Here is a 55,697-nt window from a genome sequence, read left to right as displayed (position 1 = left end):
CCTGACGGTCGAGCGGGATTCCTCGCTGTTCCAATGGGTTGAAGCTCATGGACGGTCTCCTGGAGTGAAGGGACTCGCGCGACGGAGTGCCCCGCCAGGGCCGACGAGAACGCATTCGTCTCTCCCACTGTTTCGGCCGGTGCGGTTTCCGGCCACTGTTCGCACCCCGAGTGGGTGCTCACCGCATGGGGTCCCCCGCCGGTCCGGCGGCGTCGCGGGGGCCGTTCGACGCCAGGCCGGTCAGGCCGGCCGCGATGCCGGCCGGCTCCGGGCGCGGGCCGGTCCACTCGCACAGCAGGGCTGGTCGCCCACGCCCGCTCGGGCACCGCCGTCGCCGCGGCGGCGGCCCGAGGAGCGGTTCCGCGCTGTCACGGCATCGTGCTCTGGGCGCTGATCAGCTCGGTGACCGCGCGCAGACCACCGTGGGCGAGGGCGGCGCGCTGCCGGTCCGCGCCGGTCCCGTCCTGCAGCAGCCGGTGGACCAGGGACGTGACCTGCCGGGAGTCGCCGGATGCGTCGAGGGCGGGAGCGACGTGCCGCAGGAACTCGTAGAGCACGTCGCCGGCACGGTGCGATGTGCCGGCGGGGTCGATCAGGGTGTCGCCGAGCCCGTGCCGGGCGGCGTGCCACATGGCGGCCTGCAGCAGTTCCGGTGGGCAGTCGGGCAGGGGCGTGTCGGCGACCGCTTCCGCCAGGGCGGTCTCCACGAGGGCCCGGATGATCGCGGCGAGCATGACCGCCTCGTCCGCCCGCAGCTGGACGTCCAGGCACCGCACCTCGATGGTGGGGTAGGTGGCCGAAAGACGGGCCTGCCAGTAGAGCTGACCGGTGTCGGAGATCAGACCGGCCTCCTGCAGCCGCTCGACGCGCCGGTCGTAGTCCGCGGCGTCGCGGAAGTGCGGGGGCATGCCGCTCACCGGCCACCGGCTGAAGATCACCGTGCGCCAGCTCGCGAAGCCCGTGTCGTGGCCATCCCACAGCGGGGAGTTCGCCGCCATGGCCGTCAGCGTCGGCAGCCAGGGCCGGATCCGGTTCAGCACCTGCACGCCCGCCTCCCGGCCGGGCACGCCGACGTGCACATGCGTGCCGTTGACCAGCTGCTCCGCCACCAGCTGCGGCGCCTGGACGACCATGGCCCGGTAGCGGGCCTGGTCGGTGACGGCTATGGGGCGGCCGTGCCGCAGCGGCGGTGTCCCGCAGACCCCGATCCGGCAGCCGTGCTCCTCCGCTGCCACGCCGACCGCGTGCCGCAGGCGCAGCAGATGGCCTCCGACCTCCTCCAGGGTGTCGCAGACCGGGGTGGCCACCTCGACCTGCGCCTGGAGCAGCTCGTACTGCACCTCCTGGTCGGTCACGAGATGACCCACACCCGCCGCGGCGCGCACTTTGTCCGCCTGAGGTACCGGCAGGCCCGTGACCCAGTCGAGCAGCAGGTACTCCTCTTCCACGCCGATCGTCGTCATCGACCACCCTCTGTTCCGCCCGGCGGCCGGGCCGGATTCCGGCGCGCGGCAGGCGCACCTTCACGCAGCGATGGTCACCTCTCGGGGCACGCTGGTGGGCTACCGAGTGCCGCGGTCGGGTCGGAACAAAACATGACACAGACGCAGAAACCGCTTACGCGGAAAAGGCACCGCCCGTGGTGTCGCCCGACGGGCCGGGGTACTCGGCCGTGGCCTCCTCACCCGCACGGGCAGCCCGCCGCTGCCGTCACCGTGCCTCGCCGGACTCACCGGCCTGCTCGTTTCCGTCGCGGTCGCCGTGCTCGTGCGTAAGCGGCGTGAGACCGCCGCCCGGTCGAATGGATCATTCCGCCATTCGGCGCAGGGACACTCGGCGGCAGACAAGGGTGACGAACCGGACGCAATAGGTTCCTCCGGGGCGGATGACCGTCCGCGCGCCGTTGCTGCCGATCGAGGAACCCATGGCGACACACACTGAACCGGTTGCGCCCGTACCCACGGTGGAGCGCCGCGGGCGAGGGAAGGTGGTCGTCTCCTGGCTGACGACCACCGATCACAAGAAGATCGGGCACCTGTATCTGATCACGTCGTTCGGGTTCTTCCTGGTCGCCGGGGCGCTGGCGATGCTCATCCGGGCCGAGCTGGCCCGGCCCGGGCTGCAGATCGTCTCCAGCGAGCAGTACAACCAGGCGTTCACCATGCACGGCACGATCATGCTGCTGCTGTTCGCCACGCCCACCTTCGCCGGCTTCGCCAACGCGATCATGCCGCTGCAGATCGGCTCGCCCGACGTGGCCTTCCCGCGGCTCAACATGCTGTCGTACTGGCTGTTCCTCTTCGGCGGCCTGATCGTGCTCGGCAGCTTCCTCACCCCGCAGGGCTCCGCCGACTTCGGCTGGACCGCGTACACCCCGCTCAGCGGCGGGGAGCGCACCCCTCAGGTCGGCGGGGACCTGTGGATCATGGGGCTGGCGCTGTCCGGTTTCGGCACCATCCTCGGCTCGGTCAACTTCATCACCACCATCATCTGCATGCGCGCCCCGGGCATGACCATGTTCCGGATGCCGATCTTCACCTGGAACGTACTGCTCACCTCGGTGCTGGTGCTGCTGGCCTTCCCGGTGCTGGCCGCCGCGTTGCTGGTGCTGGAGGCGGACCGGCGCTTCGGGGCCCAGGTGTTCAACGCCGAGAACGGGGGCGCGGTCCTGTGGCAGCACCTGTTCTGGTTCTTCGGCCACCCCGAGGTGTACATCCTGGCGCTGCCGTTCTTCGGCGTGATCACCGAGATCATTCCCGTCTTCGCCCGCAAGCCGATCTTCGGATACATGGGTCTGGTCGGCGCCACCGTCTCCATCGCGGGGCTGTCGGTGACGGTGTGGGCGCACCACATGTTCGCCACCGGCGCGGTACTGCTTCCCTTCTTCTCCTTCATGACATATCTGATCGCCGTGCCGACGGGCGTGAAGTTCTTCAACTGGATCGGCACGATGTGGCGGGGCTCGCTGTCGTTCGAACCACCCATGCTCTGGGCGCTCGGCTTCCTGGTCACCTTCCTCTTCGGTGGCCTGACCGGCGTCATCCTGGGCTCTCCGCCGCTCGACTGGCACGTGACCGACAGCTACTTCGTGATCGCCCACTTCCACTACGTGCTGTTCGGCACCATCGTGTTCGCGATGTTCGGCGGATTCAGCTTCTGGTGGCCGAAGATGACCGGCACGATGCTCGACGACCGCCTGGAGAAGATCCACTTCTGGACGCTGTTCGTCGGTTTCCACACCACGTTCCTGGTGCAGCACTGGCTGGGCGCCGAGGGCATGCCCCGCCGCTACGCCGACTATCTGGCCGCCGACGGTTTCACCGCCCTCAACACCGTCTCCTCGATCGGCGCCTTCCTGCTCGGCCTGTCGACCTTGCCCTTCCTCTACAACGTGTGGCGCACCGCCCAGAAGGGCGAGAAGGTCGAGGTCGACGACCCCTGGGGCTTCGGCCGCTCCCTGGAATGGGCCACGTCCTGCCCGCCGCCCCGCCACAACTTCCTCACCCTGCCCAAGATCCGCTCCGAGTCCCCCGCCTTCGACCTGCGCCACCCGGAACTGGCGAGCCTGGACCAGGCGGAGAACACCGGGCAGCGCGATGTGCTCGACCCCGGGGGGCACAAGGGCGAACGGCCGTGAGACGCGGCAGGCACGGGTCGCCGGCCGGCGAGCCGCGCAACGTCCTGGCCGACGAGACCGAGGGCTATCTCCTCGCTCACGCCCATCGCCACCAGGCGCAACGCGAGGCCGAGGATCTCTGCGCGCGGATGGCGTGGCTGACCACCGCCCAGGCCGAAGAACTCACCGCCCACTACGTCCGCGGGCGCCTCGATGTCACCCGGCAGCTGATGCACGGCACCGTGCGACGGGCCGAGGAGCTGCGCCTGGAGTACGAGAGCCGCTACGCCGAGCTCCGGAGCGTCCTGCTGCGCCGCCACGCGGCCGGTGCCTGCGCGGTCCTGGCCTGTGCCGCCGGGGTGAGCGCACTGGCCGGTGTGCTCAGCCGCTGACGGCCCGGTTCATCGGCCCTGGCGGGGAAGCGGCCCGGCATCCGCATGGCGGCCGGGGCGGCGGGCGGCGTGGCGTTCACCGGGGCCGGGGCCGTTCCGGGCGGCCAGGGCGTCGGCCACGGCACCGGTGACGAAGCCGTAGACGGCCTTGTGCAGGACGTCCACGGCGAGTTCCGTGCGAGGCCAGGTGGTGGGCGGGGCGCCGACTCCGGTGGCGTTCTCGAGGATCTGGTCGTTCGTGAGGCGGACGACCGTGAACTTGGCGGACGCGACCGGCCCGCGCAGTCCGGACTGGGCCATGACCGAGCGCAGCACGCCCAGGAGGGCGGCCTGGCCGAAGTGCATGGCCCAGTTGACCGGCAACGGCTGGGTGCCGGGGCGTTCGGGCAAACCGGTGAGACGCTGAAGGACCCGGGCGGGCACATGGGAGTCGGGACGGCCGGTCACGACCTGCTCGATCTTCTCGCCGAGGGTCATCACGACGCCTCCGGCGGTGCCGGCGACCAGCCCTTGCCACAGTGCGCGCCTGATCATGTGCCGCCGAGTACCCGGTGACCACGGCCTCACCCACGGACTCCGCCCGGCGTTCCTCAGTGGCCGTAGGGCGGCTCGAAGCAGCCGGTCTCGGGGTACGGGCCGTTGATCCGCACGTCGAAGTTCGACTTCTGCAGGAACGCCGTGACGCAGGCGTCGTCGTGCACCCGCAGGGCGACCCGCGCCCCTTCGGGCGTGACGTAGCCGTCGTCCTTCCAGCGCGTGGACATGCCCGTGACGGTGAGCGTGCCGCCGAGGCGCCTGCCGTCCTTCGCGACGCGCTCCTCCTCGTAGCCGAGCCGGAGCAGGGCCGTCCGGACGGTCGCGGGGTCCCACTCGCGCTGCTTCCACAGCCGCTCGAGCACCGGGCGGATGCGGGCGGCCTCCCGCCCGGCGTCCGCGGCATGGGCGGGAGCCATCTCACCGGCCCGGCGGTAGGCGTTGTTCTCGTCGTGGTGCGGAGCCCCGTCACCGGCGCCCGGCTCCACGTACGGTGAGGCGCCCGGGGCACTGGGCGAGGACGCGCCGGACGCGCCGGGGGTCGCTCCCGCCGTCGCGTCCGGCGCGTGCAGGTCGCCGCAGGCGGTGAGGGTCGCGACGACGGCGAGGGCCACGGCGATCAGAGGGGCCGGGCGAGCGAACATTGAGGTGGACATGAAGCCGACCCTCTCATCGCGGCCGTCTCCCGCGGTCCTGGTTTTCCGCGTCGCGGATCGCGGCGGGGTGGTGAGCAGGCCGGCGGCCGCGTGCCGGGTACCCCGGCGCCCCCGTCGGTCTGGCCGCCCGGGCTGCGGGCGGCCAGACCGGGACCGAACTCGCGCAGACGGACGAAGACACGGTCAGGGCCTGGCTGGCTTCACCTTCTTCTCGACGCCGTTCACCCGCACGGTGACCTTCCTCCGGTTCCGGGCCCGGTCGGCCGTGATGCCGTACGACGTGACCTTCCCGTTCCGCCACGTACAGCTGACCTCGTAACCGCCCCGCGCGCGCAGTCCGGTGAAGGAGCCCTTGGCCTTCCACTCGTCCGGCAGGGCGGGCAGCAGGTGGATGACGCCGTCATGGCTCTGCAGGAGCATCTCCGCCACGGCGCCCGAGATGCCGAAGTTGCCGTCCATCTGGAAGGGCGGGTGGTTGCAGAACAGGTTGGGCAGCGTGTTGTAGGTCAGCAGTCCCCGCAGCATGATCCGGGCGCGCTGCCCGTCGCCCAGGCGGGCGAAAAGAGCCGCCCGCCAGGGCCAGGTCCACGAGCGGCGGCTGTCGCCCGACACGGTCGCGGCCGTGAACGGGACGCCTTCCTTCTCGCCGCAGCGCGCTTTGAGCGAAACGAGGGCGGCGGCCGCGAAGTCGGGTGTCCTCGGGGTGATCTGGCGGCCCGGATAGACCGCGAAGAGGTGCGACGTGTGACGGTGGATGTCGGTGGGGCTGTCGACGTCCTCCTGCCACTCCTGCAGCTGCCCCCACTTGCCGATCTTGTTCGGTGCGAGGCGTGCCTGCATGTCCGCGACCTTGGCCCGGTAGGCGGGATCCGCCTCGAGCACCGACTCGCAGTCGAGGTAGTTCTGGAACAGGTCCCAGATGATCTGCTGGTCGTACATGACGCCGTCCTCGCGCGGCCCGTGCTCGGGGGACCAGCCGTTCGGCGCGACGAGGAGACCGTCCTCGCGCTCCTCGAGGTGGTCCTCCCAGAACTCGCAGATCTCCTTGATCATCGGGTGGGCGACGGTGCGGAGATAGCCCAGATCCTGGGTGAACGCCCAGTGCTCGTACAGGTGTTGCGCGTACCAGGCACTCGCGACGGTGTTCCACTCCCACGCGTTGCCGCCGAAGACGCTCTGGCTGGTGCGGGCGGTCCAGCCGCGGGTGTCCTCGCCGAAGGCGTTGCGGGTCGCCACGCGGCTGGGCACCGCCACCTGCTCGATGAACCGGACGAGTGCCTCGTGGCACTCCGGCAGGTTCGTCGTCTCGGCTCCCCAGTAGTTCATCTGGACATTGATGTTGGTGTGGTAGTCGGAGGCCCACGCCGGCTGGTTGCTGTCGTTCCACAGGCCCTGGAGGTTGGCGGGCAGGCCGTTCGGGCGGGAGGAACCGATCAGCAGGTACCGGCCGTAGTCGAACATCGTCTGCTCGAGGGCCGGGTCTTCCCCGCCGGCGGCGTAGCGCGCCAGCCGGGCGTCGGTCGGCAGGGCGAGGACGGCTGCGCCGGAGGTGCCCCAGTCGACCGCGACACGGTTCATCAGGGCACGCACCTCGGCGGTGTGCTCGGCGCGCAGTGTGCCGTAGGGCCGGGCGGCCGCCTTGCGGAGCGTCCTGGCGACCACCGGTTCCGGATCGGCTCCGCGCCATCCGGCGGCGGCGTCGAGCTTGTAGTCGGTGCGGGCGTCGAGGAAGAGGGTCAGGGTCGTGCAGCCGCTGAACCGGAGCACCGGCCCGTCGGAGCGCAGCTCGCCGTCGGTGTGCACGGCCTGGACGGTGCACGCGTGCCTGAGACCGTTGCCCATGACGCCGCTGAAGCCGATGCGCCCGGCGGCGGCGTCGACGGTGGTCGGGGCCTTGTCCTGTGCGGACGTCAGCGATATCGCTCCGGAGAGTTCCCGGGCGCGCTCCGACGTGTACCGGAAGACCATCACGTCAGCGGACCGACCGGCGAAGGCCTCGCGCAGGACGCGCCGTCCCGGCTCGCCGAAGCGGGTGACGTGGACGCCGTTCACGAAGTCGAGGGAGCGCTGGTAGTCGACGACCGTGCGCTGTGTGCGGGAGTCGAAACCCTGGCCTTCCAGCGCGATCTCCGCGATCTGGAAGCCGGTGGACGACGCGCCGGGGGTCAGGGTGAGCCGGTAGGCGCGGTAGGCCGTGCCGTCGGCGATCCGGAAGGTCCGGGTCTCACCGCGCCCGGCGAAGGGCGCTCCGGAGTTCTGCGTGTCGAGGGTCGTCCAGGCACGCCTGTCCTGTGACGCCTCGAGTCGCCATGTCCCGGGGTCGTCCTGCGGACGGTCCGGGGCCGCCGTCAGCGTGTACGAGGTGACGGCGACCGCGCGGGGCAGGTCGGCCTGCCAGACGACCGCCGGTGCCCCGGCGCCGACCCGCCAGACCGTGGCCGGATCGCGGTCCACCGAACCGGAGATGCCCGTGGCCCGCGGCCGGGCCCCGGCGCCGGATCCTCTGGAGTGCCCGCTCGGCGACGACAGGTACATCACACCGCCCGCGCCGAGGTCGACGCCGGTCAGGCCGATCTCGCCCACCTGGAAGTGGCTGACGCCTGCCTTCGGGACGAAGTCGAACCGGTAGAAGCGGTAGGCCGCCGGGGCGGCACAGGTGAACTCCTTCGTCTGGAAACGGTTCTCGAAGGGCGTCGGCAGAGTGCGTCTGTCGAGCGGGGTCCAGGTGGTGCCGTCGGCGGAACCGGAGAACGTCCACTCCTGCGGGTCGCGTTGCGGTACGTCGTCGGCACTCGTCAGCCGGTAGGACGCGACGGCGGCGGGGGCGGGGAGCTCGACCTGCCACTGCACCTTCGGGCCGGGCCCCTCGATGCACCACTTGGTGCTCGGCTCACCGTCGTGCGTCTTGTCGACACCCTCAGACGGGGAGCTGCCGTACGGTCCCCCCGGGGCGGTGACCTCAGGACTCGCTCGGGGAGCGAAGGTGACGACGACGTCGCCGAAGTTCCGGTACGAGCCGAAGCCGGTCATGCCGGTGTCGAAATCGCTGTCCGGCTTGCCCGCGAGGGCGTTGTCGTAGTTGTTGGCGCCGCCCCAGAGGCTCTGCTCGTTGAACTGGATGCGCTCCTCGTGAGGATCGCCGAAGAGCATGGCGCCCAGTCGGCCGTTGCCGATGGGCAGGGCCTGCGACTGCCAGTCCTCGGCGGGGACGGAGTAGGTCAGCGCCTCACGCGACAGGGTGGGCCACGGGACGGACGCCGGCGCGTCGGCCCCTGCGGCGGCGGCCTGCCCCACGGACGATCCGCCGGTCAGTTGACTGAGCAGAGGTGCGAAGGCGAGGCCGCCGCCGACCTTGAGGACGCTTCGACGCTGCGGTTGGGATGCGTTGCTCACGGTGAGATCTCCCGACCTATTCATCGGCTCTTTCACAGAGGATCGCAGAGGATTCGCACGGGGAAGGACGGCACATCGACTTCTGTCGAGGGAGCGAACATCGTCGCCGGGGCATAGATCGGATGTCTAGGGGTGTGCATCACTGCTGCACCACTCACCCGCCGACGGGCCGGTCGGCCCCTGCCGCACCACGCGACGCACCCTCAGCGGCCTGACGGCCCGTCACCAGGGGCGCCACCCAAGCGAACCGGTGTTGCCCCACCCCGCTGCGGGCCCCCCGGGGACCGCCAAGGTCGACAACTGGCCTGGCCCATCCTGGACTGCAAAAATGAAGGCCAGAGGCACATGGAACAGTCTCACCTGGAGGTACCCCGTGAAGATGCTGATCAACGTCCCGGAGACCGTGGTCGCGGACGCGCTGCGCGGCCTGGCGGCTGCCCACCCGGACCTGACCGTGAACGTGGAGAACCGGGTGATCGTGCGGCGGGACGCCCCCGTTTCCGGGCAGGTGGGGCTGGTCTCGGGCGGAGGCTCGGGGCACGAGCCGTTGCACGGTGGTTTCGTGGGCCCCGGCATGCTGTCGGCGGCCTGTCCGGGCGAGGTGTTCACCTCCCCCGTACCCGACCAGATGCTGCGCGCGGCCGCCGCCGTGGACAGCGGGGCCGGCGTGCTGTTCATCGTGAAGAACTACACCGGTGACGTGCTCAACTTCGACATGGCCGCCGAGATGGCCGAGGACGAGGGCATCCAGATCGCGAAGGTGCTGGTCAACGACGACGTCGCGGTGACCGACAGCCTGTACACGGCGGGGCGGCGCGGCACGGGCGCGACCCTGTTCGTGGAGAAGATCGCGGGCGCCGCCGCCGCCGAGGGCATGCCTCTGGAGCGGGTCGAGACCATCGCCCGGCAGGTGAACGAGAACTCCCGCAGTTTCGGGATCGCGCTGAGCGCCTGCAGCACACCGGCCAAGGGCAGCCCGACCTTCGACCTGCCGCCCGGCGAGCTGGAGTTGGGCATCGGCATCCACGGCGAGCCCGGCCGGGAGCGGCGCGCCATGATGACCTCCGGCGAGATCGCCGAGGCAGCCGTCGAGGCGGTGGTGGAGGACCTCCAGCCGCGCAATCCCGTGCTGGTGCTGGTCAACGGCATGGGCGCGACGCCCCTGCTCGAGCTGTACGGCTTCAACGCCGAGGTGCACCGGGTCCTCGCCCAGCGCGGCGTCCCCGTGGCCCGCGTCCTCGTGGGCAACTACGTCACCTCCCTGGACATGGCGGGCGCCTCGCTCACCCTGTGCCAGGTCGACGAGGAACTGCTGCGGCTGTACGACGCGCCGGTGAAGACCCCGGGCCTGCGCTGGGGTGTGTGACACACAGGGGGTAGAGGATCACCACATACCTACCAGGCAAGGAGATCCAGTGCTCGACGCCGAATTCTTCCGCCGTTGGATGACGGCGACCGCCGCGTCCGTCGACCGCGAGGCGGAACGGCTCACCGCCCTCGACTCCCCCATCGGGGACGCCGATCACGGCAGCAACCTCCAGCGCGGGTTCACGGCCGTCGTGGCCGTCCTGGAGAAGGAGGCCCCGGGCACGCCCGGCGGGGTCCTGACCCTGGCCGGACGCCAGCTGATCTCGACGGTCGGCGGCGCCTCGGGGCCGCTGTACGGGACGCTGCTGCGCCGCACCGGCAAGGCGCTGGGCGATGCCGGCGAGGTCGGTGCGGAGCAGCTGGCCGAGGCTCTGCGGGCGGGGGTGGACGCGGTCATGACGCTCGGCGGTGCCGCCCCGGGCGACAAGACCATGATCGACGCGCTGGTGCCCGCGGTGGACGCGCTCGGCGACTCGTTCGCGGCGGCCCGGACCGCCGCGGAGGAGGGCGCCGTGGCGACGACGCCCCTGCAGGCGCGCAAGGGCCGGGCGAGCTATCTGGGCGAGCGCAGCATCGGCCACCAGGACCCGGGGGCCACATCGGCGGCGTTGCTGATCGCCGGACTCGCGGAGGCCGCCGGTGAGTGACGAGCAGCTGGTGGGAATCGTGCTGGTGTCGCACAGCGCGGAGGTGGCCGCGTCGGTTGCCGAGCTGGCCAAGGGGCTCGCCGGCGGTGGCCCGGCGGTGCCCGTCGCTCCGGCGGGCGGTACCGAGGGCGGCGGGCTCGGTACGAACTCCGAACTGATCGCCGCGGCGGCCGCGTCCGTCGACCGCGGCGCCGGAGTCGCCGTCCTCACCGACCTGGGCAGCGCAGTGCTCACGGTGAAGGCGCTGCTCGCGGAGGGCGACGAACTCCCGGAGCGGACACGCCTGGTGGACGCGCCCTTCGTGGAAGGGGCCGTGGCCGCGGTCGTCACGGCGTCCACCGGGGCGGACCTGGCGGCGGTGGAGGCGGCCGCCACGGAGGCGTACACCTACCGCAAGGTGTGAGCGACGGATGCGGCCGGGCAGGCCGGGCCGGCGATGTTCCCGTCGTGCCCGGTGTGCCGCCGGGCCGGCGGTGCCCGGCCGCGGCGCGCCCGTGACGCGTCGTCAGCCGCTCAGGTCCGGCGACACGTCGTCAGCCGCTCCGTTTCCGTCCGCCCGGCTCCCGTCGGCGAACCGCCTCGCCGCCCGCTCCCCCTCCGTCACGGCCGCCGCGTGGTCCTCGATGGGCGACACCCTGGTGTTCTTGAAGACGATGTAGGTGACGCCGGAGGGTGCGCCGCCGCCGTGCGGGTCGGCGCGGATGCCGAGGGCCTTGGCGGTCGCGTAGGACGCCTCACCGATGATGTCCTGCGGGCCCGTGTCGCCGACGACCGCGTACTGCACCTGGTCGCGGTACACGACGGCCACCACCGAGCCGCCGCCGATGCCGTGGTCCCGGTAGTCCCAGAGACCGCTCGGCGCGGGTACGACGATGAAGGGCAGGCGTTCGGCGCTCAACGGGCGGCCGTCGGACTGCGCGTAGGCCGTGCTCGCCGCGAAGTACGGGTCGGTGCGGCGGTTGCAGCGGGGCCCCGGGCGGCCGTCGCAGTCGATGTCCATGTCGGCCTTCCAGAACACGGCGTCGCGGGTGCCGCAGACCGGGATGTTCGCGGGTGCGCCGTAGTCGCTGCGGTAGCGGCCGCGGGACACGGGAGTGCAGTCCCGCACCGTGGCGAGCAGCTCGGCGGCGCTCACCATGCTCTCGCGCCACACCGCGGGGTGGGGCGAGACGGCGGGGGGTGTCGTCGGGGCGAGCAGGGCGGGGGGTGTCGTCGGGGCGAGCAGGGCGGCGCTGGCCGCGGCGAGAGTGAGCGACTGGACGCGCACGGTACGGGAGCCTCTCGTGGGGGACCTGACGGGCACTCAGCCCAATCTGGGCCTGGGGCGATCACCCGGCCACCCTTGGGGGGCCGGACGGTGCACGTCCCCAACCTCCGACAGGGGCCGGGGACCTGAGTCCGTGTGAGACTCGGCCGCCCGGCCACCCGCGCCGGCGCGGGATCTGCGACGACAGCGGTCCGCGCGACAGGCCCGAACTCCCTGCTTTCCGCCAGGAGTTCGGCCGTGAGGACCTTCAGCATACGTAACTGGCCCGGGTGGTCACGCACGGCGGGGGTGGCGCCCTTCCGGAGGCGATTTCGGCGCCCGGGCGACGCCCTCTTGATGTGATCGCACCAAGGGCGGCATATTGGTCCGGACCATTCCCGTGTGTCACCCCCGGGAGGCAGCACCGTGCGAGGCCGTTCCGCTCCCCCGCCCCTCCTGCGCCACCTCGCCCTGTGCGGACTTCTCGCGCTGGCCGCCTCCTGCGGCCGGGCCGGAGCGGAGGAAGGGGACGGCAGGAGTGTGCCCGGCGCGCCCACGGGTGTCACCGCCGCAGCGGGCAGCGCGACGAGCGTGCACGTCATGTGGAACACGACCGCCCGGGCGGCTGCCTACGAGGTGTATCGCGGCACCACGAAGGTTCAAGACGTGCCAGGTTCCAAGCACATGGTGGACGTCACCAGGCTGCGGCCCTCGACGCTGTACGTCTTCACCGTACGGGCGCGGGACTCGGAGGGGCGGCTCGGGCCGCCGAGTGGCCCGGTGCGGGCGAGGACACCCGCGGCCGTCGCGGATGACCGCTCCGCACCGACCCGCCCGGCGGCGCCCGAGGGGCGGGCGGCCGGAAGCCGGGCCGTCCGGCTGTCCTGGTCCGCCTCGACGGACGACCGGGACGTGGTGTCGTACGACATCCACCAGGGAGCCACGAAGATCCACAGTGTGGGCGGGGAACGGACGGCCACCCTGCTCACTGGGCTGCGGCCCGGCAGGGACTACACGTTCACCGTCCGGGCCCGGGACGCGGCGGGCAACGTCTCCCCCGCCAGTCCCACCGTCCGTCTCACCACTCCGGGCATGGACGACGGTCGCGCCACGGCCCCCACGGGCTTCCGTGCGACGAGCCGCCGCGAGGACGGGGCCTACCACGTCGGCCTGAGCTGGGTGCCGCCCCGCGTGGACGGTGAGGTCACCGCGTACGAGATCCATCTGGACGGCCGGCCCGCCACGTCCCTGGTGTACGGCGGGAGCGCCCCGCGTGACCGGGCCACGTACAGCTTCTACGTGGGGCGGAAAGCCGGTGTCACCCACCGGGTCCGCGTCCGGGCGATGCTGCCGGACGGCACCTGGGGAGGCTTCTCGGCGGAGCGGACGGTGACGACCGGCGCGGGGCGCTGACGTACTCCCCGGCATCGGCCGGGAACAGGAACCCGTCACCTGCACGGGGGCGCTCGGCGTGCGGCCGGGGCCGTGAGCGCTTTGGCTGACCCTGAGGCAGCACGGGCGTTCCCCGACCCTCGGCGGCGCAAGGATGTACCGCCAACCGTGCCGCCGGAGGGCAGTCCACATGCGCAACTCATCGTCAGTTCTCCGCTCCGGCCTGACCGTGGCAGTCACCGCCGCGCTGCCCCTCACCCTGGCCTCGGCCGCTGTCGCGGGTCCGGGTATCTCCGTGAACACCACGGGGTCCACGGTGTCGGTCACGACCAGCTCGTGCACCCAGATCAACGGCAGCTGGGGCACCGCCTCGCTCCTCACCAGCAGTCAGGGCAGCTTCGCCCAGGGCCGCCAGGTGACGCTGTCGGGGACGTCGACCAGTCAGTCGGCCGCCTGGTCGAGCGTCAACCCCGGCACGTACACCGTGATCGTCGTCTGCTCGGACGGCACCACCGCGGGCACCCAGTCCGTCGTGGTGTCCACCGCCCCCTCGCCCTCGCGGTCCGCGACCCCGTCGGCCTCGCCGTCCCGCGGCGTGATGGGCGGGGTCGGCGGGTCCTCGACGGACTACGGCACCGTCACGCTGGTGGCGGGCGGCACGCTGGTCGGATCCGGCCTGCTGGCGACGGCCTGGTACCTGCGCCGGCGGAACAAGCCGCACCGGCTCTGATCCGGTGCGAACGGCGGCCCGCCCCTTCCGAAGCGCTCCGGCCGGGCGGGCCGCCGTCATGTCGCGGCCCGGTGCGGTCAGGCCGGTCCGCCGTCCGGGAGTTCGGCGAAGTCCGCCAGGGCGCGCCTGAGCCACTGGGTCCAGAAGGTCTCCAGGTCGATGCCGGCCCGCAGTACGAGATGCCGCAAGCGGTCCTCGGTGCCGTCCCGGCCGGGCGGGAAGTCGCGCTGCTCGATCTCCTGGTACTCCGCCAGCTGCCGTTCGTGCAGCTCCAGATGGCGTCGCAGATCGGCCTCCAGGCCCGCTGTGCCGACCACGGCCGCCGCCCTGAGCCGCAGCAGCAGGGCGTCGCGGTGCGGCTTGGGGTCCTGGGAGGCGGAGGTCCAGCGGGCCAGTTCGGCTCGGCCCGTGGGCAGGACCTCGTAGCTCTTCTTCTGCCCGCGGGTCGGCTGCTCGGACGGCAGCGCCCTGATGAGGCCGTCGGCCTCCAGTCTCCCGAGCTCGCGATAGATCTGCTGGTGCGTCGCCGACCAGAAGTAGCCGATCGACCGGTCGAACCGGCGGGTCAGCTCCAGCCCGGACGACGGCTTCTCGAGCAGGGCGGTCAGGATCGCGTGCGGGAGTGACATGGCCTCATCCTAGGGACGCGTGCCCGCGCTACAGGGCGGCCGCGAGCTCGGTGCCCTGCTTGATGGCGCGCTTGGCGTCCAGCTCGGCGGCCACGTCGGCACCGCCGATGAGGTGCGCGCTGCACCCGGCGGCGATCAGCTCCTCGTACAGGCCGCGGCGGGGCTCCTGGCCCGTGCACAGCACGACCGTGTCGACCTCCAGCACCGTGCTCTCCTCGCCCACGGTGATGTGCAGTCCGGCGTCGTCGATCCGGTCGTAGCGCACGCCCGGGACCATGGTGACGCCGCGGTGCTTGAGCTCGGTGCGGTGGATCCAGCCGGTGGTCTTGCCGAGGCCGGCGCCCACCTTGGACGTCTTGCGCTGGAGCAGGTGCACGGTGCGCGGCGGGGCGGGCCGCTCGGGCGCGGCGAGGCCGCCGGGGCCGCGGTAGTCGAGGTCGACGCCCCACTGCCGGAAGTAGGTCGCCGGGTCTTCATGGGCCTTGTCGCCGCCGTCGGTGAGGAACTCGGCGACGTCGAAGCCGATGCCGCCCGCGCCGAGGATCGCGACCCGGTCGCCGACGGGGGTGCCGTCACGCAGCACGTCGAGGTAGCCGACGACGCTCGGGTGGTCGATCCCGGGGATCTCGGGGGTGCGCGGGGTGACGCCGGTGGCGACGACGACCTCGTCGAAGCCGTCGACGTCCGCGGTCGTGACGAGGGTGTTCAGCCGGATGTCGACGCCGTGCCAGTCGAGCTGGGTGCGGAAGTAGCGCAGCGTCTCGTCGAACTCCTGCTTGCCGGGGACCTTGCGGGCGACGTTGAGCTGGCCGCCGATCTCACTCGCCGCGTCGAACAGGGTGACCTCGTGCCCACGCTCGGCGGCGGAGACGGCGCAGGCGAGGCCGGCCGGGCCGGCGCCGACGACCGCGACGCGCTTGCGCAGCCGGGTCGGGGAGAGCACGAGCTCGGTCTCGTGGCAGGCGCGCGGGTTGACCAGGCAGGAGGTGATCAGGCCGCTGAAGGTGTGGTCGAGGCAGGCCTGGTTGCAGCCGATGCAGGTGTTGATCGCCTCGGGCCGGCCGGCCGCGGCCTTGATGACGAAGTCGGGGTCGGCGAGCATCGGGCGGGCCATCGACACCATGTCGGCGGCGCCCTCGGCGAGCAGTTCCTCGGCGAGTTCGGGGGTGTTGATGCGGTTGGTGGTGACGAGCGGGACGGACACCTCGCCCATCAGCCGCTTGGTCACCCAGGTGTACGCGCCGCGCGGCACGGAGGTCGCGATGGTGGGGATGCGGGCCTCGTGCCAGCCGATGCCGGTGTTGATGATCGTCGCCCCGGCGGCCTCGACGGCCTTGGCGAGGGTGATGACCTCGTCGAGCGTCGAGCCGCCCGGGACGAGGTCGAGCATGGACAGCCGGTAGATGACGATGAAGTCCTCGCCGACCGCCTCGCGCACCCGGCGCACGATCTCCAGGGGGAAGCGCGTGCGGTTCTCGTACGAGCCGCCCCAGCGGTCCGAGCGCTGGTTGGTCTGCTGGGCGATGAACTCGTTGATGAGGTAGCCCTCGGAGCCCATGATCTCGACGCCGTCGTAACCGGCCTGCCGGGCGAGACGGGCAGCGCGGGCGTAGTCGTCGATCGTCCGCTCGATGTCGGCGTCGGAGAGCTCGCGGGGCGGGAAGGGGCTGATCGGCGCCTGGATCGGGCTCGGCGCGACGAGGTCCTTGTGATAGGCGTAGCGGCCGAAGTGCAGGATCTGCATCGCTATCCGCCCGCCCTCGCGGTGCACGGCGTCGGTGATGACCTTGTGCTGCTCGGCCTCCGCCTCGGTGGTGAGCTTGGCGCCGCCCTCGTAGGGCCGCCCCTCGTCGTTGGGGGCGATGCCGCCGGTGACGATCAGGCCCACTCCCCCGCGGGCGCGGGCGGCGTAGAAGGCGGCCATGCGCGCGAAGCCGCCCTCGGCCTCCTCCAGGCCGACGTGCATGGAGCCCATGAGGACCCGGTTGGGCAGGGTCGTGAAGCCCAGGTCGAGGGGGGTCAGCAGGTGCGGGTAACGGCTCATCGGGCCCTCCGTGCGCGGTGTCGTGCCTGTAGTTGTAGAGGACTACCGACGGTTTATGCAACTAGTTGCACAAGGTGATGGAGGGCACAGCAGGGGAGGTCGGCGTGGACGTCCGCACCGCGCCGGGCTTCGTCGCCCGCGCCACCGAGGGCCTGATCCGGGCGGCGGTGGCGGGGCTGGACGCGCCGCTGCCCGCGCCGCGGCCGACCGGGGTCGCGGCGGCGGCGTCCTGGGCGCCGTACCGGCCGGCTTCGCCCTGCCGGACGAAGGGCGGCAGGGCGTGGACATACTGATGGACCCGGTGGCCCAGCCGGAGGCGCACGCCGTCCGGCGGCGGGCCGTACTGGATCAGCTGACGAAGTGAGCGGCGGTCACCGGCTCCGCAGCCGCACGTGCAGTTCCTTCTCCTGGTCGCCGGAGACCGTGCTCAGATCGTGCACGTCGAACAGCGAGTCCAGGGTCGTGCGGAACCGGTCGATCGCCCAGTAGCCGCCGTGCAGGTCGGCTTCGACGGAGGACGACAGGTGCACCGGCCGCGCACGCCCGTGCTCGTCGGCCACGTCGAAGGTGCCGAGCCACACGGTCGGGCGGGTCTCGTGCTGTTCCTCGGGCACGTCGTCGGCGCACCGGTCGGACTCGAAGCAGGAGCACAGTGCGTCGAAGACGATCCGGGCGTCGTGCTTGCTGCACCCGCTGATCTCCACCGAGACGGAATGGGGGTGCGGTCGCTCCTGGTCCATCGCCATCGTGATCGCTCCTCTCGTGGCCACCGGATGCCGTATCCGCCCCTACCCCAGCAAAGCACCACCTTCCGGCGAGCACTACCGGCGGTGCCCCGCTGCCGGTGACGGGTTTGCGGGGCGGACCGCGCCGGGTTGGGAGATGGTGGAGGGTGACGGAAGGGGCCCTCGAGAACGGCTCCGCTCGGTGGAACATGGGGTGTCGGCACACGACGGCGTGCCGCGAGGACGGCGAAGGCGGGGCGTGGGATGAGTGCAGCCGGGTCTCCCGAGTCCCAGGGCGACGGTCCGGTGCGCGGGTCGGCGCGCCCGAGCGGGCTGCTGGACGTGCTGCGCGTGGCCTCGGTGGTCCTGGACTCCGAGGGCCGCATCGTGCTGTGGAGCCCGCAGGCCGAGGAGCTGTTCGGGTACGAGGCACGGGAGGCGCTCGGGCAGTACGCCGCCCGGATCATGGTCCACGAGCAGCACGTCGACCTCGTGGTCAAGCTGTTCGCCGATGTCATGGGCACCGGGCAGAGCTGGGCGGGGGCCTTCCCGATCCGCCGCAAGGACGGCGGCACGCGGCTCGTGGAGTTCCGCAACATGCGGCTGCTGGACGACCAGGGCGACGTCTACGCCCTGGGGCTGTGTGCCGACCAGGGGACCGTGCACCGGCTGGAGCGGGAGGTGGCGCTGTCGACGCGGATGATCGCGCAGTCCCCGACCGGGCTGGCCGTGCTGGACACCGAACTGCGCTACGTCTCGGTCAACGCGGCGCTGGAGGAGATCAACGGCGTGCCGGCCGAGGAGCACCTGGGCCGCACTCCCCGGGAGGTGGTGCCCCGGATGGACGTCGACGCCCTGGAGGGCGCGACGCGCCGGGTGCTGGAGACGGGCACACCCGTCGTCGACCAGTCCACGATCGGCCGTACGGCGGCCGACCCGCACCAGGACCACGCCTGGTCGATCTCGCTGTACCGGCTGGAGAACGCCTTCGGGACCGTGCTGGGCGTGGCGGTCTCGATCGTCGACGTCACCGAGCAGTACCGGGCGGGCATCGAGGCCGAGGCCGCACGCCGGCGGCTGGCCCTGATCGCCGACGCCTCGGGCCGTATCGGCACCACGCTGGACCTGGACCGCACGGCCCGCGAACTGGCCGACGTGGCCGTGCCGGAGCTCGCCGACATCGCGGCCGTCGACCTGCTGGACGCGGTGGTGCAGGGAAGGCGCACCAGCCTGGGCCCCGCCGAGGCGGCCGTGATCCGCGCGCTGGCGGTCCAGGGGTACGACTCCGCCGAGGCGCTGGAGGCCGCCGACCCTCCCGGGCAGGTCGCCCGGTACGCCCCCGACCGGCTCGTCACCCGCTGCGTGCGCACGGCGAGCCCCGTGATGCTGCCGGAGGTCAAGGACGAGGACCTGGACCTCATCGCCCGCTCCTCCGAGGCGGCCGAGCTGCTGGGCCGGGCCGGGGTGCATTCCTATCTGGCGGTGCCGTTGATCGCACGCGGCGAGGTGCTGGGCGCCCTGGACCTCAAGCGCACCCGCAATCCGCTGCCGTTCAGCGAGGACGACCTGATGCTGGCGCGCGAGCTGGCCGCCCGGGCCGCCGTGCAGATCGACAACGCCCGCTGGTACCAGAGCGCCCGCGAGACCGCGCTCACCCTCCAGCGCAGCCTGCTGCCCAGCCACCCGCCGGTGACGGGCGGGCTGGAGGTCGCCTCCCGCTATCAGCCGGCCGGGGCCACGAGCGAGGTCGGCGGCGACTGGTTCGACGTGATCCCGCTGGACGGCGGCAAGACGGCCCTCGTCGTGGGCGACGTGATGGGCAGCGGCATCCCCGCGGCGGCGGCCATGGGGCGGCTGCGTACGGCGACCAACACCCTCGCCTCCCTCGACCTCGATCCGAACGTGCTCCTGGAGCACCTCGACAAGATCACCGCGGGCCTCGAACAGACCATCGCCACGTGTGTCTACGCGGTTCACGACCCGCATCTGCGACAGTGCCGGATCGCCAACGCCGGGCATCTGCCGCCGGTGCGTGTCCGGCCGGGCCGGCCGCCGGAGCTGCTCGACCTGCCGACCGGGGTGCCGCTCGGGGTGGGCGGTGTCGCCTTCTCCACGACCACCGTCGACCTCGAGCCCGGCGACCGGCTGGTGCTCTACACCGACGGCCTCGTCGAGACGCGGCGCGACTCGCTCGACGATCGGCTCGACACGCTGCTGTCCCTGCTCGACGGGCCGGACCGGCCGCTGGAGGACGTCTGCGATCTGCTGCTGCGCACGCTGCACGAGCCGGACAACTTCGACGACGTGGCGCTGCTCATCGCGCGGGCTACCGCACCGGACTGAGGGCTTCGGGACCCTACGGCCCGACGCCGATCACCACATGGGCGTACAGCTCCTCCGACACGGCCAGCCGTGCCGCCAGGCCGGTGCGTTCGAAGACCTCCACGGCGGCCGGGGCCTGGTGGCGGCTCGTCTCCACCAGCACGCAGCCGCCGGGGGCGAGCCAGCGGGGCGCCTCGGCCGCGACCCGGCGCAGCACGTCGAGGCCGTCCGTGCCGCCGTCGAGGGCGACCAGCGGCTCGTGGTCACGGGCCTCCTGCGGCAGCAGGCCGATCTCGTCGCTGGGCACGTACGGCACGTTGGCCGCGAGGATGCCGACGCGGCCGCGCAGCGTGGCGGGCAGCGCCTCGAAGAGATCGCCCTGGTGGACACGGCCGCCGGCGGCGGCGATGTTGCCGCGGGCGCACCGCACCGCTGCCGGGTCGATGTCGGCGGCGTGCAGTTCGACGTCGCCGAGTGCGGCGGCCAGCGCCGCTCCCACGGCGCCCGAGCCGCAGCACAGGTCCACGACGACGGCGGCCCCGGGCGCCCGCGCGAGGGCCTGCTCCACCAGGAACTCGGTGCGCCGGCGGGGCACGAAGACGCCCGGGGCGACGGCGATGCGCAGGCCGCCGAACTCGGCCCAGCCGACGACGAGTTCGAGCGGCAGGCCCGCGACGCGGCGCTCGACCATGGTGGCGGCCTCGGCCGCGGTGCGCGCGGTGGTGAGGATCAACTCCGCCTCGTCCTCGGCGAAGACGCACCCGGCGGTGCGCAGGGCGGCGACGACGAGGTCGCGGGACAACGGCAGGGAAGGGGGGACGGCAGACACGGACGGCATGGAAGCCCAGAGCCTTTCGGGAACCGAAGGGCGCTCCGGCGATCGCCTACGACCGGCGATCCGCGCGACGACGAGGCGAGAGCACCCGAGCTGACACAGCGCTAATGGGTCTCACCTCCTCGGCTTCCTTTCGGCCGGGTCCCTCCAGGCCGGACGGCAACCCTACCCGACGGGCCGGCCACCGGTACGGCGATCGTGACGCCGTCCGTCCGGCCAAGTGGTTGGGTTATGCAACCATGGAGGGAGCCGAGCAGCAGCGTGGTGAGGGAGGTCGCGTGCACACCGCCGACGCCGTGGAGACCATCCAGCGGGAGATGACGGTCTTCGCCCGCCGTGCCCGGGCCGCGGCGGGCCGGATGCACCCCGAGCTGTCGCTGGTGTCGTACACCCTGCTGGGACATCTGGAGGAGAGCGGCGGATGCCGGGCCACCGACCTGGCCGCCCACTACGCGCTGGACAAGTCCACCGTCAGCCGCCAGGTGGCCGCCCTGGAACGCGCCGGCCTGATCGAGCGCCGCCCGGACACGGCGGACCAGCGCGTCCATCTCCTGCACCTGACGCGGGCCGGGCGGCACATCCTGGCCCAGGTCACCGAAAGCCGCCGGGTGGCCTTCCGGGAGCGCCTGGCACAGTGGCCGGCGGAGGATTTGACGCGGTTCGCCGAGTATCTGGTGCGCTACAACGCGTGGCCCGGTCCCGCCCGGCAGGACTAGGCCACACCGCACGTACGGTTGTATACGCAATCACTGATCACCCGGTCCGGCGGAGCACCGGCGGACCGGCCCGGAGGCACCACCGCATGCACATCACCCGAGGCTTCACCGGGCGACCGCGCGTCGACGATCCCGGCCTGCCGCCCGGCCAGTACGACGCGGGCGACGACTGGCCCGTCCTGTCCGCCGAGGTCACTCCCGAGCTGGCGCCCGCCGACTGGACCTTCCGCGTCGACGGGCTGGTGGCCGAGCCCCGCACCTGGGACTGGGAGGAAGCGCACCGGCTGCCGCCGTCGGCGTACGAGGGCGCCATCCACTGCGTGACGAGCTGGTCGAAGTTCGGCGTGCGGTTCGCGGGCGTGTCCCTGGACGCGTTCCTGGATGTGGTCCGGCCCCATGGGTCGGCCACCCACGCCGTCGCCTACTCGCACACCGGCTACACCGCGAACCTCCCGCTCGCCGACCTGACCGGCGGGCGGGCCTGGATCGCCTGGGAGTACGACGGGAGGCCCCTCGCCCCCGAGCACGGCGGCCCGGCGCGACTGCTGGTGCCGCATCTGTACTTCTGGAAGAGCGCCAAGTGGATCGCCGGTCTGCGGATCCTCGACCACGACGAGCCGGGCTTCTGGGAGCGCAACGGCTATCACGGGCGGGGCAACCCGTGGGAGGAGCAGAGGTACTCCGGTGACTGAGACCTTCGTACCCCCCACGCGGTTCGCCGTGCCCGGGCGCATCGCCGTGAACGAGCAGGCCGCGTCCGAGTGGCAGACCGCCACCCTCACCGGGATCCGCCGCGAGACCCCGCGCGTCGCCACCTTCCGGCTCGCTGTCCCCGGCTGGCCGGGGCATCTGCCCGGCCAGCACCTGATGGTGCGGCTGACCGCCGAGGACGGCTACACGGCCCAGCGGCACTACTCGATCGCGTCCGCGCCGGACGACTCCGGTGAGGTCGAGCTGACCCTGGACCACGTCGAGGGCGGCGAGGTGTCGGGCTGGTTCCACACCGTCGCCCGGCCCGGCGACCGGGTCGAGGTGCGGGGTCCGGTGAGCGGCTTCTTCGCCTGGCCGGGCGACCGGCCCGCGCTGCTCATCGGCGCCGGCTCCGGCGTCGTGCCGCTGATGTCGATGATCCGGCACCACCGGGCGAGGAACCTCACCGTGCCGCTGCGGATGGTGGTGTCCGCGCGCAGCCCCGGGGAGCTCGTCTACGCCCGTGAGCTGGGTGCGGAGACGACCCCGGTCTTCACGCGGAGCGCGCCGGAGGGTGTGGCGGTGGGACGTATGGCGGCCGCACATGTGGCGCCGCTCCTGGCCGAGCAGCCTTCCGGTGGGTGGGAGGCCTATGTGTGCGGCTCCAACTCCTTCGCCGAGCACGCCTCCCGGCTGCTCGTGACGGCCGGTCAGCCGGTGGACCGGATCCGCATCGAGCGGTTCGGCTGACCCGGTGTTTCGCCGCGGTCGCGCCGGGCACCCAGCCGGAGTGTTTCGGCAGGCCGCTCCCGCCGTACCCGGGGCCCCGGAGCGATCGACGGGCACCGGAGGGGTACCCCGTCCCTGAGGGCACTCGCACGCGGCACGTGATGCGGAGGGAGCGGCGGCGCACCGCACGGCCGGTCCGGCCCTCCGGCCGCGGTGACGGCGAGGAGGTGGGCATGCGAACCCGGGTGCGCGGCTGGCGCTGGCGGCGCAGTCCGCTGCGGCGCCGGTCGGATGTCGTGGAAGCGTGGACAGTGCTGTTGGTCGCCGTCCTCATCCTCGTGGGCGCGCCTCTGGCCGGGACGGCCGCCGCCCGGTGGGCTCATGACGAGGCGCGGTCGGTGTCGATGGAGCAGCGGGCCGAGCGGCACCGCGTGCGGGCCGAAGTGGTCGGAAGGAACGGCGACTCGCTGCCGTCGGTGCAGGCCGGCGGGCAGCACGCGTACCGGGTGACCGTGCGCTGGACGGAGCCGGGCGAAGGCACGCGCACCGCGACGGCGCGGGTTCCCGCGGACACCCGGCAGGGCGAGACCGTGGACGTCTGGTTCGACGACCGGGGCCGCAATGTGCTGCCGCCGGTGGACGAGACGGCGGTCTGGCAGCACACCCTCACCATCGGTACCTGTGCCGCGGGCGGGGCGGTGCTCGTGGTGCTCTTCGGCCACTTCCTCGTGCGCCGGGTGGCACTGCGCCGCCGGCTGGCCGAGTGGGACCGGGCATGGGCCCGCACGGAACCGCAGTGGACCCATCGCCGCGCGTGAGACGCGGCAGGCGGACACACGGACGGCCGGGCCCGCCGATGAACTCCAGGTGACCCGACCACCCGCCGGCGCCAGTTTCCCTGGTCCCCTCACCCTGATTGCGCTCCCACGCCCGTGACCAGCGCATCACCCGCTCCCAGCCGACGGCGTCGGCAGGCAGGCCGGAACAAGACCCTGGCCAGTCCTCCGACCACCCACGTAGTGTGATCATCCGCACTGCCCCCGTAGCTGCTCCTCATCCAAGGCGGTCCTACATGGCCCTGTTCGACCTTCCGCTCGACGAACTCCGCGAGTACCGCAGCGCGGCCACCGAGCCCGAGGACTTCGACGCGTTCTGGTCCGAGACCCTCCAGGAGGCGCGCCGGCACGACCTGGACGCCCGCTTCGAACCGGTCGACACGGGCCTGTCCACCGTGCAGGTGTTCGACGTGACGTATGCGGGCTTCGGCGGTCATCCGGTCAAGGGCTGGCTGACCCTGCCGGCCGCGGCGGACGGCCCGCTGCCGCTCGTCGTGGAGTTCATCGGCTACGGCGGCGGGCGCGGGCTCCCGCACGAGCACCTGCTGTGGGCGTCGTCGGGCCGGGCGCACTTCGTGATGGACACCCGCGGGCAGGGCAGCGGCTGGGGCGGGGGCGGCGGCACGGCGGATCCGGTGGGCGGTGCGCCCGCGTTCCCCGGTTTCATGACGCGCGGCATCGACGCCCCGGAGAACTACTACTACCGCCGGGTCTACACGGACGCGGTGCGTGCGGTGGAGGCGGCCCGCTCGCACCCCGCCACCGACCCGGCGCGCACGGTGGCCGTGGGTTCCAGCCAGGGCGGCGGCATCACGATCGCGGTCGGCGGCCTGGTCCCGGACCTGGCGGGCATCGCGCCGGACGTGCCGTTCCTGTGCGACTTCCCGCGCGCGACGACGCTGACGGACCGGCATCCCTACCGGGAGATCGGCCTCTACCTCAAGACGCACCGGGGCCGCACCGCGGACGCCCTGCGCACGGTGTCCTACTTCGACGGCGTCCACTTCGCCGCCCGCGGCAGGGCCCCCGCGCTCTTCTCGGCCGCCCTGGAGGACCAGACCTGCCCGCCCTCGACCGTCTTCGCGGCCTTCAACGCCTGGAGTCACGAGGACAAGACGATCGAGGTCTACGACTTCAACGACCACGAGGGCGGCGGCCCCTTCCAGCAGGCGGCCAAGCTGCGCTGGATGCGCTCGTACATCTGATCCAGCCGTTCGGCGCCGACGGACTTCCACCCGGTCCGACCAGTCGGTACGTTCATCGCGCCCGGGCCGCGACGTGGCGGCCCGGGCCGGAGACGGTCGGCCGAGGGGGCTCATGTCCGGGAACGAGACACAGGTGCACGGTCACTGCGACGCGCGGTTCACGGCGGTACGCAGGGCGTTCGAGGAGAACTTCGGGGAGCGGGGCGAACTGGGGGCCGCGGTGGCTGTCACGGTCGGCGGCAGGACCGTGGTGGATCTGTGGGGCGGCTGGGCGGACGCCGCGCGCTCCCGCCCGTGGGAGCGGGACACGCTGGTCAACGTGTGGTCCACGACCAAGGGGCCGGCGGCGCTGTGCGCGCACATCCTCGCCGACCGGGGGCTGCTGGATTTGGACGCGCCGGTGGCCGCGTACTGGCCGGAGTTCGCCGCGGCAGGCAAGGAGAAGGTCCTCGTCCGGCATCTGCTGTCCCACCGCGCCGGTCTGGCCGGCCTGCGGGAACCGCATTCGCTGGAGCAGCTCCGCGACTGGGAGCTGACCACGCAGCGGCTCGCGGCAGCCGAGCCCTGGTGGGAGCCGGGCACCCGGTCCGGCTATCACGCGCTGACCTACGGCCATCTGGTGGGCGAGGTCATACGCCGCGTCTCGGGGCTGCGGCCGGGGGCCTTCCTGGCGCGGGAGGTGACGGGGCCGCTCGGCGTCGACTTCCGCATCGGCCTGCCGGAGCAGGACGCGGACCGGGTGGCCGAGCTCATCCCGCCGGAGGTACCGGCGAACAGTGAACAGGCGGCGGTCTTCGCCCAGTTGGCGCCCGCGGCGATCGCCGCGCTGACCAACCCGGCGGTGTCCGCCGCAGAGGCCAACACCGCCGGGTGGCGGGCCGCCGAGATCCCCGCGGCGAACGGACACGGCACCGCGCGCGCCGTCGCCGGGCTGTACGGCGTCTTCGCGGGGCGCGGCTCGTACGGCGGTCGCCGCCTCCTGTCCCCCGAGGCGGCAGAGCGGGTGCGCGAGGGACAGGGCAGCTGCCGGGACCTGGTGCTCGGCGCCGGGTTCGAGCACGAGACGGAGGTGGGGCTCGGGCTCTGGCTCAGCGGGCCCGACGGCTCCTACGGACCCAACCCGCGCGCTTTCGGACACGACGGCTTCGGCGGCTCCTGCGGACTCGCCGACCCGGAGGCGGGGGTGTCCCTGGGCTATGTGATGAACCGGATGGGGCCGCGTATCGCCAACGATCCGCGGAAGATGGCCCTGGTCGACGCCCTGTACAGCGCGCTGTGAGGGCGGGCGCGGGCGGGCCGGTTTCGGCCGAACCGCCCGGCCGCCCTTCACAGCTGGTTTAGACCAATGCTAGATCTGGTGGCGCACCGAGCCCGCACGGCTACCGAACGTCACCCACAGGAGGGGCGGCATGGCCCGCACCACCCCGCACGACCACCCGTCGGCCGAGGATGAGCCCCTGTACCGGCGGATCGCGACGGAGTTGCTCGGCGAACTGCGCGACGGCACCATCCCGCCCGGTGAACGACTGCCCGGGGAACGGCGGTTGGCCGGTCACTTCGGAGTCAGCCGCGAGACCGTACGGCAGGCGCTGGAGCTGCTGCGCCGCGCCGGTCTCGTCGCCACCGACCGGCGCGGCAGCCATGCCACCCTGCCCGGCCGGCCGGCCGGGACCCCGGCGTCGCTCACCTTCCCGGTCGGCGCCCGGGCCGCGACGCCGGGTGCCGTCGCCCGCGCCACCGTCACCTGGGAGGCGCCCCCGCCGGACCACGCCGAGGCCCTGGGGCTGGCTCCCGGCCACCCGACCCTGATCCACCGCTACCGGTACGCGACCGCCGACGGACAGGGCCTGCGCACCGCCGTGACCTCGTTCTCCGCGGTGGCGCTGGCGGAGGTGGAGGAGCTGGCCTGCTACCGCGACCGCGCCGACGGTACCGCCGCGCAGCTGTGGCGCGCCTACGACTGGATGCGCCGGGCCGGTCTGACCCTGCACCACCGCGACGCCATCACCCGTCTCGCGAGCACCCCGTCGGTGCGGGTCACCCGGCGGGTGCACGACCAGTACGCGCGCCCGCTGGAGATCACCGACCTGGTGGTGGACGCCCGACAGGACGCGCTGGTCTACGAGTTCACGCTGCCGGGCCGGGCGGTGCAGCCCGCGACGGACAGCCGCCGGTCACCCGTTCGGCGAACTGCCGGCGCCGGTTCCCGGAGATGACGGAGATCATCGAGACACGGCACGGCTCCCCCAGGCGACTTCCGAGAGGATCCCCATGACCACGTTCACGACCTCCGACGGGACCGAGCTCTACTACAAGGACTGGGGCGAGGGGCAGCCCGTGGTGTTCAGCCACGGCTGGCCCCTCAACGCGGACGCGTGGGACGGGCAGGCCCGGCTGGTCGCCGAACACGGATTCCGGGCGATCGCACACGACCGCCGCGGTCACGGCCGCTCGGGCCAGCCGTGGCAGGGCAACCACATGAATCGCTACGCCGACGACCTGGCCGAGCTGATCGAGTCACTGGACCTCGACGACGCGGTCCTGGTGGGCCATTCGACCGGCGGCGGTGAGGTGGCCCGCTACATCGGCAGGCACGGGACCGCGCGGGTCGCGAAGGTGGTGCTGCTGGGTGCGGTGCCGCCGCTGATGCTGCGGACGCAGGCCACTGCGGAGGGCACGCCGAAGGACGTCTTCGACGGGATCCGCGCCGGCGTCGCGGCGGACCGCTCGCAGTTCTACTGGGAGCTGAGCGAGAGTTTCTACGGTTTCAACCGGCCCGGCGCCGCCGTGTCGGAGGGCGTGCGGCGGGCGTTCTGGATGTGGAGCATGCAGGCCGGGCTGAAGGGCGCATACGACTGCGTCGCACAGTTCTCGGAGACCGACTTCACCGAGGACCTGCGGCGCATCGACGTGCCGACGCTCGTCGCACACGGGGACGACGACCAGATCGTGCCGATCGCCGCCTCGGCCCACCGGACCTCCCAGCTCGTCAAGGACGCCACACTGAAGGTGTATCCGGGCGCCCCGCACGGCCTGGTCGGCGACTTCGAGAAGGCGTTCAACGACGATCTGCTGAACTTCCTGCGCGGCTGAGGAGCAGCCGCTGCATCAGCACCGGGGCTCAGTCCCGCAGCCGGGCCATGACGAGACGTACGCGGGGGCTGCCGTCCGGTCGCCGCCCGAACTCCGGGAGCGCGTGGAGCTCCACCCGGAAGCCGGCCTCCGCGAGTTCGCGCTGCACCTCCGCCAGACGGAACGCGCGGTAATACATGACGAACGGAGGCCGCCAGAGCGCGTTGCGCACGCGCATCACGGTGTCGAAGCCGAGCAGCATCCAGTAGCCGAGCGAGCCCGGGCGGGGCGGGGCGACCAGCGGGAACGCGAAGCGGCCGCCCGGCCGCAGGACGGACCGGACCTGCTCGAACAGCCCGGGCAGTTCGCGGGGCAGGAAGTGTCCGAAGGCGCCGAAGCTCACGACCAGGTCGAAGGCGGGCGCGAAGGGCAGGGCACGGGCGTCGGCCCGGACCCAGGAGACCGGCGGGCCCGTCGGCCGGACCCGCTCGCGTGCGACGTCGAGCATGCCGGCGCTGAAGTCGACGCCGGTGACCCGCTCCCGGCACACCCGTGCCAGCACGCCGACGCCCGCTCCGGTGCCGCAGCACAGGTCGAGTCCGGCGTCGAAGGGCCCCGTCCGCCGCAGCGCCGAGCCGACGGCGTCGAGGACCGCGTCGGGTGTCCGGAACGGCGTGTGGTCGAACTTCGGCGCGAGGAGGTCGTAGCCGCGCTCGACGGACGACAGCGCCTGGACGGCGAGTTCGCGCAGACTGGGGCCTTCGGGGCTGAACATCGGCTCAGCCTAGAGGAGCCCGCTGTTTCAGTACGGTGAGTACGCGTTCGCACCAGCGGACGTTCTCCTCCTCGAAGCCGATGCCTCCCATCAGCATGAGGTACGGGCCGACGCGGTCGGTCTCCCGCAGGTACTCGTCCTCGCCGCGGCCGGCCAGGAGTCGCTCGCGGACGCGCCGGTAGCGGGCGAGTTTGCCGCGTGCCCAGGCCTGGCGCTCCTCGACCAGCGCACGGGTCGCCCCGGGATCGGCGCCGTCCATGGCCTGGATCTTGATGAGGAGTTCGTCGCGGATGGCGGTGGGCCGGGGCGGCGTTGCGGCGAAGTTGCGCAGGTCCCGGCGGCCGGCCTCGGTCAGCGTGAACATCCGCTTGTCGGGGCGCCGCTCCTGGCGCACCACCCTGGCCTCGATCAGTCCGTCCTGCGCGAGGCGCTCCAGTTCCCGGTAGAGCTGCTGCGGCGTCGAGGCCCAGAAGTTGGCCAGCGACACGTCGAACACCTTGGACAGCTCGTACCCCGAGGCCTCGCCCTCCAGGAGCGCCGCGAGAACGGCGTACTTGAGAGACATGTGGACACCGTATCAACGGTTGACTAATCCACTCCGCACCTACTCAACAAATTGACTAAGGCGGATTCTATGCGTGCATTCCGTGAGGCGGTCGAGAAGCTCGACCTCGACGCCGCCGAGGCGCTGCTGGCGCCGGACGTCGTCTTCACCAGCCCGGTCGTGTTCAAGCCGTATGCCGGGAAGGCGATCACCGCCGCGATCCTGCGCGCCGTCTCCGGAGTCTTCCAGGACTTCCGCTACGTGCGCGAGATCAACGACGTGAACGGCCGCGACCACGCCCTGGTCTTCACCGCTCGCGTGGGCGACCGGGAGGTCGACGGCTGCGACTTCATCCACGTCGACGAGAACGGGCTCATCGACGCATTCACGGTGATGGTCCGCCCGTTGTCGGGGGCACAGGCCCTCGCGGCGGCCATGGGCGAGCAGTTCGAGCGGATCGCCGAGGAGGCACGCGCCCGCTCGGTCTGAGCGACATGTCGGCAGATCGTTTCCCGCGTTCTCCCGCCGCCCCGGGCCGGTTCACGATTGGATGTCCCCATGACGTCCGCCGAGCACGACCGGCTGATGCGGGCCAACCAGGCGAACTGGGACGCCCGCACGCCCGTCCATCTCGCCAGCCGCTTCTACGGTCTCGACCAGGACCTCGGCCCCGAGCGCTGGTTCGCCCCGTTCGAGTGGGAGGACCTCGGCGAACTGACCGGACGTGACGTGCTGCATCTCCAGTGCCATCTCGGCACCGAGACGATCGCCTTCGCGCGGCGCGGCGCCCGGGCCGTCGGCCTCGACTTCTCCGAGGCGTCCGTGGCGGCCGCCCAGGACATCGCGGCGAAGTCCGGCGCGGACGTGACGTACGTCCGGGCGAACGTGTACGACGCCGTCGCGGCCCTGGACGGGCGACGGTTCGACGTCGTGTACACCGGCAAGGGCGCCCTGTGCTACCTCCCCGACCTGGACCGGTGGGCAAAGACCATCCGGCAACTCCTGCGGCCCGGCGGCCGGGTGTACGTCGTCGAATTCCACCCCCTGCTCAACTCGCTGGGGCCGAAGCCCGCTCCGGGCGAAGGACCCGAGCTGCTCCTGCGTCACGACTACCTGGGCGGCGCCGGCCCGGTGCACCGCGACGGGACCCACACGTACACGGACGGCCCGGCCGTCGAGGGCGCCACGGACAGTTACGAGTGGATGCACGGAATGGGCGAGGTCGTCAACGCCTTGACGGGGGCGGGACTTGCCGTGCGGCGCCTGCGGGAAGGCGACGAACTTCCCTGGCCGCGCTGGCCGCAGATGGTCCGTACGGAGTCCGGCTGGTGGCGACTGCCCGAGCCGCGGATCCCGTTGCTGTACGGGCTGCTGGCCACTCGCTGAGAAAGCCGACCCCCGTCCGCCTTTTTCGGTGGTAGGGTGACGAGAGCACTCGTGTACGCCCCTTCTCTTCGGGCGCCGGTGCCAGTTTTTCACTCCCTCCTTCATGTGCAGCACCACGACGGGTTCCGTCGTATCCAAGGTGCTGTTTCTCCGCCGCCCGGAGCCGTGCCACAGGCCCTCCCTCGCGGTCCTCTCCCCCTCCCCTCGCATGTCTCAGCCTGCCGTCCGTGAAAGGACAGACACCACCATGACCACCACACTGGAAAACCCACCCGTACAGCAGCGGGACACCGGACACCGGACCGTGTCCGGTGTCCTCGATATCGACGCGAGCGGGAAAGGGCACCTGCGCGCCGAGGGTTTCCTGCCTTCGCCCGGCGACGCCGCCGTCTCCTCCGCGCTGGTCCGCCGGTACGGCCTGCGCAAGGGCGACCTCGTCGAAGGCGTGCTCGGCGACCGGCGCGGCCTCACCGAGGTCGAACGGGTCGACGGCCGTACGGCCGGGAACCTGCGCGACCGGCGCGCCTTCCAGGATCTGACGCCGCTGCACCCGCACGAGCGGCTGCGGCTCGAGCACCCGTCCGCCGGACTGGCCGGACGCGTCGTCGACCTGATCGCACCGGTCGGCAAGGGTCAGCGCGGGCTCATCGTGGCCCCGCCCAAGACCGGCAAGACCGTCCTCCTCCAGCAGCTCGCCGCCGCCGTCACCGGCAACCATCCGGAGTGCCGGCTGATGATGCTGCTGCTCGACGAGCGGCCCGAGGAGGTCACCGACATGCGGCGCTGTGTGCGGGGCGAGGTGTACGCCTCGACCTTCGACCGCAGCGCCAAGCAGCACATCGCGCTCGCCGACCTCGTGATCGAGCGCGCCAAGCGGCTCGTCGAAGCCGGCGAGGACGTCGTCATCCTCCTCGACTCGCTGACCCGGCTGTGCCGGGCACACAACAGCGCGGCGGCCTCCGGTGGCCGCATCCTCACCGGGGGTGTCGACGCGTCCGCGCTGATCGGCCCCAAGCGGTTCTTCGGCGCCGCCCGGTCGGCCGAGGAGGGCGGTTCCCTCACCATCCTCGCGACCGCCCTGGTGGAGACCGGCTCGCGGGCCGACGACTTCTACTTCGAGGAGCTGAAGAGCACCGGCAACATGGAGCTCCGCCTCGGCCGGGACCCGGCGTCCCGCCGGGTGTTCCCGGCCGTCGACATCATCCCCTCGGGCACCCGCCGCGAGGAACTCCTCCTGCCCCCGGCCGAGTTGGCGGCCGTCCACGGCCTGCGGCGCGTGCTGCAGGGCCGGGACGGGCAGGGCAAACTGGAGACCCTCCTGGAGCGGATGCGCGAGACACCGGACAACGCGACGTTCCTGCGGCGCATTCAGCCCACGCTGCCCTCGGACTGAGCCGTGGGGATCAGCCATCCGGGTGCTGGCGCGCGGCGCCCGGCCCTGTCGTCACCATGCGGAGCATGTCCGTTTCTACGTTGATCATATGATCATCGGATTCTCTTCCCGGGTGGCCGTGTCGGCCGGCGCGCTCTGCGTCACGGGGCTCCTGGCGCTGATGCCCGCGGCGGCGGCCGGACCCGGCGGGGCGGAGCCCACTCCGCCGGGCGGGCCGAGGGCCGCGGCACCGCACCCCTCGCTGCTCTACCGTCCCGGCACCCAGGTGCGCCTGCGTGCCGGGGCGTCCCGTGTCCCGGAGGTCTCCGCGCTGTCCTGGGTGGTGGCCGACGCCCGTACCGGCGAGGTGCTCGCCGCCCACGACGCGCACCGCAGGCTGCCCCCGGCCAGCACGCTGAAGACCTTGTTCGCCCTCACCGTGCTGCCTGGGCTGCCGGCGGGCATCCGGCACACGGTCCGCGCGCGGGAGCTGAGGGGCATCGGTGCCGGCAGCAGCCTGGTCGGGGTCGCCGAGGGCCGTACGTACCGGATCGCCGACCTGTGGCGCGGTGTCTTCCTCAACTCGGGCAACGACGCCGTGCGTGTCCTGGCCGAGCTCAACGGCGGCTGGCGGCACACGGCCGAGCGGATGCAGGCCAAGGCCCGCTCCCTCGGTGCCCTCGACACCCGCGTGGTGTCACCCGACGGGTACGACGCACCGGGCCAGGTGTCGTCGGCGTACGACCTGGCGGTGTTCGGCCGGGTGGGGCTGCGCAATCCCGACTTCGCCCGGTACTGCGCCACGGTCGAGGCCAGGTTCCCCGGCGGGGGCGGTTGGTCGTACCCGATCCTCAACACCAACCGGCTGCTGAGCGGCGCCCGGGGCGTGAAGCCGTACCGGGGGCTGATCGGGATCAAGAACGGCTACACCAGCAAGGCCGGAAGCACCCTCGTCGCGGCGGCGCGGCGGGACGGGCGCACCCTGGTCGTGACGGTGATGAACCCTCAGGAGGGCGGCGGGTCCGCCGTGTACGAGGAGGCGCGCTCGCTGCTCGACTGGGGCTTCCGGTCGGCCGGGAGGGTCGAGGCGGTCGGCTCGCTCGGCGCGCCGCGCACGCTCGCGCGGCCGGCGGCGACGACGCCGCCCGCGGTCGCGGCGGCCGTCCCGGAGGAACACGGGTCCGTCTGGACGGAGGCGGGGCTGATCGCGGGGGCCGCCGGTACGGGTGCGGCCGTCGTGGTGCTGGTGCTGCGGCTTCCGGTCCGCAGAGCGGGACAGAACTGACCCACCGGCAGCCACAGCAGCAGACCCAGGGTGATCCAGGCGTAGGCGTTGCTGCCCAGGAAGCCGTCGACGCCGGACGCGTCGTCGAACCACAGCCACACCACGCTCGTGCACAGCACCGCGTACAGGGCGCCCGCCACCCGGGGGCGCCCCGCGCGGACCAGCACGGCGAAGGACGGCAACAGCCAGACGAGATGGTGCACCCAGGTGATCGGGCTGACGAGACAGGCGGCGAGGCCGGTCAGGGCGAAGGCCGCCGTCCACTCCCCCGCCGCGACCGCCCGGCGCGTCCGCACCGCCCACACACCGAGGATGAGCAGGACCGCCACCGCCCACACCGCGCGGTCCGGTTCACCGAGCCGGGCCAGGATGCCCTGCACCGACTGGTTCGAGACGTAACCGAGGCGCCCCACGCGGTCGGTGTCCCACAGCGCCTCGGTCCAGTAGAAGCGCGACGCGTCCGGGTCCACCTGGGCCGCGAGGGCCGTGGCGCCGCCGGCGACGGCCGTGGCGACCGCAGCCGCGCGCCACCGCCCGGCCACCAGCAGCAGACCGATGAACAGCGCCGGCGTGAGCTTGATCGCGGCCGCCAGCCCGATGCCGACGCCCGCCAGGCGTCCGCGTCCGGTGGCGAGCAGCGTCGCGTCGGTGAGGACGAGCGCCAGCAGCAGCAGGTTGACCTGGCCGAAGCTGAAGGTGTCGCGGAGCGGTTCGAACAGGGCGAGCAGACAGGCGGTCAGGGCCCAGCCGAACCAGCCGTGGCGCCGCCAGTCCGGTCCGGCGAGCAGGCGCAGGACCGCGGCCAGGGCCGCCAGGTTGAGCAGCAGGGCGGCGGCGATCGCGGTGTGCAGGCCCAGCAGGGCCATCGGCGCCATGGCGACCGCGGCGAACGGCGGGTAGGTGAAGCCGTAGGTCGTGCCGGGCACGCGGTAGTCGTAGACGCGGCCGCCGTGGTGGACCCAGGTGTCGATGCTGCCGTAGTAGACGCGCAGGTCGAACCAGTCGCGCAGCAGGGGCACGGTCGCGGTGAAGAGCGTCACCAGCGTGGCGAGGGCGAGCACCAGCAGCAGCCGGCCCCGGTCGGTGCGTGGCAGGGGCGGGGTCATGCCGCGCGTCCCAGCGCGGGGGCGAGCTGGGCCTGGTGGGCTTGGAACAGCACGACGACCGCGAGCGCCCCGCCGGAGACGGCCAGTACGAATTGCCCCGTGTCCGCCTGGCCGCCGCTGGGCAGGACGCACAGCGTGAGCACGCCGGTCACCGCCGCCGTGCGGTGGCGTACGGACGTACTGGGTGCGGCGGCGGCGATGAGGAACAGACCCCACAGGGCGTACCAGGGGCGGATCGCCGGGCCGAGCGCGGCCACCGCCGCGAGGGACAGGCCGAGCGCGTACACGGGCCGGAGGCGCAGCCGCAGCCAGATCAGCACGATCGCGACCACGGCGGTCAGGATGCCCAGCGTGTGCCAGGCCGGGACGGCCATCGGCGCGAGATCGCTGCCCAGGTGCTCCAGGAGGGCCTGGGTGGCGCGGCCGAGGAGGGTGGTCAGGGCCCAGTTCCGGGGTGAGACGGGGGTGTTCAGGGCGCCGACCCAGCCGTATCCGGTGCCGGCCGCGGCCGTCGCGGCGACAGTGGTCGCCGCGGCCGCGACGGTGGTCGGCACGAGGGCTCTCGCCGGGCTGCGGCCCGCGCGGACCTGGAGGACGACGACGGCGGCGAGACCGAGCACGGCGGGCGCCTTGACCAGGGCCGCGAGGGTGACGAGCACGGCGCCGAGGACCGGCCACCGGCCGAGCGCCGCCACCAGGCCGACGCCCAGCAGTCCGAGCATGACGGCGTCGTTGTGGGCGCCCGCGACCAGGTGCAGCAGGACGAGCGGATTGAGGACGCCCAGCCACAGCGCGGCGGCCGGGTCGGCGCCGCTGTGCCGGGCGAGACGGGGCAGAGCGGCCGCCATCAGGGCCACGCCGGTGAGGGCGACGAGCCGCATCCCGAACAGTCCGGCGGGCAGTTCGCCGCGGGTCAGGCCCGACAGGGCCGCCGCGACGGCGAGGAACACCGGGCCGTACGGGGCACCGGTGTGCCGCCAGAGCGGGGCGACCTCGCCGGCGAGCGGACCGCCGAGCCGGGACGGGCCGTGCGCGTACACGTCCATGTGCGCCTGGACCATCGCCCCCTGGGCGAGGTAGCTGTACACGTCCCGGCTGAACAGGGGCGGGGCGAGCAGCAGCGGGGCCGCCCAGGCGGCGAGGACGAGCAGCAGGGCGCGGGGAGCGGGTGGTCGCGGCCCGCGGACCAGCCGGCCCAGCAGCACCCAGGCCGCGATCAGCAGGACGACGCCGAAGTACACGCCGACCAGGCCGAGGGCGGCACGGGCGGAGGCCGGGTGGAGAAGATCCGCCACGGGCAGGGCACCGGCCGTCTCACCGCCCAGGGCGAGGCAGGAGGTACCGGCCAGACCGAGTATCTGGCAGCGGCGGAGATCGACGGGAAAAGCCATGGCCAACACTCGGGCAGCGTGTCAACGGCTCATGACCGGCAGGGGACGCTCCCGTCTCCGGAGGGCGGCCCGCGCGTGACCGGCCGGTGATCACCTGCCGTCAGAAGACCGACAGACCGGTCAGGGTCGTGAAGCGGTCGAGCGCCGCCACGCCCGCCACCGAATTGCCCCGCTCGTCCAGGCCCGGGCTCCACACGCACAGGGTGCAGCGGCCGGGTACGACCGCGATGATGCCGCCGCCGACGCCGCTCTTGCCGGGCAGGCCCACGCGGTACGCGAAGTCGCCCGCCGCGTCGTACGTACCGCAGGTCAGCATGATCGCGTTGATCTGCTTGGCCTGGCGGCGGGTGAGCAGGCGGGTGCCGTCGGCGCGGATGCCGTGCCGGGCGAGGAAGCTCGTGGCGAGGGCGAGGTCGGCGCAGGACGCGGCGATCGAGCACTGCCGGAAGTACTGCTCCAGGAGCGTCGGCACGGGGTTGTCGATGTTGCCGTAGGACGCCATGAAGTGGCCCAGCGCGGCGTTGCGGTCGCCGTGGGCGGCCTCGGACGCGGCGACGTCCTTGTCGAAGGTCAGGCCGGGGTTGCCGCTCTCCGCCCGCAGGAACGCCAGCAGTTCGCCCGACGCGTCGCCGGTACGGGTGTGCAGCCGGTCGGTGACGACGAGGGCACCCGCGTTGATGAACGGGTTGCGCGGGATGCCGTTCTCGTACTCCAGCTGGATCAGGGAGTTGAAGGGGTTGCCGGAGGGCTCGCGGCCGACGTGCTCCCACAGGGCGTCCCCCTCGCGGGCGAGGTCGAGGGCGAGAGTGAAGACCTTGGTGATCGACTGTGCGGAGAAGGGCTGCCGCCAGTCCCCCACGCCGTACACCGTGCCGTCGGGTTCGGCGGCGGCCATTCCGAAGCTGCGCGGGTCGCGTGCGGCGAGCGCCGGGATGTAGTCGGCGGGCCGGCCGCTCCCGGGTGTCCGCTCGATCTCCTCGGCGATGCGCTCCAGGACCGGCTGGAAGGTGGTCGACGACGTCATGATCCCGATTGTCCCTCCGCGCCGGTCCCGGTGCGCTCGCGTACGTCAGGCCACCGGAGCCGGGCCGCTGCCGGCCAGGACCTCCGGGCGCAGCAGCCCGGCGAGCGTCTCGGCGGGGAGCAGGCCCTTCTCCAGGACCAGCTCGGCCACCCCCCGGCCGGTGGCGAGGGCCTCCTTGGCGATGTCGGTGGCGGCCGTGTAGCCGATGTGCGGGTTGAGGGCGGTGACCAGGCCGATGGAGTTCTCGACACTCGCACGCAGCGCCTCGGTGTTGGCGGTGATGCCGGACACGCAGCGCTCGGCCAGGGTCACGCAGGCGTTCCGCAGGTGTGTGATGGACTCCGACAGGGAGTGCAGGATGATCGGCTCGAAGGCGTTGAGCTGGAGCTGTCCGGCCTCGGCGGCCATGGTGATGGTGACGTCGTTGCCGATGACCTCGAACGCGACCTGGTTGACGACTTCGGGTATCACCGGGTTGACCTTGCCGGGCATGATGGACGAACCGGCCTGCACGGGCGGAAGGTTGATCTCGCCGAGGCCGGCGCGCGGGCCGGAGGACAGCAGCCGCAGGTCGTTGCAGCTCTTGGAGAGCTTGACCGCGATGCGCTTGAGCACGCCGGACATCTGCACGAAGGCGCCGCAGTCCTGGGTCGCCTCGACCAGATTGGCCGCCGTGACCAGGGGCAGTCCGGTGATGGCCGCGAGGTGGCGGCGTGCGGCCTCGGCGTATCCGGCGGGGGCGTTGAGGCCGGTGCCGATCGCGGTCGCGCCCAGGTTGATCTCATGGATCAGCCGGACGGCCTCGGCGAGCCGGGACCGGTCCTCGTCCAGCATGACGGCGTAGGCCGAGAATTCCTGACCCAGCGTCATGGGGACCGCGTCCTGCAGCTGTGTACGGCCCATCTTGAGCACGTCGCGGAACTCGGCGGCCTTGCCGGCGAACGCGTCCTGCAGGACGGACATCGACTCGAGCAGCCCGCGCACCGCGAACACCGTCGCGATCTTGACGGCGGTCGGGTAGACGTCGTTGGTGGACTGCCCGAGGTTGACGTCCTCGTTCGGGTGCAGGAAGCCGTACTCGCCCTTGGCGTGACCCAGCAGTTCCAGCGCCCGGTTCGCTACGACCTCGTTGGCGTTCATGTTGGTGGAGGTCCCGGCGCCGCCCTGGATCACGTCCACGACGAACTGGTCGTGCAGCTTGCCGTCGCGGATCTCACGGCAGGCCTCGACGATGGCGGCGGCCTTCTTCGGGTCCAGCAGCCCGAGTTCCTCGTTGGCGAGGGCGGCGGCCTCCTTGACGGCGGCGAGGGCGTCGATCAGGTGAGGGTAGGCGGAGATGGGCATGCCCGTGATGGGGAAGTTCTCCGTGGCCCGCAGGGTGTGCACACCCCAGTACGCCTCGGCGGGAACGTCACGGTCGCCGAGCAGGTCGTGCTCGGAGCGGGTTGCGGCGGTCATGACGGTGAGGGTCCTCTTCTCTGAGGTACAGGGTGGGAAGCGCCCCTGAAAGGGGCGCGGGGAACTGCGCGACCAGCGACATGCGGCCCGCAGCCGCCAGCGGGGAGATCCGGCACGGCGTCAGGCGCGGGCCGCCCCGCCAACCGGCTCCAGCGAGCGAACGGGCCGCACACGCCCGACCTCCCGCCCGCCTCCCAGCAGCGGCTCACCCGCGAACTCGGTGAGCAGCTCCGGGTCGACACCGGCCCAGGCCAATGCGGCGGCAGTCACCGGCACCCGCGCCCGGTTCGCCCCGTCCGCGATTTTCACGGCGACGGCCCGCCCATCGGCCAGCGCGGCGACCTGCACGCCCTCGAAGCCGTCCTTGGAGAGCAGCCCCGGCACGGCCCGCATCAGCGCGGCGACGTCCCGCCCGGAGCCGGAGGCCATCTCGGCGTGCTCGCGCATGGCGTCGGCGACCCGGGCCTCGGGCGTACCCGGCGCGGCGGTGGTGATCCGGGCGGTGGCGCGGGCGAGGCCGTGCAGGGAGAGGGAGAACAGGGGCGCGCCGCAGCCGTCGACGGTGACCCGGGCGATGTCCTGCCCGGTGAGGTCCTCGACGATCTCGGCGATGGCCTGCTGGAGCGGGTGGGCCGGGTCGAGGTAGGTCTCCAGCGGCCAGCCGTTGAGGACGCAGGTGTAGAGCATGGCCGCGTGCTTGCCGGAGCAGTTCTGGGCAAGCCGGGAGGGCAGTCGGCCCTCGCGCACCCAGGCGTCCCGGACGACCGGGTCGAACGGCATGTCCGGGACGTTGCGCAGCTGGTCCTCGGTGAGCCCGGCGAGGTCGAGGATGCGCCGGGCGCCGGCGAGGTGGCGTTCCTCGCCGGAGTGGCTGGCGGCGGTCAGCGACAGCAGCTCGCCGTCGAGCGGCAGCCCGGCCCTGGCCATGGCCACGGCCTGGAGGGGCTTGATCGCGGAGCGCGGGTAGAAGGCGGCCTCGATGTCTCCGATCTGGAGCCGGACCTCTCCGTCGGCGCCGAGGACGACGACGGAGCCGTAGTGGATGCCTTCGACGATCCCGCCGCGGATGAGGTGGGCGACGGGGGCGTGGACGGGTTCACGGACAAGGGGTGCGTCCGCGGGGGAACTGCTGAACATCACTGCCTGCTTCTCGTGGAACGACGCGTTCCTCACGCGTCGGTTCCGGTGGTGGACTTGCGCGCGATACGGCCGCGGATGGCGAACCATCCGGCGACCAGGGTCCCGACGATCAGCGGCAGGCACTGCACGGTGGTGCGTCCCGCGCCGCCGTCGGCGTACATGAGGACCAGGACGGAGGCGAGGAACGCCAGCGTCACGATCTCGGTCCAGGGAGAGCCCGGGAGCCGGTAGCCCGGGCGGGTCAGCTCGCCCTTCTGGGTCTTCTGCCAGAAGAGGAGGTGACAGATCATGATCATGCCCCAGGTGGCGAGGATGCCGATCGCGGCGAAGTTCAGCACGATCTCGAACGCCTCGGCGGGCACGACGAAGTTGAGGCCGACGCCCAGGACGCAGACGCCGCTGGTGAGCAGGATGCCGCCGTAGGGGACCTGGCTGCGGCTCATCACCGACGTGAACCCGGGCGCGGATCCGGCCATGGCCATGGAGCGCAGGATGCGGCCGGTGGAGTACAGGCCGGAGTTGAGGGAGGACATGGCGGCGGTGAGGACGACGAGGTTCATCACGTCGCCGGCCGCCGGGATGCCGATGTTGGACAGCACGGTCACGAAGGGGCTCTCACCGGCGGTGTACTTGTTCCACGGCAGCAGCATCGACAGCAGCACGACCGAGCCGACGTAGAACACACCGACGCGCCACATGATCGAGTTGATCGCCTTCGGCATGATCTTCTCGGGGTTCTCGGTCTCGCCGGCGGCGACGCCGACCAGTTCGACGGAGGCGTAGGCGAAGACGACGCCCTGGATGATCAGCAGCATGGGCAGCAGGCCGTGCGGGAAGAGGCCGCCGCTGTCGCCGATCAGGGACGGGCCGGGGACGTGGCCGTCGACGGGGTGCTGGGTGGCCAGCAGGAAGATGCCGATGCACATGAAGACGACCAGCGCGCCGACCTTGACGATCGCGAACCAGAACTCCAGCTCGCCGAAGATCTTCACCGAGATCAGGTTCACGGTGAGCACCACGGCCAGCGCGATCAGCGCGATGACCCACTGCGGTATGTCGGAGAACATGCCCCAGTAGTGGGTGTAGGTGGCGACGGCGGTGATGTCGGCGATGCCGGTGGTCGCCCAGTTGAGGAAGTACATCCAGCCGGCGGTGTAGGCGCCCTTCTCCCCCATGAACTCACGGGCGTAGGAGACGAAGGCGCCGGAGGAGGGCCGGTACAGCACGAGTTCGCCGAGGGCGCGCACGACGAGGAAGGCGAAGAGGCCGCAGACCGCGTAGGCGATGAACAGGGACGGGCCGGCTTCGGCGAGGCGGCCGCCGGCGCCGAGGAAGAGGCCGGTGCCGATGGCTCCGCCGATGGCGATCATGTTGACGTGCCGGGACTTCAGGGACTTGCTGTAGCCCGCGTCTCCGGCATCGACATGGGTGGAACGTTTCTGCACCTCGTCGTGCAGGGACTGCTCGCTCACGCCTCGGTTCCGCCTTCCGTGGGGGTGTCCGTGCGCGACGAACGCACGATGTCGGTGAGGGTCGTCTCGACGCGGTCGAGGTGGTGGGCCATGGCCTCCACCGCGTCGGTCTCGGAACCGTCGACCAGCGCCTCGACGATCGCCCGGTGCTCGCGGTTGGACTGCTCGCGTCGGCCGCCCAGCTCGTTGAGGAAGGCGGACTGGCGGGCCAGCGCGTCCCGGATCTCCTCGATGACCCGGCGGAAGACCGGGTTCTGGGCGGCCTCGGCCACCCCGAGATGGAACAGCGTGTCCATCGCGACCCAGGCGGTGGTGTCCGTCTCCCGCTCCATCCGGTCCAGCAGGTGGGCCAGGTGGTCGAGGTTCTCCGGGGTGCGGCGCCGGGCCGCGTATCCGGCGACCGGGATCTCCACGTGGCGGCGCACCTCCAGCAGGTCGCTGGCCGCGTAGTCGCCGAAGGTGGGGTCCTCGACGGTACTGGCGACGACGAAGGTGCCCTTGCCGGTCCGGGACACGGTCAGACCCATGGTCTGCAGCGCCCGCAGCGCCTCGCGCAGCACGGGCCGCGAGACCTCCAGCGTGCGGCACAGCTCCGCCTCGGAGGGGAGCTTGTCGCCGACGGCGTACTCGCCTCGCTCGATGGCACCGCGCAGGTACGCCAGCACCGCTTCCATGGCACTGACGCGCCGCACGGGCTGTCCGGCTGTCCGGCTGTCTGACAGGTTCACGGGAGAGATACTCCGGGCGACGGCTTGTGCTGTCAAGAGCCCCCCGAAGGGGCGCGGGGAACTGCGCGACCGGCCACGAAGGCGCCGCAGACAGCGGACGGCGCCTTCCGGCCGAGCCCTCAGCCGTGGAGCACGCCCGCTCCGAGCAGGCCGAACAGCAGCACTCCCACGACGATCCGGTAGATCACGAAGGCGTTGAAGGAGTGCTTGGCGACGAACTTCAGCAGCCAGGCGATGGAGGCGTAGGCCACGACGAACGACACGGCCGTGCCGACGGCGAGCGGGACAGCGCCCACGCCGGTGCCCAGGGCGTCCTTGAGCTCGTAGAGGCCGGCGCCGGTCAGCGCGGGGATGCCGAGGAAGAAGGAGAGCCGGGTGGCGGCGACGCGGTCCAGGTCGAGGATCAGCGCGGTGGACATGGTGGCGCCCGAGCGGGAGAAGCCGGGGAAGAGCAGGGCGAGGATCTGGGAGCCGCCGACCAGCATCGCGTCCTTGAACGAGGTGTCGTCCTCACCGCGCTTGTGCCGCCCCATCTGGTCCGCCACCCACATCACGCCGCTGCCGACGATCAGCGAGCCGGCGACGACCCACAGCGAGGCGAGCGGGCCCTCGATGAGCGGTTTGGCGGCGAGTCCGACGGCGACGATCGGGATGGTCGCGCAGATGACCCACCAGGCGAACTTGTAGTCGTGGTGGTACCGCTCCTCGCGGTCGCGCAGGCCCCTCCCCCAGGCGGAGACGATCCGCACGATGTCCTTGAAGAAGTACACGAGCACCGCGGCGATCGCGCCGACCTGGATGACGGCCGAGAACCCGACCACGGCGTCGTCGTCGACGGGGATGCCCATCAGCCCCTCGACGATCTTCAGATGGCCGGTGGAGGAGACGGGCAGGAACTCGGTCACCCCCTCGACGGCTCCGAGGACGACGGCCTGACCGACGCTGATGACGCTCATGGGATCCAGTTCTGCTCGAGGGAGGCGGGGAGCGGAGTGGACAGTCCTACTACACGCGGACGAGAACGACTCTCACCCCGCACGCCTCACCCGAGCCCCCTCGGACGCGGCTCACATACGCGCGAGCGCCGCCCCCGCGAACGCCGCCCCGCAGCCGGCCACGACAGTCGCCGCCACGTTGACGGCCGCCTGGCGGTGAGCCCCGGTCTCGGCCAGCCGCAGCGTCTCGTAGGAGAACGTCGAGTAGGTCGTCAGGGCCCCGCACAGACCGGTGCCGAGCAGCAGTTGCAGGTGGGTGGCGGCTCCGGTGAGCAGGCCGAGGATCAGGGAGCCGGTGACGTTCACCGTGAACGTGCCCCAGGGGAAGACCGAGTCGTGCCGCGCCTGGACCGCCCGGTCGGTGAGGTAGCGCAGCGGAGCGCCGACCAGCGCGCCACCGACGACCAGCAGCCAGTTCACAACCACTTCTTACCCTTCGTGTCCGTTGTACCGGGATCGTCCCCGCGTCCGGCGTACCGGATCACCTCGCAGTCCTCGAGGGTCACGAGCCCTTCGGTGACGATGTCGTCGAGCTGCGGGAGGAACGCGCGGACGCGTGGCTCGGTGTCGACGATCACCACGGCGATGGGCAGGTCCTCGCTCAGCGACAGCAACCGCGCGGTGTGGATCAGAGAGGACGCGCCGAACCCCTCGATGCCGCGGAAGACGCTGGCACCGGCGAGGCCCGCCGCGTGGGCCCGGTGGACGATCTCCGAGTAGAGGGGCTTGTGGTGCCAGGTGTCGCTCTCGCCGAGGAAAACGGTCAGTCGCAGGGCCCTGCCGGTCAGCCTGGTCATCGTCGTCTCCCTGTCAGGACGCGGCGGGTCGCCCCGGCCGCGAGCCACACCGCTGTGAGCGCCGCGAGGGGGGTCGCGGCGAGGTAGGCCAGACCGGTGCCGGCGTGGCCGCCGTCGAGGAGGTTCCGGATGTCGACGGCGTACGTCGAGAAGGTGGTGAAGCCGCCGAGGACGCCGGTGCCGAAGAAGGGGCGGACGAGCGGGTGGGCGGTCCTGATCTCGGTGATGACCACCATGAACACGCCGATCACGGCGCAGCCGGCGATGTTGACGCCGAGGGTCGTCCAGGGGAAGCCGCCCGGGTGCGTCGGCCACCAGAGGGAGGCCGCGTACCGTGCGGTCGCGCCCACTCCCCCGCCGAGTGACACCACCGCGACGACGGGCCCCTGGGCACGCCAGGAGGACGGAGACACGGTCGCCGGACCGCGGAGGCTTTGAGGGGCTGTCATGTGGTGGTACGTCTCCTACTCGCCGGGGCCCGGGGTCGTGCGGGCGCGTGCCGTCGCAAGTAGGGACCGTTGGCGGCGTCGCTGCCGCGGTTCGGGGACGGCGGGCCCCACCGCCGCGCCGCGGGAGGTCGCGGCCGGGATTCAGGTTAACCCCGGGGGTGCCGCGGGGTCACTCCGGAGCGAGGCGAAGGTGGCTCGCGTCACTTCGGAGCGAGGCGAAGGTGGCTCGCGTCACTTCGGAGCCGGCGGTTCGCAGACCGCCACGCCCCGTTCCCGGATGCTGCCCAGGACCAGGTGCCCGCCCGCTTCGCAGACGCTGGTGGGCATGCGGTAGCCGGAGCGGCGGCGGGCGAGGTGGTGGACGACGCGGCCCGCGTCGTCGAAGGCCTGGAGGGCGATCGTGCCGGTGGGGCGGAACGGGGCGCGCACGGCCACGCGGGCGGCGGCGGCGCGGACGCCGGGCGCGCTGCGGTGGAGCAGGTCGAGGGCGGGGACGCGGGGCCCGGCGAGCGCGACCCAGATCGGTCCGTCGGGCGTGCCGCGCCAGAGGTTGTCGGGCATGCCCGGGAGGTTCTCGGCGAACGGCTCACTCCGCCCGGCCTTCGGCCCGGCGAGCCAGTGGCGCAGCAGACGGCAGGCGCCGGTCTCCGCGACGACGAGGAAGGACTCGTCCGCGGCGACGGCGACCCCGTTGGCGAACTGCAGGCCGTCCAGCACCACTTCGGGTGTGTCACCGCCCGGGGCGAGCCGCAGCAGCCGTCCCGTCCCGGTGTGTTCGACGATGTCGCCGATCCAGTGCTGTAGGGGGTACCGGCGGCTGGAGACGGTGAAGTAGACGCTGCCGTCGGAGAGGGACACGACGTTGCTGCAGAAGCGCAGCGGTTCCCCCGCCACCGAGTCGGCGAGGATCCGGACCGTGCCGTCGCCGGTGTCGACGCGCAGCAGGCCGCGTTCGGCGTCACACACCAACAGGTCGCCGTCCGGGAGGAGTTCGAGGCCGAGCGGCCTGCCGCCGGTCTCCGCGATCACTTCGACGCGGGCCGCGACCGGGTCGGCGAGGGCGTCGAGCCGCAGGATGCGGCCGTCCGCGACGCCGGTGAGGACACGGCCGCGCGGGTCGGCGACCACGTCCTCGGGCCCGGGGCCCACCGCGACGTAGTGGCGTGGGACGAGTGCCATGGGACGGTCCATCGCGTGCGTGTCCTTCACCGTCGGGGGCGACAACCCGGTACCAGGGCGCCTACCAGCCCTTCTCGAACATCCGGGCGACCTCGGCGATCCGCATGTCGTCGCGGTGGTAGCGCACGCGGCCCGCGGACCTGCTGGTGCGCAGCATGCCGGTGGCCTCCAGCAGCCGGAGATGGGTGACGGCGACGGGGCGCGGCATCGAGAACCGCTCGGCGACGGCGTCCGCGGTGACACCGCCTGTCGCGGGACCGGGTTCCTTCAGCCAGGCCAGGATGCGGAGCCGCGTCTCGTCCGTGGGAGTCCTCAGCATGTCGTGCCCCTGCCTCGCCGCTTCGCCCTCTCACCGCGTCTTCCCACTGTCTCGCAGTCGACGCCACCGCGTCCGGCACTCCGCCTCCTTGTCCGATACCGAACTGCCGTACGCGAAAGCGGATTTCGTACAGGAATGCGACCAGAGGGGGAGGGCCCCGGGCAGCGGGGCGCCTCCCCCGTGGACTCAGCGGTGCCGGAACCAGGACATCGACGAGAGTGCCCGGTCGTCGTAGCCGAACAGCGCCTGGTTCTCCCAGCCGTTGCCGGAGGCCGCGTCGGTCGGGTCCCAGCCGTTGCCGCCCACCGCGGTCCAGGTCGCTTCCCAGTAGAAGATGCCCAGGCCGCGGCCGTTCGGGACGGCCTCCACGATGCTCGCCATGTCGTTCATCCACCGGGTCTGACCGGCCACGCTCGCCGGGTAGCCGGGGACCAGTTCGTCACCGGTGTCGATGATGTTCTCGTGCGCGTCCTCGCTGTCCAGGCGGAACGGGTAGGCGGTCTCGGCGACGAAGACCGGCTTGCCGTAGCGGGTGGCCGTGTCGTCGAGGGTGGTCTGGAAGTCGGCCAGGGTGCCGTGCCAGTAGCCGTAGAACGACAGGCCGACGGCGTCGAACTTCACGCCGTTGGAGCGTGCGCTGTCGAACCACCAGCGGGTGCCCTCCAGGTCACCGCCCTCGGCGAGGTGCAGAGCCATCGTGGTGGAGGAGTTGACCGCCTTGACCGCGTCGTAGCCGGAGTTGAGCAGTCCGGCCAGTTGTGTCCAGTTGGCGGTGGATCCCTCGTTCCACAGCATGCCGCCGTTGATCTCGTTGCCGACCTGGACCATGTCGGCGGTGGTGCCCTGGGCCTTCAGCGCGTTCAGCACGTCGTACGTGTGGTCGTACACGTCGGTCTTCAGCTGAGCGTACGAGTGCCCGGCCCAGGCGGCGGGTTTGTCCTGGCGGCCCGGGTCGGCCCAGACGTCCGAGTAGTGGAAGTCCACCAGCAGCTTCATGCCCTGCGCCTTGACGCGCTTGGCCGTGGCCAGGACGCGGGCCTTGTTGTTGTAGTCGTCGGCCGGGTCGACCCACACCTTGAGGCGCGCGTAGTTCATGCCGTTCGACTTGAGGACGGCCAGGGCGTCGCCGGCGGTGCCCGAGCTGGTGCGGTAGACGCCGCCCTTGGCCTCGCTCTTGGCCAGGGACGAGATGTCGGCACCCTTGATCGACGTACCGGACGTGCCGGACGTGAAGGTCAGGTCGTCGACATTGATCCAGTTGCCCGCGTTCGCGTCACTGTTGACGCTGATCGTGCACTGGTTGTTCGTGACGTTGACCGGCACGACGATCCGGATCCACCCACCGGCCGAGACCGGCAGGTCTGTGCGCTGCTCGGCGCCGCCGCAGTTCTTCAGCGCCAGGTACGCGGACTTCTGCCCGCCGCCGGAGCGCACCCAGGCGGTCAGCTTGTAGTTCCCGTTGGTCAGTCCGGACAGGTACTGGTACGTCTCCACCTTGTAGGCCGACGAGGACCAGTGGCTGAGGCGGTGGCTCCCGCCATGGCCGCCGGACTCGGTGAACGAGGCGCCGGTGTCGCCGTACTCGGACCAGCCGCTCGGAGTCGCGGCGCCCGCGCCGCCGGTCTCGAAGCCGCCGTTGGTCAGCGTGCTCGCGGCGTGGGCGGAGCCGGCGGGCAGGGCGGTGAGGGCGAGGCCCGCGGCGAGCGGGAGCAGCAGGGCCCTGAGGGTGCGTCTGGGATGGAACATCGTCGTCCGTCGTCCCTTCGACGTGGGGGTTGGGGGGTGCCTCTCACCCGGAGGCAGGTGAGGGGCCCTCCGCCCACGGCTCGTGGCTCGCGCGGGCGGAGGGAGTCGGTTCAGCCGTCGAGCCGGACGACCCGGACGGCTCCGGCCGGGACCGCCAGACGGCCGGCGGCGCGGTCGCCGGTCAGCAGCTCGGTGCCGGGGACCCCCAGGGGCACCTTGGCGTCCGAACCGGTGTGGTTGACGGCGAAGAGGTAGGTGCCCGACTCGCCGGTGCGGCGGACCACTTCGACGTCCCGGGGCAGATCCGCTCGCGGGGCGAGCTGTGCGTCCTCGCTCGCCCGGCCGAGCAGTGTGCCGAGGCCGTCGGCGCCGAGCCGGGTGGAGACGTACCAGGCGGTGCCCTCGCCGAGGCGGTGCCGGGTGACGGCGGGCAGACCGGCGGCCAGGCCGTCGGCGTAGGTCAGGACGGTGTCGGCGCCGCGCGGCACCACGAACTCCGTCCACACGTCGGCGGACAGCTCGGTGCCGTCCGGGCCGGTGACGCGCACCCGTTCGCCGGGCAGCAGGGGTGAGAACTCCTCGACGGTGAGGCCGAGGACGTCCCGCAGCGGGCCGGGGTAGGCGCCCTCGTGGACGGCGTCGTGCTCGTCGACGATGCCGGAGAAGTAGGAGACGACGAGCGTGCCGCCGTTCTCGACGTACGCCGTCAGGTTGCGCCCGGCCGCCTCCGTCATCAGGTACAGGGCCGGCACGACGACAAGGGGATATCTCGACACATCGGCTTCCGGATGGGCGAAGTCGACGGTGAGGTGGCGGTCGTAGAGGGCCTCGTAGAAGGCGTCGGCGCGCTCGCGGGCCTCGTGGTCGACGCTGGGACGCCAGTCGAGGTTCTGCGCCCACCACGACTGCCAGTCCCACAGCACGGCCACGTCGGCCTCGGTCCGGGTGCCGCGGATCTCGCCCAACGCCTCGACTGACGCGCCGAGTTCGACGACCTCTCGCCACACGCGGGTGTCGGTGCCGCCGTGCGGGACCATCGCCGAGTGGAACTTCTCGGCACCGCGCCGGGACTGGCGCCACTGGAAGAACAGGGCACCCTCGGAGCCGCGTGCCACGTGGGTGAGGGAGTTGCGGGCCATCTGGCCGGGGGCCTTGGCGGGGTTGCGGGGCTGCCAGTTGACGCCCGAGGTGGAGTGTTCCAGCAGCAGCCAGGGGGCGCCGCCCGCGACGGACCGGGTGAGGTCGGCGGCCATCGCCAGGTTGACGTGGGTGCGGCGGCCGTCGGTGATCAGGTAGTGGTCGTTGGTCACGAGGTCGACCTCGCGGCCCCAGGCCCAGTAGTCGACGGAGTCGCACTGGCTCAGCGCCGTCATGAAGTTGGTGGTGACCGGGACGCCCGGCGAGAGGCGGTGCAGGATGTCCCGCTCCATGCGGAAGTTCTCGCGCATGGTGGCGTCGGCGAACCGCTTGTAGTCCAGAGCCTGCCCGGGGTTGACGGCGGCGGGGGTGAGGCGGGGCGGGTTGATGTCCTCGAAGCCGGCGTAACGCTGACCCCAGAAGGCTGTGCCCCAGGCCGCGTTGACCGCGTCGACCGTGCCGTACGTGGTCGCGAGCCAGCGGCGGAAGTGGGCGGCGCAGGAGTCGCAGTAGCAGGCCGAGACGGGTACGCCGTACTCGTTGTGGACGTGCCACATCGCCAGGGCCGGGTGGTCGCCGTAGCGCTCGGCGAGCCGCGTGGTGATGGTCGCGGCGGCGGCGCGGTAGTCGGCGTTGCTGTGGCAGATGGCCGCGCGGGAGCCGAACTCGTAGCGCACGCCCTCGGCGGTCACGGGCAGCGCTTCGGGGTGGGCCCGGTAGAACCAGACGGGCGGTACGACGGTGGGGGTGCCCAGGTCGACGCGGATGCCGTGCACGTGCAGCAGGTCCAGGAGCCGGTCCAGCCAGCCGAAGTCGTACGTCCCGGGTGACGGCTCCAGCAGCGCCCAGGAGAAGATCCCGACGCTCACCATGGTGACGCCGGCCTCCCGCATCAGCCGGACGTCCTCCTGCCAGACGCTTTCCGGCCACTGCTCGGGGTTGTAGTCCCCACCGAAGGCGAGCCTGGTGAGGCCCCTGGGGGTGGTCTCCGGCATGGATGGTCTCCCGGTTGATCGATCAATTGGGAACGTGCACACACAACAACGTGGCGTGGAGCCCAACATAACCGCACAGCAACAACCATTGACAAGTGTCCGGGATGTTTCTCTACTGTGAACGCTCACAGAAGCATGGCAGGTCCTCGCAGCAGGCGAGGACCCCAGGTCAGGGGAGAGATCCATGCCGTACACGAAGCGCCGCCGCCTCGTGACAACCGCCGTCGCCGTCGCGCTCGCCGCCACCTCGCTCGCCGCCTGCGGCTCGGAATCCGGGGGCAGTGAGACCGGGTCGGGCCCGGCCTCGCTGACGTACTGGACCTGGACGCCCGGCATGGACAAGGTCGTGGACCTGTGGAACAAGGGGCCGGGCAAGAAGGACCGGATCACCGTCACGGTGAAGAAGCAGGCGTCCGGCGACACCCTCGTCACCAAGATCCTCACCGCGCACAAGGCGGGCAAGGCGCCCGACCTGGTACAGGCGGAGTACCAGGCGCTGCCCACGCTGGTCAGCAACGACGCCCTGGCGGACATCTCGAAGAACGTGGACGAGACGAAGGGCCGGTTCGCCGACGGCGTCTGGCAGCAGACGACACTCGGCACCGACGCCGTCTACGCGGTCCCGCAGGACATCGGACCGATGATGTTCTACTACCGCGAGGACCTGTTCGAGGAGTACGGGCTGACGGTGCCGACGACCTGGGACGAGTTCGCGCAGACCGCCCGCAAGCTGAAGAAGGCCGCCCCGGACAAGGACCTCACCACCTTCTCCGCCAACGACTCCGGCCTCTTCGCGGGCCTCGCCCAGCAGGCGGGCGCCAAGTGGTGGACGACCTCCGGCGACCAGTGGAAGGTCTCCATCAACGACGAGGCGACGCAGAAGGTCGCGAAGTTCTGGGGCGGCCTCGTGAAGGAGGGCGCCATCGACAACCAGCCCATGTACACCCCCGCTTGGAACAAGGCTCTCAACACCGGCAAGCAGATCGCCTGGGTCAGCGCCGTGTGGGCCCCGGGCACGCTGACCACGGCCGCGCCCGACACCAAGGGCAAGTGGGCGATGGCCCCGCTCCCCCAGTGGTCCGCCAGCGAGAACCGCACCGGAAGCTGGGGCGGCTCCTCCACCGCCGTGACCACCGACTCCGAGCACCAGGCGGCCGCCGCGAAGTTCGCCGCATGGCTGAACACGGACAGAGAGGCCCTGAACGCGCTCGCCAAGGAGAGCGGCATCTACCCGGCCGCCACCAACGCCCAGACCAGCGGCGCCTTCCTCGAGCCGCCCGCCTACTTCTCGAACCAGGCCGACTTCTACTCCAAGGCCGCCGACATCGCGGACACCACCGCGCCCTCCGCCTGGGGCCCGAACGTGAACGTCGCCTACACCACCTTCAAGGACGCCTTCGGAGCCGCCGCGAAGAACAAGTCGGACTTCGGCGCGGCGCTGAACAAGATGCAGGACGACACCGTCGCCGACATGAAGAAGCAGGGCTTCGGGGTCGCTCGGTGAAAAGCACGGCACGCCGGCAGTCGTACGGGGTCAAGGGGGCCCCGTACGCCTTCCTGGTTCCCGCGACGGTCCTCTTCGCCCTGTTCTTCGCCCTGCCCATCGGCTACGCGCTGTGGCTCAGCCTCCGCAAGGTACAGGTCTCGGGCCTGGGCCTCGGCTCCGGCGCCCGCAAGGAGGTCTGGGCCGGTCTGGAGAACTACACCGCCGCCCTCTCCGACAGCGAGCTGCTGCACGGCACCCTGCGTGTGCTCGGCTACGGGTGCATCGTCGTGCCCGTCATGCTCGGCCTGGCCCTGATGTTCGCGCTGATGCTCGACTCGGAGAAGGTGCGGCTCGCACCCGCCACCCGGCTCGCGATCTTCCTGCCGTACGCCATCCCCGGTGTGGTGGCGGCGCTGCTGTGGGGCTTCCTCTACCTGCCGGACGTCAGCCCCTTCTACTTCGTGCTCGACAGACTGGGGATGCCGCAGCCGGACCTGCTGGACGGCGGGCCGCTGTACCTGGCCCTGTCGAACATCGCGGTCTGGGGCGGCACCGGCTTCAACATGATCGTCATCTACACCTCGCTCCAGGCGATCCCCGCGGAGGTGTACGAGGCGGCGAAGCTGGACGGCGCCACCCCGCTGCAGATCGCGCTGCGGATCAAGATCCCGATGGTGGCGCCCTCCCTGGTGCTGACCTTCTTCTTCTCGATCATCGCGACACTCCAGGTGTACAACGAGCCCACCACCCTCAAGCCGCTCACCAACTCCGTGTCCACCACGTGGAGTCCGCTGATGAAGGTGTACCGGGACGCCTTCGGTGAGGGTGACATCCACGGGGCCGCGGCGCAGGCCGTGATCATCGCCTTCGCCACGCTCCTCCTCTCCTTCGGCTTCCTGCGAGCCGCGAACCGTCGTCAGAAGCAGGAGGCCGCTCGATGAGCTCCCTCGCCGTCCCCCAGGCCGAACCGAGGGCGGGCAGCACGCCCGGCACCGCCCAGGACCGGCCGCCGCTGCGCCGCCGGATCGCCCTGATCCCCACGGTCACCCTGCTGCTGGGCGCGCTCTACTGTCTGCTGCCGGTCGCCTGGGTGGTCATCGCCGCCACCAAGTCCGGGCCTGAGCTGTTCTCCACCTTCACGTTCCTGCCCGGCACGGGCTTCGCCGACAACGTCCGGGACCTGAGCGCCTACCGCGACGGCGTCTACTGGAAGTGGATGGGCAACTCCGCGCTGTACGCCGGTGTCGGGGCCCTGCTGTCGGCGTGCGTGTCGGCGGTCAGCGGCTACGCGCTCGCGACCTACCGTTTCCGCGGCCGCGAGACGCTCTTCAACGTGCTGCTCGCGGGGGTGCTGATGCCGCCGGTGATCCTGGCCGTCCCGCAGTACTTGCTGCTGGCGAAGGCCGACCTCACCGACTCGTACCTGTCCGTCCTGCTGCCGCAGATCCTCTTCCCGTACGGCGTCTACCTCGCGCGGATCTACGCCGCCGCCGCGGTGCCCGCCGACGTGATCGAGGCGGGGCGCATGGACGGGGCGAGCGAGTGGCGGATCTTCACCCGGATCGCGCTGCCGATGATGATCCCCGGGATGGTGACGGTGTTCCTGTTCCAGTTCGTGGCGATCTGGAACAACTTCCTGCTCCCGTACATCATGCTCAGCGACGACGAGAAGTTCCCGATCACGCTCGGCCTGTTCACGTTGCTGGAGCAGGGCGCCAACACCCCGGCCCTGTACACCCTGGTGATCACGGGCGCGTTCCTCGCGGTTCTGCCGCTGGTCGCCCTCTTCCTGGTCATCCAGCGATTCTGGAGTCTGGATCTGCTCTCCGGAGCCGTAAAGTCTTGACCTCCTCCCCCTCGCGAACGAGGGGGATTCCCACGCAGCGAAGCCGAGCCCTTTGCCCCGCTCCGCAGGAGTCTCATTTTCTCCCCCGCCTGAAGGCGGGGGTGTTCACGGAGGAATCAGATGAACGGTGCGGGAGGCAGGCGCAGGCCGCCCACGATCCACGACGTGGCGCGCGAGGCGGGGGTCTCGCGCGGCACCGTCTCGCGCGTTCTCAACGGCGGCCACTACGTCAGTCCGGCCGCCCAGGAGGCGGTCAACGCGGCCATCCGCAGAACCGGTTACGTGGTCAACCGGCACGCCCGCTCCCTGATCACGGGACGGTCCGACTCGATCGGTTTCCTGCTCACGGAGCCGCAGGAGCGGTTCTTCGAGGATCCCAACTTCAACGTCCTGCTGCGCGGCTGCACCCAGGCGCTCGCCGCGCACGACATCCCGCTGCTGCTGATGCTGGCGGGCACCGAGGACGAACGGCGGCGCATCACGCGGTACATCACCGCCGGGCACGTCGACGGGGTACTGCTGGTCTCCAGCCACTCCGGTGATCCCGTCGCCGAGCGGCTGCGCGAGGCGGGGGTGCCGCTGGTAGCGTGCGGGAAGCCGATCGGGGTGGCTTCCAAGGTGAGTTACGTGGCCGCCGACGACCGTGACGGCGCCCGCGACATGGTGCGTCATCTGCTGTCGCTCGGGCGGCGCAGGGTGGGCACGGTGACCGGTCCGCTGGACACGCCCGGCGGCGTCGAGCGTCTCGCCGGCTACCAGGAGGTGCTCGCGGAGGCGGGTCTGGAGTTCGACGAGCGGCTGGTCGTCTCCGGTGACTACAGCCGGGCGAGTGGCGAGGCGGGCGCCGAGCGGCTGCTGGCGCAGGCCCCGGACATCGACGCGGTGTTCGTGGCCTCCGACCTCATGGCGCAGGGAGTGCTGACGGCTCTGCAGCGGGCCGGGCGGCGGGTGCCGCAGGACGTGGCGGTCGGCGGTTTCGACGACTCACCGGCCGCCGTCGCCTCCAGCCCCGAGCTGACGACCATCCGGCAGCCCTGGGACCGCATCAGCAACGAGATGGTGCGGGTCCTGCTCGCACAGATCGGCGGCGAGGACCCGGCGGCGGTGATCCTGCCGACGGAACTGGTGAAAAGGGAGTCGACCTGAGGCCGGGGTGCCCGCACCCCGAGCCCGTATGCATGCACGGTCATTGAACCCTGCACCGGTGTTACCGTTCCCCTATGGCGGCGAAAACGGCTGGTGGGCAGCTCGAGGAACAGTGGCGGGGCATCCTGTCGGCGCACGCGCGCACGATGTGCGAGATCGACCGGGCGCTGCATCCGCACGGCCTCGGCGCTTCGGACTTCGAGGTCCTGGACATGCTCGCGACCGCGACGCCCGAGGAGGGCGAGCAGTGCAGGGTGCAGAACCTCGTGGGGCGGGTCCACCTCAGCCAGAGCGCGCTGTCGCGGCTGATCGCCCGGCTGGAGAAGGACGGGCTGGTGGCGCGGTCCGTGTGCGTGGAGGACCGCCGGGGCGTGTGGGTCGCCCTGACGACCAAGGGCCGTGACCTGCACGCCGAGGTGCTGCCCCTGCAGCGGGCAGCACTGAGCCGGGCGCTGGGCGGAGAGCCGCCGACGCCCGGATCAGGCCGGTCGCCTCACTAGGGCCTGCCGTTCGGATCAGGCCGCAGGGACGCGACGCGGCCCTTCATCGCCGGTGAGGGGCCTGGTGCGTGTCTCTGCACGGCGCGTGCCAGGCCCCGCGTCTGCGGTCTGATCCGAACGACAGGCCCTGGGCGGGCGCCGCCGTGCAGCCGACCCTAACGGGCCAGCAGGGTGCGCACCCCCTCCGAGGTCAGTGTCAGCCGGTGCTCCGAGCTGCCGTCGATGGTGAGCGACAGGTCGTCGGCCGGCCACTGCGCGGCGAGGGCACCGAGCGGCACCAGGCGGTAGCGGGAGACGAACGGCAGCAGCCCGGCCATCTCCACCTCTGAGGTGAACACGGGCACCACCGGTTCGCCGCCCGGCTGCTCCAGCACCGGCAGCGCCACCGCCGCGGGATTGGCGGCATCGGCGTCGCCCGCGTCGTCGGGCACGGGGATGAGCACGTCGCTGTTGGCGAGCGCGTCCAGAGCCACCGTGTCCTCGGTGTTCTCGGCGAGGACGTCCAGAGCCCGCTGGGCGGGCGTGGGCGTGGGGTCGTTTGCGGGTGTCTCCATGGCAGATTCCCTGGTAGCGGCGGTCGTGCGGCCAGCCCGGGACAAGATCCGTCCCAGGTGCGTCCTGCTCGCGTACCCGAACGGGACCGGGGCAACCCTGGTGGATCTTCGGGGTTCGTGGCAGCGCGGGGGAGATCTTGTGGGGAGCCGGGTGGATGCCCGGGCTGCCGGGAGATGTTGACGAGCCTGATGTTACCGGTAACATCACTCCTCTGCCCCACACGTACGCGCCTGTGCCCTCCACCCACCCACACGGTGGCCCGTCCTCCGGAGTCCGCGTGATCGAAGAGCGCGTCACCCGTCCCTCCCCCACACCGCCCGGCCCTGTCTTCAGCAGGACCGCCATCGTGGCCTCGTGCCTCGGCTTCGTGCTCATCGGAGCGTTGCAGGCCCTGTACGGGCCGGCGATCCCGGCCTTCCGTGCGGAGTTCGGGCTGTCGCCCTCCGCCGCGGGGCTCGGGCTGAGCGCGCACTTCGTCGGCGGTGTGGGCGGTGTACTGCTGTTCGACCGGCTCTACGGGCGGGTCGGCAACCGGCACATCCTCGGCAGTTCGTATCTGCTGATGGCGGTCGGCGCGGCCGGCTTCGCGCTGGCGCCCGACTGGCCCACCGCCCTGGCGGCGGCCCTGCTCGCCGGGTTCGGCTTCGGCGGTATCGACTACGGGCTCAACCAGCTGTTCGCCGTGGGCTTCGGCCACCGTTCGACCGCGATGCTGAACATTCTCAACGCGCACTTCGGCATCGGCGCCATCCTCGGCCCCGCCGTGATCGGCGCGGTCGGCTCCGAGCACTACCCGGCCGTCTTTCTCGTCTTCGCCCTCGCCAACCTGCCGTTGCTGCTGTGCCTGCGAGGCGTACAGGACCAGGTGCCCGTGCCGGCCGGGGAACGGACCGGCGGCGGGCCCGTCCTCGGCCGCAGCCTCGGCTCCGTGCTCGCCGTCTTCGTCGTCCTCTACGTGCTGCACGTGGGTGTCGAGGCCGGTGTCGGCGGCTGGGAGCCGACACATCTGGAGACCGTCGGCTACGGCGCGGGGGTCGCCGCCACCGCCACCTCCGTGTACTGGCTGATGATGACCGTGGGCCGCTTCCT

General features: G+C 71.8%; 54 protein-coding genes and 1 pseudogene (2 of these 55 running past the window's edge). 27 read left to right on the top strand and 28 right to left on the bottom strand.

All coding sequences use genetic code 11. From position 1 onward, the window contains the following. Together IO24_RS0133300 and IO24_RS0133295 are read right to left on the bottom strand one after the other, a co-directional pair. Positions 1 to 49, bottom strand: the start of a protein-coding gene (locus IO24_RS0133300) for a hypothetical protein (protein WP_031142327.1). Its footprint begins 1,151 nt before the window's first position; the window shows 49 of its 1,200 coding nt (coding positions 1-49); its start codon is at positions 47 to 49; its stop codon lies off the left edge, out of view. A 319-nt stretch (positions 50 to 368) separates the two neighbouring features. Then, positions 369 to 1,463, bottom strand: a complete 1,095-nt coding sequence (locus IO24_RS0133295) for a carboxylate-amine ligase (protein ID WP_031142325.1) — start codon at positions 1,461 to 1,463, stop codon at positions 369 to 371. Between the two features lie 461 nt (positions 1,464 to 1,924). Between IO24_RS0133295 and ctaD the strand changes: the two genes are divergently transcribed. Both ctaD and IO24_RS0133285 read left to right on the top strand, forming a co-directional pair. Further along, entirely contained in the window at positions 1,925 to 3,637 is a 1,713-nt protein-coding gene (ctaD, locus tag IO24_RS0133290) for an aa3-type cytochrome oxidase subunit I (protein ID WP_031142323.1), read from the top strand. Next, on the top strand, positions 3,634 to 4,008 hold the full coding sequence (locus IO24_RS0133285) for a hypothetical protein (protein WP_031142321.1): 375 nt from the start codon (positions 3,634 to 3,636) through the stop codon (positions 4,006 to 4,008). The genes ctaD and IO24_RS0133285 overlap by 4 nt, the downstream gene beginning before the upstream one ends. 9 nt (positions 4,009 to 4,017) lie before the next feature. On the opposite strand, the gene IO24_RS0133280 is transcribed toward IO24_RS0133285, so the two are convergent. The 3 genes from IO24_RS0133280 to IO24_RS0133270 form a co-directional block, all read right to left on the bottom strand. Then, the gene (locus tag IO24_RS0133280) at positions 4,018 to 4,542 is read right to left on the bottom strand and encodes a hypothetical protein (RefSeq protein WP_031142319.1); all 525 of its coding nucleotides are present in this window, start codon (positions 4,540 to 4,542) and stop codon (positions 4,018 to 4,020) included. A gap of 56 nt (positions 4,543 to 4,598) precedes the next feature. Further along, complete coding sequence (locus tag IO24_RS0133275) at positions 4,599 to 5,198, bottom strand: hypothetical protein (RefSeq protein ID WP_031142317.1); 600 nt, start codon at positions 5,196 to 5,198, stop codon at positions 4,599 to 4,601. Positions 5,199 to 5,381: 183 nt separating this feature from the next. Beyond that, positions 5,382 to 8,591, bottom strand: a complete 3,210-nt coding sequence (locus IO24_RS0133270; protein WP_031142316.1) for a glycosyl hydrolase family 95 catalytic domain-containing protein — start codon at positions 8,589 to 8,591, stop codon at positions 5,382 to 5,384. A gap of 373 nt (positions 8,592 to 8,964) precedes the next feature. Here IO24_RS0133270 and dhaK point away from each other — a divergent pair, with 373 nt between their 5' ends. The 3 genes from dhaK to IO24_RS0133255 are packed head-to-tail and all read left to right on the top strand — an operon-like array spanning position 8,965 to position 11,009. Beyond that, positions 8,965 to 9,957, top strand: a complete 993-nt coding sequence (gene dhaK, locus IO24_RS0133265; RefSeq protein WP_031142315.1) for a dihydroxyacetone kinase subunit DhaK — start codon at positions 8,965 to 8,967, stop codon at positions 9,955 to 9,957. Positions 9,958 to 10,006: 49 nt separating this feature from the next. Then, positions 10,007 to 10,606: a dihydroxyacetone kinase subunit DhaL gene (gene dhaL, locus IO24_RS0133260; protein WP_031142314.1), complete on the top strand. Its 600-nt coding sequence runs from the start codon at positions 10,007 to 10,009 to the stop codon at positions 10,604 to 10,606. Next, the gene (locus IO24_RS0133255) at positions 10,599 to 11,009 is read left to right on the top strand and encodes a PTS-dependent dihydroxyacetone kinase phosphotransferase subunit DhaM (RefSeq protein WP_031142313.1); all 411 of its coding nucleotides are present in this window, start codon (positions 10,599 to 10,601) and stop codon (positions 11,007 to 11,009) included. Before dhaL ends, IO24_RS0133255 begins: the two co-directional genes overlap by 8 nt. Positions 11,010 to 11,111: 102 nt before the next feature. On the opposite strand, the gene IO24_RS0133250 is transcribed toward IO24_RS0133255, so the two are convergent. Continuing rightward, entirely contained in the window at positions 11,112 to 11,873 is a 762-nt protein-coding gene (locus IO24_RS0133250; protein ID WP_037669037.1) for a glycoside hydrolase family 75 protein, read from the bottom strand. Between the two features lie 405 nt (positions 11,874 to 12,278). Between IO24_RS0133250 and IO24_RS0133245 the strand changes: the two genes are divergently transcribed. After that, on the top strand, positions 12,279 to 13,265 hold the full coding sequence (locus tag IO24_RS0133245) for a fibronectin type III domain-containing protein (RefSeq protein WP_045296879.1): 987 nt from the start codon (positions 12,279 to 12,281) through the stop codon (positions 13,263 to 13,265). A gap of 169 nt (positions 13,266 to 13,434) precedes the next feature. Next, positions 13,435 to 13,974 carry a hypothetical protein gene (locus IO24_RS0133240; protein WP_031142310.1) on the top strand — a complete coding sequence of 180 codons (540 nt, stop codon included), beginning with the start codon at positions 13,435 to 13,437 and terminating at the stop codon, positions 13,972 to 13,974. Positions 13,975 to 14,051: 77 nt separating this feature from the next. Here the strand turns inward: IO24_RS0133240 and IO24_RS0133235 are convergent, their stop codons facing one another. Further along, positions 14,052 to 14,603 (bottom strand): PadR family transcriptional regulator, encoded by a 552-nt coding sequence (locus IO24_RS0133235; RefSeq protein ID WP_031142309.1) that lies wholly within the window; start codon positions 14,601 to 14,603, stop codon positions 14,052 to 14,054. 28 nt (positions 14,604 to 14,631) lie between these two features. Continuing rightward, on the bottom strand, positions 14,632 to 16,647 hold the full coding sequence (locus tag IO24_RS0133230) for an NADPH-dependent 2,4-dienoyl-CoA reductase (protein ID WP_031142308.1): 2,016 nt from the start codon (positions 16,645 to 16,647) through the stop codon (positions 14,632 to 14,634). Between the two features lie 104 nt (positions 16,648 to 16,751). Here IO24_RS0133230 and IO24_RS0133225 point away from each other — a divergent pair, with 104 nt between their 5' ends. After that, entirely contained in the window at positions 16,752 to 16,940 is a 189-nt protein-coding gene (locus tag IO24_RS0133225; protein WP_199808871.1) for a hypothetical protein, read from the top strand. Between the two features lie 78 nt (positions 16,941 to 17,018). Here the strand turns inward: IO24_RS0133225 and IO24_RS0133215 are convergent, their stop codons facing one another. Continuing rightward, complete coding sequence (locus IO24_RS0133215; RefSeq protein WP_031142306.1) at positions 17,019 to 17,387, bottom strand: hypothetical protein; 369 nt, start codon at positions 17,385 to 17,387, stop codon at positions 17,019 to 17,021. A gap of 249 nt (positions 17,388 to 17,636) precedes the next feature. Here IO24_RS0133215 and IO24_RS0133210 point away from each other — a divergent pair, with 249 nt between their 5' ends. Continuing rightward, entirely contained in the window at positions 17,637 to 19,715 is a 2,079-nt protein-coding gene (locus IO24_RS0133210) for a SpoIIE family protein phosphatase (RefSeq protein WP_031142304.1), read from the top strand. A 13-nt stretch (positions 19,716 to 19,728) separates the two neighbouring features. Here the strand turns inward: IO24_RS0133210 and IO24_RS0133205 are convergent, their stop codons facing one another. Further along, positions 19,729 to 20,532, bottom strand: a complete 804-nt coding sequence (locus tag IO24_RS0133205; protein ID WP_031142302.1) for a putative protein N(5)-glutamine methyltransferase — start codon at positions 20,530 to 20,532, stop codon at positions 19,729 to 19,731. A gap of 236 nt (positions 20,533 to 20,768) precedes the next feature. Between IO24_RS0133205 and IO24_RS0133200 the strand changes: the two genes are divergently transcribed. The 8 genes from IO24_RS0133200 to IO24_RS0133165 all read left to right on the top strand — a co-directional run bounded on the left by IO24_RS0133200 (position 20,769) and on the right by IO24_RS0133165 (position 27,798). After that, the gene (locus IO24_RS0133200) at positions 20,769 to 21,245 is read left to right on the top strand and encodes a MarR family winged helix-turn-helix transcriptional regulator (protein WP_045296877.1); all 477 of its coding nucleotides are present in this window, start codon (positions 20,769 to 20,771) and stop codon (positions 21,243 to 21,245) included. Between the two features lie 86 nt (positions 21,246 to 21,331). Beyond that, positions 21,332 to 21,937: a sulfite oxidase-like oxidoreductase gene (locus IO24_RS0133195; protein WP_031142298.1), complete on the top strand. Its 606-nt coding sequence runs from the start codon at positions 21,332 to 21,334 to the stop codon at positions 21,935 to 21,937. Further along, a complete protein-coding gene (locus IO24_RS0133190; protein WP_031142296.1) occupies positions 21,930 to 22,685 on the top strand; it encodes a ferredoxin reductase in 756 nt (251 codons plus the stop codon). The genes IO24_RS0133195 and IO24_RS0133190 overlap by 8 nt, the downstream gene beginning before the upstream one ends. A gap of 212 nt (positions 22,686 to 22,897) precedes the next feature. Further along, entirely contained in the window at positions 22,898 to 23,482 is a 585-nt protein-coding gene (locus tag IO24_RS0133185) for an Rv1733c family protein (protein ID WP_031142294.1), read from the top strand. Positions 23,483 to 23,736: 254 nt separating this feature from the next. After that, positions 23,737 to 24,705 carry an acetylxylan esterase gene (locus IO24_RS0133180; RefSeq protein WP_031142292.1) on the top strand — a complete coding sequence of 323 codons (969 nt, stop codon included), beginning with the start codon at positions 23,737 to 23,739 and terminating at the stop codon, positions 24,703 to 24,705. 112 nt (positions 24,706 to 24,817) lie between these two features. Next, complete coding sequence (locus IO24_RS0133175; protein WP_031142290.1) at positions 24,818 to 25,984, top strand: EstA family serine hydrolase; 1,167 nt, start codon at positions 24,818 to 24,820, stop codon at positions 25,982 to 25,984. A gap of 130 nt (positions 25,985 to 26,114) precedes the next feature. Then, a complete protein-coding gene (locus IO24_RS0133170; protein ID WP_045296873.1) occupies positions 26,115 to 26,921 on the top strand; it encodes a GntR family transcriptional regulator in 807 nt (268 codons plus the stop codon). Positions 26,922 to 26,976: 55 nt separating this feature from the next. After that, positions 26,977 to 27,798 carry an alpha/beta fold hydrolase gene (locus tag IO24_RS0133165; protein WP_031142286.1) on the top strand — a complete coding sequence of 274 codons (822 nt, stop codon included), beginning with the start codon at positions 26,977 to 26,979 and terminating at the stop codon, positions 27,796 to 27,798. Positions 27,799 to 27,826: 28 nt separating this feature from the next. On the opposite strand, the gene IO24_RS0133160 is transcribed toward IO24_RS0133165, so the two are convergent. Both IO24_RS0133160 and IO24_RS0133155 read right to left on the bottom strand, forming a co-directional pair. Further along, positions 27,827 to 28,552 carry a class I SAM-dependent methyltransferase gene (locus tag IO24_RS0133160; RefSeq protein WP_031142284.1) on the bottom strand — a complete coding sequence of 242 codons (726 nt, stop codon included), beginning with the start codon at positions 28,550 to 28,552 and terminating at the stop codon, positions 27,827 to 27,829. A 4-nt stretch (positions 28,553 to 28,556) separates the two neighbouring features. After that, positions 28,557 to 29,117 (bottom strand): PadR family transcriptional regulator, encoded by a 561-nt coding sequence (locus tag IO24_RS0133155; RefSeq protein ID WP_031142282.1) that lies wholly within the window; start codon positions 29,115 to 29,117, stop codon positions 28,557 to 28,559. Between the two features lie 69 nt (positions 29,118 to 29,186). Between IO24_RS0133155 and IO24_RS0133150 the strand changes: the two genes are divergently transcribed. From IO24_RS0133150 to IO24_RS46735, 4 genes and pseudogenes are all read left to right on the top strand, one after another. Then, complete coding sequence (locus IO24_RS0133150) at positions 29,187 to 29,585, top strand: nuclear transport factor 2 family protein (protein ID WP_031142280.1); 399 nt, start codon at positions 29,187 to 29,189, stop codon at positions 29,583 to 29,585. A 69-nt stretch (positions 29,586 to 29,654) separates the two neighbouring features. Beyond that, entirely contained in the window at positions 29,655 to 30,482 is an 828-nt protein-coding gene (locus IO24_RS0133145) for a class I SAM-dependent methyltransferase (RefSeq protein WP_031142278.1), read from the top strand. A 103-nt stretch (positions 30,483 to 30,585) separates the two neighbouring features. Beyond that, entirely contained in the window at positions 30,586 to 31,875 is a 1,290-nt protein-coding gene (gene rho / locus IO24_RS0133140) for a transcription termination factor Rho (RefSeq protein ID WP_107063067.1), read from the top strand. 88 nt (positions 31,876 to 31,963) lie between these two features. Continuing rightward, a pseudogene (locus IO24_RS46735) lies at positions 31,964 to 32,800 on the top strand (D-alanyl-D-alanine carboxypeptidase family protein); the annotation flags it as partial. Positions 32,801 to 32,859: 59 nt separating this feature from the next. Here IO24_RS46735 and IO24_RS0133130 read toward each other — a convergent pair. The 15 genes from IO24_RS0133130 to IO24_RS0133060 all read right to left on the bottom strand — a co-directional run bounded on the left by IO24_RS0133130 (position 32,860) and on the right by IO24_RS0133060 (position 49,075). Next, complete coding sequence (locus IO24_RS0133130) at positions 32,860 to 34,245, bottom strand: glycosyltransferase 87 family protein (protein WP_031142274.1); 1,386 nt, start codon at positions 34,243 to 34,245, stop codon at positions 32,860 to 32,862. Continuing rightward, positions 34,242 to 35,636 (bottom strand): polyprenol phosphomannose-dependent alpha 1,6 mannosyltransferase MptB, encoded by a 1,395-nt coding sequence (gene mptB / locus IO24_RS0133125; RefSeq protein ID WP_031142272.1) that lies wholly within the window; start codon positions 35,634 to 35,636, stop codon positions 34,242 to 34,244. The genes IO24_RS0133130 and mptB overlap by 4 nt, the downstream gene beginning before the upstream one ends. Positions 35,637 to 35,736: 100 nt before the next feature. Beyond that, a complete protein-coding gene (locus IO24_RS0133120) occupies positions 35,737 to 36,660 on the bottom strand; it encodes a glutaminase (protein WP_031142270.1) in 924 nt (307 codons plus the stop codon). 45 nt (positions 36,661 to 36,705) lie between these two features. Then, positions 36,706 to 38,118, bottom strand: a complete 1,413-nt coding sequence (gene aspA / locus IO24_RS0133115) for an aspartate ammonia-lyase (RefSeq protein WP_031142268.1) — start codon at positions 38,116 to 38,118, stop codon at positions 36,706 to 36,708. 120 nt (positions 38,119 to 38,238) lie between these two features. Further along, positions 38,239 to 39,255: an asparaginase gene (locus tag IO24_RS0133110; protein WP_031142266.1), complete on the bottom strand. Its 1,017-nt coding sequence runs from the start codon at positions 39,253 to 39,255 to the stop codon at positions 38,239 to 38,241. Between the two features lie 32 nt (positions 39,256 to 39,287). Continuing rightward, a complete protein-coding gene (locus IO24_RS0133105; protein WP_031142264.1) occupies positions 39,288 to 40,730 on the bottom strand; it encodes an amino acid permease in 1,443 nt (480 codons plus the stop codon). Continuing rightward, positions 40,727 to 41,404 (bottom strand): FadR/GntR family transcriptional regulator, encoded by a 678-nt coding sequence (locus tag IO24_RS0133100; RefSeq protein ID WP_031142262.1) that lies wholly within the window; start codon positions 41,402 to 41,404, stop codon positions 40,727 to 40,729. Before IO24_RS0133100 ends, IO24_RS0133105 begins: the two co-directional genes overlap by 4 nt. A 173-nt stretch (positions 41,405 to 41,577) precedes the next feature. After that, positions 41,578 to 42,414, bottom strand: a complete 837-nt coding sequence (locus tag IO24_RS0133095; RefSeq protein ID WP_031142260.1) for an undecaprenyl-diphosphate phosphatase — start codon at positions 42,412 to 42,414, stop codon at positions 41,578 to 41,580. 111 nt (positions 42,415 to 42,525) lie between these two features. Beyond that, a complete protein-coding gene (locus IO24_RS0133090; protein WP_031142258.1) occupies positions 42,526 to 42,873 on the bottom strand; it encodes a fluoride efflux transporter FluC in 348 nt (115 codons plus the stop codon). Next, positions 42,870 to 43,250, bottom strand: coding sequence for a DUF190 domain-containing protein (locus IO24_RS0133085; protein WP_031142256.1), 381 nt, complete (start codon positions 43,248 to 43,250; stop codon positions 42,870 to 42,872). The genes IO24_RS0133090 and IO24_RS0133085 overlap by 4 nt, the downstream gene beginning before the upstream one ends. Further along, positions 43,247 to 43,699: a fluoride efflux transporter CrcB gene (crcB, locus tag IO24_RS0133080; RefSeq protein WP_031142254.1), complete on the bottom strand. Its 453-nt coding sequence runs from the start codon at positions 43,697 to 43,699 to the stop codon at positions 43,247 to 43,249. The genes IO24_RS0133085 and crcB overlap by 4 nt, the downstream gene beginning before the upstream one ends. A 231-nt stretch (positions 43,700 to 43,930) precedes the next feature. Further along, a complete protein-coding gene (locus IO24_RS0133075) occupies positions 43,931 to 44,890 on the bottom strand; it encodes an SMP-30/gluconolactonase/LRE family protein (protein ID WP_031142253.1) in 960 nt (319 codons plus the stop codon). A gap of 49 nt (positions 44,891 to 44,939) precedes the next feature. Further along, positions 44,940 to 45,197, bottom strand: a complete 258-nt coding sequence (locus IO24_RS0133070; protein ID WP_031142251.1) for an ArsR/SmtB family transcription factor — start codon at positions 45,195 to 45,197, stop codon at positions 44,940 to 44,942. Between the two features lie 186 nt (positions 45,198 to 45,383). After that, a complete protein-coding gene (locus IO24_RS0133065; protein ID WP_031142249.1) occupies positions 45,384 to 46,943 on the bottom strand; it encodes a glycoside hydrolase family 53 protein in 1,560 nt (519 codons plus the stop codon). Between the two features lie 110 nt (positions 46,944 to 47,053). Beyond that, a complete protein-coding gene (locus IO24_RS0133060; protein WP_031142247.1) occupies positions 47,054 to 49,075 on the bottom strand; it encodes a beta-galactosidase in 2,022 nt (673 codons plus the stop codon). 184 nt (positions 49,076 to 49,259) lie between these two features. On the opposite strand from IO24_RS0133060, the gene IO24_RS0133055 reads away from it, so the two are divergent. The 5 genes from IO24_RS0133055 (at position 49,260) to IO24_RS0133035 (ending at position 54,053) form a co-directional block, all read left to right on the top strand. Next, a complete protein-coding gene (locus IO24_RS0133055; protein ID WP_031142244.1) occupies positions 49,260 to 50,579 on the top strand; it encodes an ABC transporter substrate-binding protein in 1,320 nt (439 codons plus the stop codon). Next, positions 50,576 to 51,502 (top strand): carbohydrate ABC transporter permease, encoded by a 927-nt coding sequence (locus tag IO24_RS0133050; RefSeq protein WP_031142242.1) that lies wholly within the window; start codon positions 50,576 to 50,578, stop codon positions 51,500 to 51,502. Before IO24_RS0133055 ends, IO24_RS0133050 begins: the two co-directional genes overlap by 4 nt. After that, entirely contained in the window at positions 51,499 to 52,407 is a 909-nt protein-coding gene (locus IO24_RS0133045) for a carbohydrate ABC transporter permease (RefSeq protein ID WP_031142240.1), read from the top strand. The genes IO24_RS0133050 and IO24_RS0133045 overlap by 4 nt, the downstream gene beginning before the upstream one ends. 120 nt (positions 52,408 to 52,527) lie before the next feature. Continuing rightward, positions 52,528 to 53,553, top strand: coding sequence for a LacI family DNA-binding transcriptional regulator (locus IO24_RS0133040; RefSeq protein WP_031142238.1), 1,026 nt, complete (start codon positions 52,528 to 52,530; stop codon positions 53,551 to 53,553). A gap of 74 nt (positions 53,554 to 53,627) precedes the next feature. After that, the gene (locus IO24_RS0133035) at positions 53,628 to 54,053 is read left to right on the top strand and encodes a MarR family winged helix-turn-helix transcriptional regulator (RefSeq protein WP_031142236.1); all 426 of its coding nucleotides are present in this window, start codon (positions 53,628 to 53,630) and stop codon (positions 54,051 to 54,053) included. Positions 54,054 to 54,208: 155 nt separating this feature from the next. On the opposite strand, the gene IO24_RS0133030 is transcribed toward IO24_RS0133035, so the two are convergent. Continuing rightward, entirely contained in the window at positions 54,209 to 54,607 is a 399-nt protein-coding gene (locus IO24_RS0133030; protein ID WP_031142234.1) for an SseB family protein, read from the bottom strand. Positions 54,608 to 54,885: 278 nt separating this feature from the next. On the opposite strand from IO24_RS0133030, the gene IO24_RS0133025 reads away from it, so the two are divergent. Beyond that, positions 54,886 to 55,697: the 5' portion of an MFS transporter gene (locus IO24_RS0133025; RefSeq protein ID WP_234335321.1), read on the top strand. It continues 370 nt past the right edge of the window; the window shows 812 of its 1,182 coding nt (coding positions 1-812); the start codon lies at positions 54,886 to 54,888; the stop codon falls past the right edge of the window.

Origin of the sequence: Streptomyces flavovariabilis (assembly GCF_000725785.1) — a bacterium.
Taxonomy (GTDB): Bacteria; Actinomycetota; Actinomycetes; order Streptomycetales; family Streptomycetaceae; genus Streptomyces; species Streptomyces hawaiiensis.
This window is presented reverse-complemented; position numbering and strand designations above follow the sequence as displayed.

Bases quoted from the DNA above. Each gene is read 5' to 3' on its own strand.
- IO24_RS0133295 (WP_031142325.1), bottom strand. From the start codon at position 1,463: ATGACGACGATCGGCGTGGAAGAGGAGTACCTGCTGCTCGACTGGGTC.
- ctaD (WP_031142323.1), top strand. From the start codon at position 1,925: ATGGCGACACACACTGAACCGGTTGCGCCCGTACCCACGGTGGAGCGC.
- IO24_RS0133280 (WP_031142319.1), bottom strand. From the start codon at position 4,542: ATGATCAGGCGCGCACTGTGGCAAGGGCTGGTCGCCGGCACCGCCGGA.
- IO24_RS0133275 (WP_031142317.1), bottom strand. From the start codon at position 5,198: ATGTCCACCTCAATGTTCGCTCGCCCGGCCCCTCTGATCGCCGTGGCC.
- IO24_RS0133240 (WP_031142310.1), top strand. From the start codon at position 13,435: ATGCGCAACTCATCGTCAGTTCTCCGCTCCGGCCTGACCGTGGCAGTC.
- IO24_RS0133235 (WP_031142309.1), bottom strand. From the start codon at position 14,603: ATGTCACTCCCGCACGCGATCCTGACCGCCCTGCTCGAGAAGCCGTCG.
- IO24_RS0133230 (WP_031142308.1), bottom strand. From the start codon at position 16,647: ATGAGCCGTTACCCGCACCTGCTGACCCCCCTCGACCTGGGCTTCACG.
- IO24_RS0133215 (WP_031142306.1), bottom strand. From the start codon at position 17,387: ATGGACCAGGAGCGACCGCACCCCCATTCCGTCTCGGTGGAGATCAGC.
- IO24_RS0133210 (WP_031142304.1), top strand. From the start codon at position 17,637: ATGAGTGCAGCCGGGTCTCCCGAGTCCCAGGGCGACGGTCCGGTGCGC.
- IO24_RS0133205 (WP_031142302.1), bottom strand. From the start codon at position 20,532: ATGCCGTCCGTGTCTGCCGTCCCCCCTTCCCTGCCGTTGTCCCGCGAC.
- IO24_RS0133200 (WP_045296877.1), top strand. From the start codon at position 20,769: ATGGAGGGAGCCGAGCAGCAGCGTGGTGAGGGAGGTCGCGTGCACACC.
- IO24_RS0133195 (WP_031142298.1), top strand. From the start codon at position 21,332: ATGCACATCACCCGAGGCTTCACCGGGCGACCGCGCGTCGACGATCCC.
- IO24_RS0133185 (WP_031142294.1), top strand. From the start codon at position 22,898: ATGCGAACCCGGGTGCGCGGCTGGCGCTGGCGGCGCAGTCCGCTGCGG.
- IO24_RS0133180 (WP_031142292.1), top strand. From the start codon at position 23,737: ATGGCCCTGTTCGACCTTCCGCTCGACGAACTCCGCGAGTACCGCAGC.
- IO24_RS0133175 (WP_031142290.1), top strand. From the start codon at position 24,818: ATGTCCGGGAACGAGACACAGGTGCACGGTCACTGCGACGCGCGGTTC.
- IO24_RS0133170 (WP_045296873.1), top strand. From the start codon at position 26,115: ATGGCCCGCACCACCCCGCACGACCACCCGTCGGCCGAGGATGAGCCC.
- IO24_RS0133165 (WP_031142286.1), top strand. From the start codon at position 26,977: ATGACCACGTTCACGACCTCCGACGGGACCGAGCTCTACTACAAGGAC.
- IO24_RS0133160 (WP_031142284.1), bottom strand. From the start codon at position 28,552: ATGTTCAGCCCCGAAGGCCCCAGTCTGCGCGAACTCGCCGTCCAGGCG.
- IO24_RS0133155 (WP_031142282.1), bottom strand. From the start codon at position 29,117: ATGTCTCTCAAGTACGCCGTTCTCGCGGCGCTCCTGGAGGGCGAGGCC.
- IO24_RS0133150 (WP_031142280.1), top strand. From the start codon at position 29,187: ATGCGTGCATTCCGTGAGGCGGTCGAGAAGCTCGACCTCGACGCCGCC.
- IO24_RS0133145 (WP_031142278.1), top strand. From the start codon at position 29,655: ATGACGTCCGCCGAGCACGACCGGCTGATGCGGGCCAACCAGGCGAAC.
- rho (WP_107063067.1), top strand. From the start codon at position 30,586: ATGTGCAGCACCACGACGGGTTCCGTCGTATCCAAGGTGCTGTTTCTC.
- IO24_RS0133130 (WP_031142274.1), bottom strand. From the start codon at position 34,245: ATGACCCCGCCCCTGCCACGCACCGACCGGGGCCGGCTGCTGCTGGTG.
- mptB (WP_031142272.1), bottom strand. From the start codon at position 35,636: ATGGCTTTTCCCGTCGATCTCCGCCGCTGCCAGATACTCGGTCTGGCC.
- IO24_RS0133120 (WP_031142270.1), bottom strand. From the start codon at position 36,660: ATGACGTCGTCGACCACCTTCCAGCCGGTCCTGGAGCGCATCGCCGAG.
- aspA (WP_031142268.1), bottom strand. From the start codon at position 38,118: ATGACCGCCGCAACCCGCTCCGAGCACGACCTGCTCGGCGACCGTGAC.
- IO24_RS0133110 (WP_031142266.1), bottom strand. From the start codon at position 39,255: ATGTTCAGCAGTTCCCCCGCGGACGCACCCCTTGTCCGTGAACCCGTC.
- IO24_RS0133100 (WP_031142262.1), bottom strand. From the start codon at position 41,404: ATGGAAGCGGTGCTGGCGTACCTGCGCGGTGCCATCGAGCGAGGCGAG.
- IO24_RS0133095 (WP_031142260.1), bottom strand. From the start codon at position 42,414: ATGAGCGTCATCAGCGTCGGTCAGGCCGTCGTCCTCGGAGCCGTCGAG.
- IO24_RS0133085 (WP_031142256.1), bottom strand. From the start codon at position 43,250: ATGACCAGGCTGACCGGCAGGGCCCTGCGACTGACCGTTTTCCTCGGC.
- crcB (WP_031142254.1), bottom strand. From the start codon at position 43,699: ATGACAGCCCCTCAAAGCCTCCGCGGTCCGGCGACCGTGTCTCCGTCC.
- IO24_RS0133075 (WP_031142253.1), bottom strand. From the start codon at position 44,890: ATGGACCGTCCCATGGCACTCGTCCCACGCCACTACGTCGCGGTGGGC.
- IO24_RS0133070 (WP_031142251.1), bottom strand. From the start codon at position 45,197: ATGCTGAGGACTCCCACGGACGAGACGCGGCTCCGCATCCTGGCCTGG.
- IO24_RS0133065 (WP_031142249.1), bottom strand. From the start codon at position 46,943: ATGTTCCATCCCAGACGCACCCTCAGGGCCCTGCTGCTCCCGCTCGCC.
- IO24_RS0133060 (WP_031142247.1), bottom strand. From the start codon at position 49,075: ATGCCGGAGACCACCCCCAGGGGCCTCACCAGGCTCGCCTTCGGTGGG.
- IO24_RS0133055 (WP_031142244.1), top strand. From the start codon at position 49,260: ATGCCGTACACGAAGCGCCGCCGCCTCGTGACAACCGCCGTCGCCGTC.
- IO24_RS0133045 (WP_031142240.1), top strand. From the start codon at position 51,499: ATGAGCTCCCTCGCCGTCCCCCAGGCCGAACCGAGGGCGGGCAGCACG.
- IO24_RS0133040 (WP_031142238.1), top strand. From the start codon at position 52,528: ATGAACGGTGCGGGAGGCAGGCGCAGGCCGCCCACGATCCACGACGTG.
- IO24_RS0133035 (WP_031142236.1), top strand. From the start codon at position 53,628: ATGGCGGCGAAAACGGCTGGTGGGCAGCTCGAGGAACAGTGGCGGGGC.
- IO24_RS0133030 (WP_031142234.1), bottom strand. From the start codon at position 54,607: ATGGAGACACCCGCAAACGACCCCACGCCCACGCCCGCCCAGCGGGCT.